Genomic DNA, 56,178 nt, shown 5'->3' with positions numbered 1-56,178 from the left:
GAGGTCGAAGCCATCATTCGCGGCCCCGGCGGCCTCAAGGAGGGCTTGAAAAAGGGCTCGGTCGTCGTCGACTGCTCGACCTCCGATCCGGTCTCGACGGTGGCGCTGGCAGCGGAACTTAAGGCGCTCGGCATCGATTTTGTCGACGCGCCGCTCAGCCGCACGCCGAAGGAAGCCTGGGAAGGCACGCTCGACGCCATGGTCGGCGCGCCGGACGCCCTCTTTGCCAGGGTGAAGCCGGTGATCGAAACCTGGGCCGGCCGCATCGTCCATATCGGCGACACCGGCGACGGCCATCGCATGAAGCTGCTCAACAATTTCATCTCGCTCGGCTACGCAGCGATCTATTCCGAGGCACTGGCACTGGCTGAGAAGGTCGGCATCTCGCCGCCGCGCTTCGACAGCGTCATTCGCAATGGCCGCATGGATTGCGGCTTCTACCAGACCTTCATGCGCTGGACGCTGGAAGGTGACCGCGATGCGCACAAATTCACCATCGCCAATGCCTTCAAGGACCTGACCTATCTGGAATCGATGGCGGGTGCGGCCGGCATTGCCAACCCGCTCGGCAACGCCACCAAGAACTCCTTCGCCGGTGCCCATGCAACCGGCCCGGCCGAGCAATTCGTACCGATGCTGGCGACGCATATCGCTGGGGTGAACGGTGTCGACCTGATGCCGATGAAGGATGGCAAGAAACAGACCATTTAACCGATCGCCCAACGCCGGCGCCGATCACCGCCGCCACCGCCCTATCCCATCGTCGGTATCTGCAAGCAGCTTGTGCACGGCGTTGCGCGCAGCGGCTGGGCGCTGCAGGCGGATGTTCTTTTCGATCGCCTCATGCAGCTTCTGCGCCTGGCGCTGATCGGCGACCTGCTGTGTCGTGAATGCGAAGAGATGGTCGAGCGCCGATTCGATCAGCACGCCGAGCGGCACCAGAAGGTCGTTGCCGGAAGCGCGCAGGATGGCCAGATGAAAGCGCGTATCGGCGCGGATACGCTCCTGCAGGCTCAAGGCCTCGCCCATGTCGCGGCAGGCCTGGCTGATTTCCGCCATTTGCTCGTCGCTGCGCCGCATGGCGGCAAAGGCCGACGCTTCCGGCTCGATGATATGACGAAACTCCTGCACGGTTCGCAGGAACGCCTCGCGGTCGGGCGCCGTCGCGTACCAGGCCAGAACGTCGCGGTCGAGCAGGTTCCAGCGCTCCTTCGGCTCGACCCAACTGCCGATCTTGGGGCGTGAGGCCAACAGGCTTTTCGCCATCAGCATCTTGATGGCTTCGCGCACCGCCGAACGGCTGACATTGAAGATCTCGGCCCATTTGGACTCGTTGGGCAGGATGGTGCCGGGCGGATAGTCGCCACGCACGATCCGCAGGCCAATCTCGCCGGCCAACGAGACATGGACGCTCGCCCCCGCAAAATGCGCGGCACCAGCCTTCCGCATGACAGCCGGACCGTGGCTCGCTTGTGCCTTGGTTAGGTCGGTTCGCTTGCTTGACTTCTCGTCCGGCATCCACGTTCCAATGCGTCGACCGTCTGTCGTCCGGAATGGTCCGAACCGTACGGGCGCCGATCTCGTTGCCGAAAAATCCAGATCACGGGCGCGGCAAAGCCGGAGCCGATTGCCCCAACTATTGCGTCCGTTCGGGAATTACCGCTTCCGTTCAGGAATGACGGGGCGCCCGCAACCGGGCGCCCCGAAATCGAGAACCTACTTCTGGATGCAGGTGTCGACCGTATCCTTGGTGCACTCGTCGAGGCCGGTGAACACCGGATCGGCGACCGCCTTGCCTTCGATCAGGTCGATCATCACCGACGGTGCCTTGTAGCCCATTTCGAACGGCCGCTGGCCGACCAGAGCCGTTACAAGGCCGTCACGAGCGATCGCCACTTCGTCGCCGATCGTGTCGGCGGCGCCGATGACGAAGTCGTTGCTGGCGATCCGGTCCTTGAGCGGCCCGAACAGATCGCGGTAGGGCTGCGGCGCGCCGAACAGCGGCCAGCCGCCCATGATGCCGAAGGCGTCCAGCTTGGGGTTGGCGGCGAGGATGTCGGTCATCGCCTGCACGCCCTTGGCGCCATCGTCATTGGTGAACACCGGGCAGCCGGGAACTTCGGTCCAACCACCTTCACCCGCAAGTGCGGCAAGGCCTTCCTTGCCCGACAGTGCGTCACGCATGCCTTGCGCACGGCGCAGGATGTTGTCGGCTGCCGGGTTGCCTTCGATGGTGCAGATCGTGCCACCATTCGGCTTGCCCTTCTTGATGTACTCGCCGATCTTCTTGCCCATCAGGTAATTGTCGGTACCGAGATAGGTCTTGCGAAGACCTGCGTCTTCCTTGCTGAGATCGGCATCGACCGTCATGATCGGGATCGTCGGATTGGCGCTCTTGATCGTCTGCGCGATCAGCGGCGCGTTGGACGGCGAGATCGCCATCGCGACCGTGTCGGCTTTGCTCAGCATGTCCTGGACGATCTGCGCCTCGCCGGCCTCGTCCGAAGTCGACGCCGGACCGGTGTAGAAGCATTCATACTCCGAGCTGGCGTTTTCCTTGTTCCATTTCTCGCAGCCCTGGTGGATGGCCTCGAAGAACGGATTGTCGAGACCTTTCACGACAATGACGAGCTGTTTCTTGGCCAAAGCCGGCCCGGCACCCAACGCCATTGCGGCGACGGCGGCGAGCAAAAGTGTTTTCCTCATGTCAGTCCTCCCTTGAAACAAACGGACACGGCGTGCCCGCCATACAGATCGACCGGATGCGTGATGACCGAGGGTCGTTTCGCGAGCGCTCGTGTCGCCAGGACAGATCGATAAGCATTTCCAGATTCGGCTTCAGATCAACTCACACACAGGTGCCGCTGGATCTTGGGCCGTCAAACCTCCGCCGATTCCGGCCGGCGAACCGCCAGCGGAGATCGGCATAATCTCCTCCGACGCTTAGCTAATATCGGCTTGGCGCCAACGTCAATGCTATTTGTCCTACAAAACGGATTTTTAAAATAGTCCTGGCCCAATTCGTCCGACAATTGATTGACGTGCGCCGGCTTTTGCGTAAAAGAACGCTAACGCCGTCTTCGGGAGGAGCCGGGGAGAGCGAGGCCAAAGCAGCGTCGGCATCCACGCCGGGAACAGCAGCAGGTCGCAAATCACGGGGAGGCAAAGGCTGGTGGCGGTTCTCGAACTCACCAACATCTCAAGGCATTTCGGCGCCATCCAGGCCGTCAACGACGTGTCGCTGTCGATCGAGCCCGGACAGGTGGTCGGCCTCATGGGCGACAACGGCGCCGGCAAGTCGACGCTGGTCAAGATGATCGCCGGCAATTTCCGCCCGAGCCATGGCACCATGCACATGGACGGCAAGGAATTGATCCTGCACAAGCCGGCGGAAGCCCGCCAGCACGGCATCGAGATCGTCCACCAGGACCTTGCGCTCTGCAACAATCTGACCGCCGCCGCCAACGTCTATCTCGGCCGCGAGTTGCGGCGCGGCGTCGGGCCGTTCCGCATCCTCGACTATGCCTCGATGTACAAGCGTGCCGGCCAGCTCTTCGCCGAATTGAAGTCCGAGACCCGTCCGCGCGATCTCGTCAAGCAGATGTCGGGTGGCCAGCGCCAAGCGGTGGCGATCGCCCGCACCATGCTGTCGCAGGCCAAGATCGTGCTGATGGACGAACCGACGGCCGCTATCTCGGTGCGCCAGGTCGCCGAAGTGCTGAACCTGATCCGCCATTTGCGCGATCAAGGCATTGCCGTCGTGCTGATCAGTCACCGAATGCCTGACGTCTTCACCGTCGCCGACCGCGTCATAGTCATGCGGCGCGGCCGCAAGGTCGCCGACAAGACGATTGCGTCGAGCTCGCCCGAGGAAGTCACCGGGCTGATCACCGGCGCCATCGAACAGGTTTGATTTCAGCGAATTTCACCACGCACAGCAGATGAAGGTCGACGATGGCACTGACAATTGACCAGCCGATCGAACACAAGCAGCAATCCCTGCCGGCAAGAGTGTTTGCCAGCCAGACCTTCTGGGTGGTGATCGCCGTTATCCTCGCCTGCGTGTTCCTGTCGTTTGCCACCGACGCGTTTGCCACGTCGAAGAACCTCTACAACATCACCCGCAACATCACCTTCGTCGCCATTATCGCGCTCGGCATGACCTTCGTCATCATCACCGGCGGCATCGACCTCTCGGTCGGCTCGGTGCTGTGCCTGTCGTCGATGATTTTGGCCGTCACGATGCATGCCGGCTACTCGATCGAGGTCGGCATCCTGGCCTCGATCGCCACCGCGCTCGCCATTGGCGCCTTCAACGGCGTGCTGATCGCCTATCTCGGCTTTCCACCCTTTGTGGTGACGCTCGGCATGCTGTCGATCGCCCGCAGCCTAGCCATGGTCGCCTCCAACAACACGGTCGTCTTCCAGTTCGGGCCGGACCACGCCAAGCTTCTGTCATTGGGCGGCGGCGCCTGGGTGTTCGGCATCGCCAATCCGGTGCTTTACATGATCCTTCTGGCGCTGACCACCGGCTTTATCCTGCGTTGGACGAAGTTCGGCCGCCACATCTTCGCCATTGGCGGCAACGAGCACGCGGCAACGCTGACCGGCGTTCCGGTGCGCCAGATCAAGGTTGCCGTCTACATGATCTCGGCGCTGTCGGCCGGCATTGCCGGCATCATCCAGACCGGCTGGCTGGGTGCCGTCACCACCAATCTCGGCACCGGCATGGAGCTGCAGGTGATCGCCGCAACCGTCATTGGCGGCGCCAATCTGGCTGGCGGCGTCGGCACCGCCTTTGGCGCCATCGTCGGTGCGGCCCTGATCGAGGTGATCCGCAACAGTCTCGGTCTGCTCGGCATCAATGCCTTCTGGCAAGGTGTGTTCATCGGCGGCGCCATCCTGCTGGCGGTGCTGTTCGACCGCATCCGCAATTTCCGCCGCAGCGACTAGAACCATGATCCCGAAAAGTGGAAACCGGTTTTCAGGCAAGATCATGGTCAAACAAAAGACTGTTTGATGGCCAACTCCCTGTTCAGCCTCGAGGGGCGGGTGGCGCTGGTGACTGGCTCCGGTCAAGGCATCGGCTTTGCGCTGGCTCGGGGCCTCGCCGGACACGGTGCAAGCATAGTGCTGAACGGTCGCGACACCGCCAGGATCGACAGCGCCGTCGAAAAGCTGCGCGATGTCGGCTTCAAGGCGCACGCCTCGGTATTCGACGTCACCGATTTTCAGGCGGTCAACGCGGACATTGCCCGCATCGAGGCCGAGATCGGCGCCATCGACATCCTCATCAACAATGCCGGCGTGCAGTTCCGCGCTCCGCTCGAGGACTTTCCCGAGGAGCAGTGGGAGCGCCTGTTCAAGACCAATGTGTCGGGCGCCTTCCATGTCGGCAAGGCGGTCGCCCGCCACATGATCCCGCGCGGCAAGGGCAAGATCATCAACATCGGCTCGGTGCAGAGCGAGCTGGCAAGGCCGAACATCGCACCATACACCGCGACCAAAGGCGCGATCCGCAACCTGACAAGGGGTATGTGCGCCGACTGGGCGAGATACGGCCTGCAGATCAATGCGATCGCACCCGGCTATTTCCGCACCGAGATGAACCAGGCGCTGGTCGACAATCCGGAATTTTCCGCCTGGCTGGAAAAGCGCACGCCCGCCGGGCGCTGGGGCAATGTCGACGAGTTGATCGGCGCCGCCGTGTTCCTTGCCTCCGACGCATCGTCTTTCGTCAACGGCCATACGCTGTATGTCGATGGCGGCATGACGGCTTCGGTTTGAAGGGCGTTCTTCCCTTGTGGGAGAAGAGGAAACCTATCGCTCAGTCTGAAAATCCGGCCGCATCGGCCGTCATTGGCCCTCGCCGCCCCCGCGCGTCTTGACGCGGCCCCGAACTCCGCCGCACAATCCCTGTTGCAGGCGAAGGGAGGCCAGTCGTCTGCGGGAGGATATACCCATGACGGAAGCGATCAGGCTCTACTGGGGCCGGTTCGGACATGTTTCTATCCTGAATGTCGCAAGCGACTTCGTCACTCATGCCCATGTCGAGGCCCATCTGATCATCTGGCTGGAAGGTACGGCCGGCGAAATGACCATCGGCCGCGAGACCGTCCGGCTTGGACCTGGAACGGCCGCCGGCATCAACTCCTTCCAGCCGCACAGCCATGTTCTGTCGCAAAACGGGACGCCCGGTCTGTTTCTCGCCTTCTACATCGATCCCGACTGGGCGCGGCGCCGCCGCGACCTGCCTTCGTCTGCGCCGCTGTTCTCACAAGCCGCGATCACGCTGGAACCGTGGCTGCATCAGGCCGCCGCCAATCTGCTCGACCACCTCAGCGACAATGAGAGCGTCGACGATATCGCCAACTACGAGATCGAGCGTTTCATCGATAGCGTGCTCGACGCCGCCGACGCCTCGGCGCCGCAGGAGGCCCGTGTCCGCATCAACACCATGCAGGATTTCCGTGTCCGCAAGGCAATCCAGCTGATGAAGGCCAATGTCTGCGAGCGCATCTGCTTCGACGACGTGGCGCGCAGCGTCGGCCTGTCGCGACCGCATTTCTTCGCTTTGTTCAAGGAACAGACCAATCTGACGCCCAATGTCTACTGGAATACGCTGCGCATGGAGGAAGCGGTGCGGCAGCTGCAATGGTCGCGGGAGCCGCTGATCTCGGTCGCCTGCAATCTCGGCTTCACCACGCAGGGCAATTTCTCGCGCTTTTTCCGCGACCATGTCGGCGTGCCGCCGACGCTCTACCGCGAGGCCGCGCGGGCGATTGCCTGAACCTGTCCTCGTTTAGTCAAGGTCGACTGTTTTTCAGACTCCTTGATACACGCTCAAGACGCATTGATAAGCGTCGCTGAAATGGCCGCCCTACCCTTGCACCGGATCGCTTTTGCAAGGGAACATTTGAATGGCCAAAGTCACCATATCCAGCGTCATCGACGCGCCGGTCGAAAAGGTCTGGGCGCGCATACGCGACTTCAACGGGCTGCCGGGCTGGCATCCGCGCATGGTGGAAAGCCACATTGAAGACGGCAAGGATGCCACCACGATCGGCTGCGTGCGCAATTTCCAGCTCGCCAGCGGCCCCCGCCTGCGCGAAAAGCTGCTCGATTTTTCCGATCAGAATTTCCTCGTCAGCTACTCCATCCTGGAGACGCCGCAGCCGCTGACCAATCACAAGGCGACGCTGCAGTTGCGGCGCGTGACCGATGGCGACCGCACCTACGCCGAATGGACCGCCAGCTTCGACGCCGCGCCCGAGGAGGCAGACAAGCTGGCCGAGGGCATGGGCGCCAATGTCTTTCAGGGCGGCTTCAACGCTCTGAAAAGCCATTTCGCCGGCCAGAGCTGACAGGAGCCAAACCATGGCGCTGGCACTGCAGACCTTTGCAACGGTGAAAGACGCGAACGCGGCACTGAAAGCCCAGGGCACACGCTATCTCGGCGGCGGCACGCTGGTCGTCCGCGCGGCCAATGAGGGCGATGTCTCGGTTTCCGGCCTTGTCAGGTCGACCGAGCCGTCTTTGTCCACCATCGCCGTTGCCGGTGGAAAAGCCCGTGTCGGCGCTTCGGTGACGATGGCGGCGATCGCCGGCCATCCGGAGCTCGGCACGCTCGCCAAGGCCGCCCGCGCCGTCGGTGGCCCGGCCATCCGCAACATGGCGACCGTCGGCGGCAATCTTTTTGCCCCGGCCCCCTATGGCGATTTCGCTGTTGCCCTGCTGGCGCTCGATGCCATGGTCGGCACCGATGGCGGCGAAACGCCTATCGAGACTTTTCTGGCCAATCGGGACGGCAGCCGTGCCGTCGTCACTTCCGTGAGCTTCACGCTTCCGAAGGCCGACAGTTTCCGCTTCCTGAAAGTGTCGAGGGTCAAGCCCAAGGGCGTCTCGGTGCTCAGCATAGCCGGTGCTCTGGAACTGTCGTCGGATGGCACCGTGACCTCGGCGCGGATCGCGCTCGGCTGCATGGCGGATCGGCCAATGCGCGCCAGGGCGGCGGAAAAAGCGCTGATCGGCCGAAAGCTGACCGCTGACGGCATCGCGCCGGCCTTGGCCGCGGCCGGTGATGGCACCTCGCCCATCACCGACCCGATCGCCAGCGCCTGGTATCGCGCCGAAGTCTTGCCGGTTCATCTCGGCCGGTTGCTGCTCGCATAATATTTCGTTCGGGGGCGCGCGTCTGTCCGCCGGTTCGGGCAGGCGCGCTGGGAGGAAAACATGGCAAAGGTTCCGGTTCAATTCACGCTCAACGGCTCGGAAAAGGCCGAATTCATCGACAGCGGCACGACGCTGCTTCAGGCCCTGCGCGACAAGATCGGCGACACCTCACCGAAAGGCGGCTGCCATCAAGGGACCTGCGGCGCCTGTTCGGTCATCATAGACGGCGAACTCAGGCTCTCCTGCCTGACCTTGGCCGAGACCTGCGATGGCGCCGTCATCAGCACGACATCGGGACTTTCGGAAGCTGGCGTGCTGCACCCGCTGCAGCGCGCCTTCCTCGACACGTTCGCCACGCAATGCGGCTTCTGCACGCCGGGCATGATCATGGCGGCAAAGGTGCTGCTCGACCACACACCCAACCCCAGCCGCGACGAGGTGGTCGAGGCGCTGTCGGGAAACATCTGCCGCTGCACCGGTTACGAGCCGATCATCCAGGCGGTGCTGACCGCCGCCCGCGCCAATTCGCAGAACGCGGCCTGAGGGGTCCAAAGCAATGGAACTGCGCAAGAACTACTTCACTGATATCCGCAAGGACGATCTGAACGAGATCGGCCAGCCCCGGCCGCGCTCGGATTCGCCAGGCCATGTCACCGGCAAGACCGCCTTTTTCGCCGACCGCAATTTCCCTGGCATGCTGCACCTGAAGATGGTGCGCAGCCCGCATCACCATGCCCGCATCCGCTCGATCGACACCTCGGAAGCGGAAAAGCATCCGGGCGTGGTGAAGATTCTGACCGCCAAGGACGTGCCGCACAATGTCTACACCATCCTGATCCTGATCCAGGTCGGGCCGGAGGACGAGACGGTGCTTGCCGACGGCAAGGTGCGCTGGAAGGGCGAGGCCGTGGTGGCCGTGCTGGCCGAAACCGAGCGTGCCGCGCAGGAGGCCGCAGCCAAGGTCAAGGTCGACTATGAGGTGCTGCCGGCCGTCTTCGACATGGAAGAGGCGCTGAAGCCCGGCGCGCCCCTGGTCAACGAATATCACGGCCAGAATTATTACCTCTATGACAGCGGCGAGTGCCGCAAGGTGCGCTTCGGCGATGTCGAGGCGGGCTTCGCCGGCGCCGACCACATCCTGGAGGAGAGCTACCAGTCCTCGCCGATCGAGCACGCGCCGACCGAGACCACCGGCTGCGTGGTGGCACCCGAGGGCAATGACCGCTTCACCTGCTACACCAACACGCAGGCGATGTTCTTCACGCTCGACAACACCTCGATCATCCTGCAGATGCCGGGCAGCAAACTGCATTTCGTCGGCGGCACCGTCGGCGGCGGTTTTGGCGGCAAGGTCGACGTCATCGTCGAGCCCATCGCCATCCTCGGCGCAAAATTAACAGGACGACCAGTCTGTTTTATCTACAGCCGCGAGGAGGAGATGCAGATCTCGTCGCCGCGAGCGGCCGAAAAGGTCGTCATCAAGGACGGCGTCATGAAGGACGGCCGCATCGTCGCGCGCAAGGTCACCGGCTATACCGACGCCGGCGCCTATTCGCGCCACTCGCCCTATGGCGCGCAGAAGGGCGCGGGGCACTATCCCGGCCCCTACACCATCCCAAACGTCTGGATCGACACCTACTGCGTCTACACCAACCGCACGCCCTCCTCCGCCATGCGCGGCTTCGGCGTCACCATCGGCGACTTCGCGCTGGAGGTGCAGATGGACAAACTGGCGCGGCTGATCGGCATGGATCCGCTCGAATTCCGCTTCATCAACGCCTATCGCGACGGCGACATGAAAGCGCATCGCCAGCCGACCGAGGGCGCGGCGCTGATCGAATGCATGCAGGAAGCCTCGCGCGCAGCCAACTGGCCGGTGGCGGAGAAATACATGGCCATGTCGTCTTACGTGAAGGGAGCTTGAGATGGCGATCAGGCGTGGACGCGGCGTTGCCGCGATCAACTATCCCACCGGCATGAACCTCGGCGGCGACCCGACGCAGGCGCTGGTGCATTCGACGCCGACCGGCAATTTCATGGTGACGCTTTCCAGCGTCGATCTCGGTCAGGGCATGAAGCAGATCATGGCGCAGATCTGCGCCGAGACGATCGGCGTGCCGACCGACCGTGTCGTCGTCGACACCGCCGACACCGACACCGGCCCGCACTGCATGGGCACATTCGCCTCGCGCGGCACCCACCGCGCCGGCAACGCCGTCATCCAGGCGGCAAGGGAAGCGCGCCAGGTGATGCTGGAAGTGGCCGCCGAGGAGCTGGAGGTCAACGCCTCCGACCTCGAGACCGATGGACAGGGCAACATCCTGGTCAAAGGCGCACCGCAAAAGTCGATCTCGATCTTCGATGTCGCGCTGTCGGCGCATTTCAAGCGTGGCCGCTCGATCTCCGGCCGCGGCATGTTCCTGATCCCGCGCTCCTATCCCGAGAAGGAAACCGGCGCGATGAAGCCGTCGACCTGTTATGCCCATGCCTGCACGGTGGCCGAGGTCGAGGTCGACGACGAGACCGGCGAGGTTACCGTGCTGACGGTGAAGAACGTCTTCGAGATCGGCCGCGCGCTGAACCCAAAGATGGTCGAACAGCAGCTGGTTGGCGGCTCCTGGATGGGCATCAGCCATGCGCTCTATGAGACAACCGAGCCCTATTATCCCAACCGCGACCATGGCGGCACCGACTTCAACCAGTATCTGATGCCCGGCCCCGGCGATCTCGCCGAGACCGAGATCATCGTTCTGGAGCGGCCTTCGGCGGACGGACCATACGGCGCCAAGGGGCCGGGCGAAATGTGCGCCAACCCGCAGATCCCGGCCGTCGCCAATGCCGTCTTCGACGCCGTCGGCGTGCGCATCGACACTCTGCCGATCACGCCGGAGCGCATCCTGCGCGCGCTGAAGGCGCAAACGGCGAATTGAGGGCTGGAATGACAGGGACAAGCGCCGAGACTGTCGCGACCTCGCCGGAGGCGGTGGCGCAGCACCTGGCCGCCTCGCGCTACCTTGCCGACGAGAGCCTTTCGACCGCGATCTTCCTGGCAATCCGGCTGGGCAAGCCGCTGCTGCTCGAAGGCGCGCCGGGCGTAGGCAAGACGGAGGCGGCGAAGGCGATCGCCGCGCTGCTCGGCCGTGATCTGGTGCGGCTGCAATGCTATGAAGGCATCGATGCCGCGCATGCGCTCTACGAATGGAACTACCAGCGCCAACTGCTCGCCATCCGCCATGCCGGCGAGCATGAGATCGACATCTACGACGACCGTTTCCTGATCGCCCGGCCGCTGCTGCAGGTGCTGAAGGCGCCCGAGCAGCGCGTGCTGCTGGTCGACGAGATCGACCGCTCGGACCACGAATTCGAAGCGCTGCTTTTGGAATTCCTCTCCGACTTCCAGATCAGCATTCCCGAGCGCGGCACCATCCGCGCCACGGCACAGCCGATCGTCATCCTGACCTCGAACCGCACCCGGGAACTGGCCGAAGCACTGCGCCGCCGCTGCGTATACCACTGGATCGGCTATCCCGACGCCGAGCGCGAGGCCGCCATCATCATGCTGCGCGCCGGCGATGTAGCGCAAGCCACCGCACGCGCGGTGGCGGCGGCCGTGCAGACCATTCGCGCCCGCCCGCTCGCCAAGCCGCCCGGCATTGCCGAGGCGGTCGAATGGGCCAACGCCGCGACCATCCTGGAAAAAGGCGGCAGCCCGTGGCCGGAAGCCTTCCGCCGCGCCATCGGCGTGCTGATCAAGGACGAGGAGGATCTCTCCTACATCGAGCCCGAGCTTGGCCGGATTGTCGAGGAGGCGCTGGCGTGAGCCGAGACCTCAACGGCACGTTCTCCCCGTTCATTCCGCAACGCTGGCGGGACAGCACCCCCCTCTGTCCTGCCGGACATCTCCCCCTCAAGGGGGGAGATTGGCTGTCATTCCGGCTTTCGACAATCTCCAGCGTCGCAGAACGGAGCGAAGCATCGAAGCTGCTGATCTCCCCCCTTGCGGGGGAGATGTCCGGCAGGACAGAGGGGGGCGCCACGCAATGATGCGGGAAACAAGCGTACCCCGCGCCGCCGCGCCCTTGCTCGGTTTTGGGCGGCTGCTGCGCCGCTATGGCTTTGCCGTCGCGCCGGAGCAGATCTCTGGCTTCATGCAGGCGGTGACGTTGCTCGGGCCGCGCTCGATGGCAGACATCCGCGAGGCCGCCCTTGCCACCCTTGCACCCCCGCCCGATCGCCGCGACGAATTCGAGGCGCATTTCCAGAGCCACTTTTATGGCAACACATCCGCCGTGGCCGAAGGCGACGCAGACGAGGAAACCCGCATCAAGGATGATGGCGGCGCCGACGACGAACGGATCGAGGCCGAACAGCGGCAAGAGGGCGGCGAGCTGTCCTCGGCGCTGGAGCAGTTGAGCAGCCGCGACTTCCAGCGCGACGATGACGGCCTTGCCGCTTTCCGCCGCAAGCTCGCTTCGGCCCTGCCCGCCCGCCGCTCCTTCCGCACCGTGCGCACCCACTCGCGCGGCAAGCTCGATCTGCGCCGGTCGCTGCGGGAAATCGTCAGCGCCGATGGCGACGTGCCCTCGCCGCTGCTGCGCCGCCGCCAGACCGTGCCGCGCAAGCTGCTGCTCTTGATCGACGTTTCCGGCTCGATGAAGCTGCACACAGCGGACTATCTGAAGCTGGCGCATGCCGCAGTGCAAGGTGCCGACCGCGCCGAGATCTTCACCTTCGGCACGCGGCTGACCCGCATCACCCCAGCACTGCGCATCCGCAACCGCGACCAGGCGCTGGCGCGCGCCGCGGCCCAGGTCGACGATTGGGACGGCGGCACCCGCATGGGACCGACGCTGCTCGCCTTCCTCTCGGTGCCGCGCTTCTCGTCGTTTGCACGCGGTGCCACGGTCGTGATCCTGTCCGACGCGCTGGAGCGCGGCGATCATGGCGAGTTGGAGACAGCCATGCGACGGCTGAGCGCCCGCGCTTTCCGGCTGTCGCTGGCCACACCGCTAGCCGGCGACCCGCGCTTCCGGCCGGCAACGGCGGCACTGCGCGCCATCCTGCCGGTGCTGGACGACCTCATCGACGGCTCGTCGGTGAAAAGCCTCACCGATTTCATCCTGTCTCTCGCCCGCCCTGCTCCGGCGGCGGCGGCAATCTGGAAGAGGGTTTCATGATGCAGAAAACCATCGACGCGCATTTCCACATCTGGCGCCAAAAGGACCAGCCCTGGCTGGTCGGGCCGATGGTGCCGCGTATTTTTGGTCCCTACGAGTCGATCCGCCGCGACTATCCGGTCGAGGAGTTTCTCGAAGACCAGAAGGGGTCGGGCGTCGAGAAGGCCGTCTATGTCCAGACCAACTGGGCCAAGGAGGATTTCGAGAAGGAAGTCGCCTTCCTGCAGAAGACATCCGACGAAACCGGCTGGCCGCATGCCATCGTCGGCTACACCGACATGACCGTCGACGATATCAGGCCCCAGATCGATCGGCTGATGAAATACAAGCTGCTGCGCGGCGTACGGATGCAACTTCATTGGCACGAGACCCCGGCCTTCCGCTTCGCCGCCTCGGCCGACCAGGTGATCGACCCGAAGGTCCGCGCCAATGTGGCGCGGCTCAAGGATTATGGCCTGTCCTTCGACCTGCAGCTCTTTCCCGCCCAGATGAAGGACGGGCTGACGCTGGTCGGTGAAAACCCGGAGACGAATTTCATCCTCACCCATGCCGGCATGCTGGCGGGCATGGAGCCGGAAACCACCGAAGCCTGGAAGGCAGGCTTGCGCACGCTTGCAGCCGCCCCCAACCTCTACGCCAAGCTCTCCGGCCTCGGCACCTTCGTCCACCGCAACGACCCGGCGCTGATCGCCTATATCGTCGACAATGCGATCGACATCCTGGGCGCTGGCCATCTGATGTTCGGCTCGAACTTCCCGATCGAGAAACTGTGGACCAGCCACGCCGAGTTGATCAAGGCGCACCGCGACGCGGTGGCCAAGCATGGTGCTGCGGCAGAGGCGGACATTTTCTGGAACACGGCGGAGAGGGTTTACCGGCCTTGAAATCGGCTTCGCATTTTTCGGTGCCGTCAAAAAGTGCGGAATTCCGCTCTAATTTTCATATAGAGCGGAATTCCGCTTGACATTCTCTCCGACCTGCATATACGGAATTCCGCTTCTTTTAACATAAAGAGCGGAAAAACGCATGCTGCAATCGATTTTTCAATCGCTTGGAACTCAGCTCAAGGAAGCCAGACAGCGTCGGCGATTGACCCAGCCGGCACTTGCCGAACGCTTGGGACGGAACCGCGCACGCATTTCCGAACTGGAACGCGACCTTGCCAATGAGCGCATCGGGCGGGACAGGCTCTCCCTGCTGGTCGAAATCTGTGACGCTCTCGACCTGACGCCATTGCTGGTTCCCAATTCCAGGCTTGCTGCCGCACGTGACTTGATTTCATCCGAAAGGGGGCGTGAAGCATCCCCGGGCCAGTCCACCGCTTTCGAAGACTTGTTCGTCGATCTGTCCGATGACGGAGACAAGTGATGGCGGAACCAGCTGCGGTTCTGGGCGTGTACCTATTGGATCGGCGCGGCGACAGAATCCGGGTCGGAATCCTGACGCGAGACCGTGACAGAGCGACCGCCTTTGTGGTCGACGAGGTCTATCTGAGAAATCCGGAGCGACCCATTCTCAGCCTCGCCTGGGTGGTGCCGGGTGACGAGGAAGCCACGCGGGCACGGCTTGCGGCGCGCGGCGACAAGATAGGCCTCCACGGTTATTTGCCCCCATGGTTTTCCGGACTGCTCCCGGAAGGGGCGCTACGCGACCTGGTCATGACGGAGATGGGGCCAGGCAATCACGACCAATTCGATTTGCTGACACGGCTTGGTGCGGATTTGCCCGGCGCGGTTCTGGCCACCCCCGAAACGGCGCCATCCGCCTCGGCGGGACCGCTTCGTCTCGAAAACGTTCAAGGCCTTGATCTGGTGCGCCCGGAGGGCGTCGTGAAATTCTCGCTCGCCGGCGTCCAACTGAAATTCGGAGCCGTGGCCATGGGCGACCGCCTCACTGTACCGGCGAGGGCCGGCGAAAGCCGCTGCATATTGAAAGTACCCACCCCTCGATATCCCGGTCTGCCGGAGGCAGAATTCGCCGCCATGACCCTTTGTCGGATGATCGGCGTCAACACGGCGGATTGTCGCCTCGTCTCGACAAGTGCCATCGAATCCATTCCTGAAGCTCTCCTCAAAGGCGGAAAACAAGCCTTCGTCGCGGATCGTTTCGATCGGCCAGGCGCAAACAAACGCATCCATATGGAAGATGCCGCCCAGATCGTTGGGGCCACGGGTGAGCGCAAATATACGATGGCCACCTACGAAACCATTCTCAACATGATCCGCCGCTTCAGCACCGACTGGCGCGCCGACGTTTTGGAAGGATTTCGTCGGATCATTGCCGATGTCCTGATCGGAAATGGGGACAATCATCTCAAGAATTGGTCATTCTGGTTCCCCGCCGGCCACGAGACCAGGCTTTCGCCGGCCTACGATATCGTTCCCACCATTTTCTTTGCGCCGAATAATGATGATCTGGCCCTGCGGTTTGCCGGTACGCACACATTCGCGAACGTCACCTTCAAACGATTTCGTCGTGTTGCCGAGTTCCTGAAGCTCGATCCAGACTGGATCGAACGGGAAATGAAAGCCGTGGTCAAAAAAGCGATCGAGCAATGGCCCGGAGCGTGCTTCGATCTCCTGGAGGAAACGCGGGCAGCTCAGTTGATCAGTCGCCTGGACACACTTGCCTTGGTCCAGGAGGCAAGACAATAGGCGCCAAATCAGGCCTTCACCTCGAACTGCGGATCGACCGGGATTTGCATCGCCGTCACCAGATGGTTGGTCTGCCCAGCCAATCCGATGATCGACACCAACTCGCCATGCTGCGCGTCGGTCATGCCCTTGGCGCGGGCTGCGGCCGTGTGCGAGTGGACGCAGTACGAGCAGCCATTGGCTGTCGACACCGCAATGTAGATCATCTCCTTGGTCAGCGGATCGATGGCGCTGTCGGCAACCATCACCACCTTCAGCTGTTCCCAGATCCGCTTCAGCGCCGCGGGATCATTGGCCAACCCGCGCCAGAAATTGTTGACGAAGTCGGATTTGCGCGTCGCGCGGATGTCGTCGAAGACGGCTTTCACGGCCGGGATTTTCTCGACCTCGGCATCGCTCAGAAGTCTTGTGGTGGCCATGGCGTGATCCTTTCGTTTCAATGGATGAACTGGCTGGTTGAATCAAGTTTCGAGCAAAGGCGGCTAACCAGCTTCTTTGACTCAGTTTTTGGCGCGCAATAGCGTTGAAGATCAGCCGAGCCCCTCACCTTCGTCATCCACGGGCGAAGCAGGAGCGAAGCTCCGTCGCGGAGACCCGAGGATCCATTCCGTGCCGTCTCGCAAAGCGTACAGCGGAACAGAATCCTGCACCGCAGCGACGCTTGGAAGTCGCGGCATGGATCCTCGGGTCTGCGCCGCGTCGCTGCGCTCCTTGCTCCGCCCGTGGATGACGAAGAGGTAGAGGCCTTCGCCCAATTACCGACGTATGCGGACCACCGACCACCAGCCAAACCCTAATGCACGGCCGCGTACATGATCTTCTCCTCCGTCGCCTCCGCAGGGGAAAACTCTTCCACAATGCGCCCTTGCCGGCACACCAAAATCCGGTCGGACAGGTTCATGACCTCCGGCATATAGGAGGAAATCACCACCACGGCCAGGCCCTCGTCGGCCAGCCGGTTGATGATCTGATGGATCTCGGCGATCGCGCCGACATCGACGCCGCGCGTCGGCTCGTCGAAGATGACGATGCGCGGCTGCTGCACCAGCCCCTTGCCGATCACCACCTTCTGCTGGTTGCCGCCTGACAGTTCGACGACGCGCGCCTTGTCGTTGATCGCCTTGATGTTGAGCGTCTTCGTCCATTCGGCCGACAGCGCGCGCATTTCCTGCGCATTGATCACCCACGCCTTTTCGCGGCCCGCCGCCAGCAGTCCGCCGAACAGGTTCTCGGCAATGCCCATCGTCTCGAAGATGCCTTCGCTCTTGCGGTCCTCGGTGACATAGACGATGCCGTCGGCCACCGCTTCGCTCGGCACGAGATAGCGCACCGGCCTGTCGTCGAGCTCGATGGCGCCGCCGCGCAGAAAGTCGCGCTTGTAGATGCCGGAGACGATCTTGAAGGTTTCGGTGCGGCCGGAGCCGATCAGCCCGAATACGCCGGTGATCTGGCCTTCGAAGATCGAGAAGGAATTGTTGCGCACGACATTGCTCATCGAGATGTCCTGCACCGACAGCACCTTTTTGCCCGCCTTGCGAAGCTTTGCCTCGTCGCGCTGGCGGTAGATCTGTCCCGACAGCGTGCGCCCGACCATGGCGGAAATGATCCTGTCGCGGTCGAAAGCAGACGTGTCGTCGGTGATGACCAGCTCGCCGTCGCGCAGGATGGTGATGCGGTCGGCAATATCAAGCGCCTCTTCCAGCGCGTGGCTGATGAAGACGATGGAGACGCCGTTCGCTTTCAGCCGGCGGATCAGCGCGAAGAAATGACGCTTCTCCTCCGGCGTCAGCGTCGCTGTCGGCTCGTCGAAGATGATGATCTCGGCATTGTGGTGGACGGCGCGCGCAATCTCGACCATCTGCCGCTTGGCAGCACCCAGCGTCGCCACCATCGCGTTCGGGTCGACGGGAAAGTTCAGCGATTGCAGGAATTGCTGCGCCGAAATGTAGGTACCGCGCAGCCGGTTGAGGAACTTCTCGGTGCCGAGATAAAGGTTCTGCGCCACCGTCATCGATGGCACCAGGCTCGTCTCCTGGAACACCATCGCGATGCCGGCTTCAAGCGCTGCGTGCGGCGAGGCGTATGCGATCTCTTGTCCCTTGTGGAACATCTTGCCTGAAGTGGATTCGACCACCCCAGCGATGATCTTCGTCAGCGTCGATTTTCCCGCGCCATTTTCGCCGAGCAGCGCATGGATCTCACCCTTGCGCAGGTCGAAGCTGACATTCTTCACCGCGGGCACGCCGCGGTAGTTCTTGGTGACATTCTCCAGACGGACGATCGGTTCCATCAGAAACCTCCCGTGGCGACGGAAAGGATGCAGTCGCCCCCTTTGGAGGCGACGAACAGAAGGCTGTCTTTTTCCGCAACACTGCAGATGCCGTGGCGCGTGCCGTTGGCGCGGCTGTGCAGGCTGAATTGCGGCTGCATCTTCTGGTCGAGCCTGACCACCAGCCCGTAGGAGCGGCTCGGCGACCATGGCTTGTGAATGCCCATGGTGCGGATGCCGCCGCATTGCAGCGGCTCGAGGAAGCTGCGGCTGGAGGCCAGCGCCGGCGCGATCCAGTAGGCGGGCGGCACCTGGCTCAGCATGTCCTGACGGTAATGCGTTTCCTGCAGCACGAATTCGATCAGCCGGTTGCGCGGCGCAAACAAGGTCAGCCAGGCGCCACCATCGGCGGACGGCGACAGCCGCGCGGGATAGCCGGGCAGATGCGCGAGAACCGTCGAGCGGCTACCCGTCGCGCCGTCGAAACGGACAAGCTGGTGACGCCAGCTTTCGCTGATCAGAACATCCCTGCCGACAGGATGCAGCCCGTAGGGAAAGGCAATGTCGCCGGCGAGCTTGCGGAAATCACCGCCCGCGGCGTCTCGCTTCCACAGCGAACCGGAAGCACCTTTCTTCATCAGATCGGCGGCCCATTGCGATGGCGCGTGCTCGGCCGAGCCATTGGCCAGCCACAGCGTGCCGTCATCCGCATAGGCAAGTGCGGTCATGCAGCTGAGCTCAGCCGGCAGCGAAACCTCCTCGCCTGATACCAGCAGCTTGCCGCTCTCCAGCCCGACCGTCAGTTCGCCGGATGGCGAGAATGCCAGCGCGGTGACGGCAGTTGGAAAGGTCTCGACCACGGTTGGTGTTGCGCCGGCAGCAGCCGAGTGGATGGCGTTGCCGCTGGAGGCGAGCAGTCTGTCACCTGAGACCAGCAGATTGTCGGGCTCGGTCAGCTCGGCAAACGCAGGCGCATCGTCCAACAACGTGTTGGGGCGGAAGGCACCGTCGAGCGGCGGGATGGTCACCGCCTTGCCGCGAAACAGGTCCAGCACAGGATCCAGGATCATGGCTTTGCTCCCCAATAGGAAGCGGGACTGGTCCAGTTCGGGTCGGCGCCTGCGATCTTGTAGCGGCCGATGCGGTTGTTGAGGATACCGCCGACGAAGAGATATCCCTTGTGCTCGCGCATCGAGGTGACCATCGGGTGCGCGCCGCCGGTGAGGTCGCCCATCGCCTCGACGATGCCGCCCTTTTCGTTGAACTTCACCACGCCGCCGGTGTTGATGTTGGGGAACAGCCATTCGTCCTGCGGCAGGCGGCGCGTCATACGCTTGCGCATGTCGGGGTGGCGCAGCGACAGGTCGAAACTCGGCGTGCGCATGCCGAGCCACGCCATCCAGTAATTGCCGTCGGAGGCACGGTTGATGTTGTCGGGATAGCCCGGCATATCGCGGATGACGCATTCGGCGGTGCCGGCCTTCGGCCCTTCCAGCCAATAGCGATGCACGCGGCAGGCCCAGCTTTCGGCGAAGAACAGCGACTTGCCGTCATGCGCCATGCACACACCATTGGTGTAGCAATAGCCGTCGAGCAGCGTCTTCGTCGAACCGTCCTTGGGATCATAGACCAGCAGCCGGCCGGTGGCGCGGTTCTCGATCGAGTCCAGCGCCCAGTCATGGGCGTCGTAGCGCTTGGTCGAGTCGGTGAAATAGATGCGGCCGTCGGGTGCGATGTCGCAGTCGTTGGGGTCACGCAGCCGCGCATCGTCGACGATCGAGGTCCACGAGCGCGACGTTTCGGCCGACAGGCGTTTGACCTCCCGATCCGGCGAGACGGAGTAAAGCCCCATGGCGCCGACGCAGCTGATCAGATTGCCCGATTTGTCGAAGGCGAGGCCGAGCGGAAAGCCGCCGATATGGGCAAACACTTCCGATTTGACATAGTCCGGCGCGAAAAAGCGGACGATCTCGCCATGGCGCGTGCCGCAATAGAGATTGTCGTCGCGGTCGAGGATGACGTCTTCCGGCCCCTCCAGCTCGCCAAGCCCGATATGCTCTGCGGCCGACAACCTGTTATCAAGCTCGTAAGGCGTGCCCGAGCCGGGTGCGGCCGACTGCGTTTCGCCCATCTTGAGATAGACCGGCGCGACATAGACTTCGTTCAGCACCTTGTGGCGGTTCTTCAGCCAGCGGATGTCGATCGTCACCGCCACCGCCAGCATGATGCCAAGCACCATCTGGTTGGTGCCGGTGCCATAGCCCAGCCGGATCAACCCGTTGGTCATGGTCAAGACGATGATGGCGCCCATCAGCCCTTTGATCACCGAGCCCCGTCCGCCGCCGAGGCTGACGCCGCCGACCACCGCCGCCGTCAGCGCCATGATCTCGAGGTTGAGGCCGGTGCCCGGCCCTGCCCCGCTCAGCCGGCAGGCGATGAGGAAGCCGCCGATCGAGGCGCAGAAGCCGGAAAAAACATAGGTCATGAACACCGTGCGGCGCACGCGGATGCCGGCATTGTGCGCCGAGCGCCTGGAACCGCCGACCGCCAGCACATGCCAGCCCGGCCGTGAACGGGTCAGCGCGATATGGGTGACGATGGCCAGGATGATCGCCAGCCACACCGAGACCGACAGCCCCCAGAACGTGCTGTCGCCGATGAAATCGAGCACATCCGATGTCGCGGTCGAAAGCTGCACGTCGGCGGCATAGGTGGTGACCAGGATGTCGAACAGCGCCCGCCCGAAGATGAAGGTGACCAGCGTTGTCAGAAAGGCGCGCAGCCTGAGATAACCGACGAGATAGCCGTTGATGGCGCCGAAGATGAGACCGGTGGCGAGCGATGCGGCCAGCGCCAGCCAGATCGACTGTTCGAGGATGAAGAAGACATAGACGGCGGAAAAGCAGGACAGCGCGAAGATCGAGCCGACCGACAGGTCGATGCCGCCACCCAGCATCACCACCGTCATGCCGGTGACGACCATCGAGAACTCGCCAAGCTGGCGGGTCGATTCCTGCAGCGCCGTCAGCTTGAAGAAGCCGGGAATGATCGAGCCGAAGGTTGCCAGCGTCGCCACCAGCGCCAGGAACGGAATGGCGTTGTCGGTCCAGCGTTTGGTCAGGATCTCGCCGACGACATGGTCGGGCACGAGATTGTAGCGCCAGGACTGGAGGCGTTCGCGAAAGGACATCGGCAGCTGCTATTCCATGAGAGGACGAGGTGACCGAATCCTTCCGGCCACCTCGTTAATACTTCAGTCGAAAAGGTGCGGCTTACTTTGCAGCCGCCGCCTGCAGCGCCTTCAGGTCCCAGCAGCTGTCGGGCTTCAGGTCGGCCTTGGTCGTCGCCTTCTCCAGCGTGTAGATGTAGGTGTGCGAGGTGCCGGCCGGCTGGCCGCTCTGCAGCAGGAACTTGATGATGGCGTTCATGTCACCCGACTGGCGGGCAAGGTCGGTCATCACCACGGCGCCATAGGTGCCGTCCTGCAGCTTGTCGCAATCGGCCGCCTTCTCGCCACCGCCCGTGGTGACCAGGAACACCTTGCCGTCGAGCTTGGCGTCGCGGATCGCGGCAGCCGCGCCGGTAGCGTCACCATCCCAGAAATCGATGATCGAGCAGATGTCCGGGTTCTGCTGCAGCATCGTCGTCGTCACATTGCGCGACGTCGTCGCGTCCCAGTTGGAATCGGGCTTGGCCACCACCTTGAACTCGGGATTCTTGTCCAGCACCTTCATGATGCCGGCATACTGATAAAGGCTGGAGGAGTTGGCCTGGTCACCCTGCACAAGGCCGATCTTCTTTGACGAGTTCGGGCCGCAGCCCTTGATCGCCGCTTCGGCCTCGAGCTGGCCGAGCCGATCCCAGTCGCTGCCGACAAAGGCATCAGCCGGGAAGTTCGCCGGATTGTCGACCAGTATCACGTAGGTGCCCGCGGCCTGCGCCTTCTTCATCAGCTTGGAATAGGAGTTGAGGTCCGGCGCATGGATGATCAGCACATCCGGCCTGGTGTCCGACGAGATGGCATCGGTGATCGCCTGCGCGCCGGCGTCGACGACCCAGTTCGGATCGCGCGTCTCGAACACGCCGCCCCACGCCTCGACTTCGGTCTTCAGATAATGCGCCCAGCCCTGCGCCAGGTCGAAGCCCATCGCCAGCGGCACCAGCATGACGCGCTTGCCCTTGAGAGCCTGTGCGTAGGCGGCCGGGCCCGGATCGTCGGCGGCGAAGGTTGGCGCCACGAAGGCGGTGACGGCGAGTGCCGTGGCGGCTGCCATCAATGTCCTGATGAATTTCATGTCAAATCCTCTCGTTTCGATTTTCATTGCCGGCCGATCGGGATGGATCGGACCGGGTACCCCTAAATGTCGCCTTGCTGGGCGGTCTGCTCGTCACGTGGATTGATGATGCCGTCGACGATGATGGCCCCCAGCAGGATCGCCGCCTTGATCAGGTTCTGGTAGAGCAGCGGAATGTCGATGATGGTCATGGCGTTGAGCAGGATGCCGATCAGCGCCGCACCCACCAGCACGTTGCGCACGCCGCCCCGCCCGCCGGACAGACCGATGCCGCCGATCACCGCCACCAGCACGATGTCGTAGAGCAGGGTCGAATTGACGATGCGCGTGTTGATCGAATGCAGGCTGGCCGCCGTCAGCAGGCCGGCGATCAGTGCCACGAAGGCGGAAAGTACATAGCGCAGCACCAGCATCGGCCGCACCGGAAGGCCGATGTTGCGGGCAGCAACCGGATTGTCGCCGGCGAAATAGATGTAGCGGCCCCATTTGGTGTAGCGCAGGAACAGGAAAAACAGGAGCGCCAGGCCGGCGAAGACGAACACCTCGATGGGAATATCGAGGAAGCGCAGGCCACCGAGCAGCTCGACCCAGTGGCCTTGCGGTACCGGCACTGCATCCTGCGTGATCAGTTGCGAGCGCACATAGCCGAAGACGAACGAGCCGGTCGCCAGTGTCACGAAGATTGCCGGCACATCGGCATAGGCAACGAGAAAGCCGTTGAGCAGGCCGATCGCCAGCACGCCGGCCAGCACATAGGCAAAGGCCAGCCCGTCCGGTGTTCCCACATTCAGGAGTTGCAGATACCAGGCGACAGACATCGCCATGATCGCCACCGCCGAGAGATCGATGCCGCGGCCGATGATGACGACGGCCATGCCAAGCGCCAGGATGCCGAGCACCGACACAGAGCGGACGATGGCGACAAGGTTGTTGGGGTCGATGAAGCCCGGCAAGCCTATTGCCGCGGCAGAGAACAGCACCACCGCTATGGCAAAGACAATGCCTTCCTGATTCAGGCTCCGGAAGTCTGGCCAGCCGATCGTGTTCATGTCTGCGTTTGCCCCGATGGCAGCGCTGCCACCCCGAGAAAGAAAGCTAATCGGCTCAGCGCCGGTTCGTCAAATGAATCCGCGTTCGGAAACCGGGCTGGCGCCGATTCGCGGAGTGGGCGCATCGATTGGCGAAGCTGGCGCAATGCGCGGAACTCTGCGCTTTTGGCAATTGGTCGCGCCATTGCGGCCGCTCGCGAAAGCGCTGCACTAAGGCGAAAGGACAAGGCGGGATTTATCTCCGCATCAGGTGGGAAAATCCGATCTCAATTCCCACGCCTATGGCCGGAAACCTCGGCGCCGGCACCCGGCGGCAACGAGAGAAAATGCAATGCCGCCACCAGCCCGATGGCACCGATCGCCAGGAAGGCGATTCGAAAATCAACGAGGTCGAGAGCTGGCCGGCTCCTCGCGATCTGTGACAAATTGAGGATCGCCGCCGCCATGGCGACGCCGAACAGCATCGACATCTGCTGCAGCATCGAGGACAGCGTCGCTGCCGAACTGCGCTGCCCCGCATCGATGTCGGCGAAGGCCAGTGTGTTGAGCGCGGTGAACTGCATCGAGCGCGACAGGCCGGCGATCAGCATCAGCGCCACCACCAGCGCTTGCGGCGTCTGCGGCGAGATCGCAGCGCAAGCCATGATCGCCGCCGAGGCTATCAGGCCGTTGACGACCATCACCGAGCGGAAACCGAAACGCCGCAGCGTTGGCGTCGTCACCGTCTTCATGCCGAGATTGCCGAGGAAATAGGCCAGGATCATCAAGCCGGCATCGACGGGCGAGAGGCCAAAGCCGACCTGGAACAGCAGTGGCAGCAGGAACGGCGTGGCGTTGATCGCCACCCGGAAAATGGTGCCGGCGGCCAATGTCGAGATGGCGAAGGTCAGCACCTTGAACGAGGAGAGATCGAGCAGCGGATGCGGCGCCCGCCGGAGATGCCGTACCGCCAGCCAGCCTATGACGATGCCGGCAACGATCAGCAGCGCTGTCGGCAGCACGCCGTCCTCCGGATGGGCAATGCGTTCAAGGCCATAGAGCAGCAGGGCAAGTCCGGCCGATGTCAGGAAAAAACCCGGCCAGTCGAGCGGCTTGGGGTCAGCCTCACGGTCGCCCGGAATGAAGCGGGCGACCAGCGCCAGCCCGATTACGCCGAGCGGGATGTTGATGAAGAAATTCCAGTGCCAGGACAGAGTGGTGGTGATGAAGCCGCCGAGTACCGGCCCGACCACCGGCGCAAACAGTGCTGGCCAGGTGATCAGCGCCGTGGCGTTGAGCAATTCGGATTTCGACGCATTGCGCAGGACGAGAATTCGCCCGACCGGCGTCATCAGCGCGCTGCCCAGCCCTTGCACGACACGTGCGGCAACGAATTGGGTAAGATTCTCAGAGAAGCCGCAGGCAAGCGATGCCAGGGTGAACAGGACGATCGCCAGCAGGAAGATGTTGCGCGCGCCGAACCGGTCGGCGAGCCAGCCCGACAGCGGCACGAACATCGCCATGGTCAGCATGTAGACGGTGATGCCGATGCTCATCGCCACGGCCGACACGCCGAACGACGCGCCCATCTGTGGCAGCGAGGTCGAGATGATCGTCGAATCCAGCAACTGCATGAAGAAGGCGATAGCGACGATCAGCGCCACGCGCCGCGCCTTGGTGGCCGTTTCGGGTAGGTTTTCAGTCTCGGCAATGGCAGTCATGACGGAACCGGTTTGAACAGCATTTGGCCGGCCGCGTCCAGAGATAGCGCAACAAACTTTCGTGTCGCGAAACTTTCGGGTCGCGCCATGGCCTGCTATGGGATGGACGGGGTGGCCGAGGAAAGTGTCTGCGTAAAATGAAGCCCATCTATATCGACTACCTCAATGCCCTCGACATCGATGCCCTTGCCATGACCGATGGTGAAATCATTGCCGCCGTCGAGGCTGGCCTGGTGGCGCAAGGCAACGGCCAGACGGTGATCGAGCCGCGCGTCCATCTCGAACCGGACCCGTCCTTCCACGGTCATTTCAATGTCTTGCGTTCCTACGTCGCGCCGCTCGACACGGCGGGCGTGAAAATCGTCGGCGACTATGTCGACAACTACCTGCACGGCCTGCCTTCCGAATTCGGCATCCTCAATCTGTTCGATCCACGCACCGGCACGCCGCGCGCCATCCTCGACGCCACCGTCATCACCGACATGCGCACAGGCGCTGTCACCGCCATCGGCGCCAAACATCTGGCGCGCAAGAATTCCAAGGTGCTGGCCCATATCGGCGCGCGCGGCACCGCCTACTGGAACGTGCGCCTGCTCGACCATCTCTTCGACTTCGACGAGATCCGCGTCCATTCGCGCCGGCCGGAAAGCCGCGACGGTTTTGCCGCCAAACTCTCCGCCGATCTCGGCAAGACGGTGACGGCGGTGGCCGACTGGAAGAGCTGCATCGAGGGCGCCGACATCGTCGTCGAAGCCTCGCGGCTGCCGGAGCCGCAACCGCTGCTCAAGACCGAATGGATCAAGCCCGGCGCGCTGGTCGTGCCCTATGGCACGATGAGCGCGGTCGAACTGTCGCTGACCGACATCATGCAGAAAATGGTCGTCGACGATTGGGGCCAATGCAAGGGCGGCAAGTTCGGCTCACTGCGCGCCCATGTCGAGACCGGGCGGCTGAGCGAGAAGACGCTGCATGCCGAGCTCGGCCAGATCGCCGCCGGTCTGAAAGTCGGGCGAGAAAGCGACGACGAAACGATCCTGTTCTGGCATCGCGGCCTGTCGCTGTCCGACATTGCACTGGGCAAGGCGATGCTGGCCAAGGCGCAAGTGCAAGGTATCGGCCAGAGGCTGCGCTTCGCATGAGCGCGCTCGTCCTCACCGGAACCGGCGTCAGCGTTGGCGATGTCGCTGCGGTCGCCCGCGATGGGCGCAAGGTGGAGATTGGACCCGAAATCATCGGCAGGCTGGAGAAGGCACGAAAAGTGCTCGACCAGGCCGCCGCGTCAGGCCAGCAGATCTATGGCCTGAACACCGGGCTCGGCGCCAATCTCGGCACTGCTGTCGACGGCGACGCCGGCGCCTTCCAGCGCCAGTTGCTTGAAGGACGCAGCGGCGCCGTCGGCGAGGTGCTGCCGGTTGAAGCCGTGCGCGCTACTATGCTTGCCCGCGCCGCGATGCTGTCGGTTGGCGGCTCCGGCCTTTCGCCCTCCGTCTTCGTCGCTTTGGTCGACGCGCTCAATGCCGGCGTCCATCCCGTCATGCCGTCGCTCGGCTCCATCGGCGCCGGCGACCTGGTGCTGATGACGGCACTCGCCCGCATGCTCACCGGCGAAGGCGAAGCCGACTATCAGGGCCGTCGCATGCCGGCGGCCAAGGCCCTGATGATGGCGCGCCTCGCCCCTATCAGCCTGGCGCCCAAGGACGGGCTGTCGCTGATCAACGCTTCGGCGGTATCCGCCGGCAGCGGCGCGCTTGCGGTGACGGATGCGCTGTCGGCCCTTGCCCAGCAGCAGCAGGCCGGCGCGCTGACCATGGAAGGTTTTGGTGCCAACCGCACCATCCTCGATCCGCGCCTGCACATGGCGCGCCCGGCGGCCGGCCAGCAGGAAGCAGCCAAGGTGCTGCACGATCTGCTCGTCCGCGACGAGGCGCTGGTGCCGGCCACCTTGCAGGACCCGCTGTCGATCCGCTGCATGCCGTCGATCCATGGCGCGCTGATCGAGGCGATCGGTCAGGCGAGACAGGCTGTCGAGATCGAACTCAACGCCGCCGCCGACAATCCGCTGGTGCTGGGCGATGATGAGTTGGTGCTGTCGACCGGCAATTTCCACACTGCCGCACTGGCGCTCGCCTTCGAGACGCTCGGCCTGGCGATCGCCCAATGTGCCGCGGCCAGTGCCGCCCGCTTTATCCAGCTCACTGGCTCGGGCCGCAATGGCCTGCCGAAATATCTGTCGCCGGTCGGCGGCGCCTCGGCCGGCTTCGTGCCGCTGCAGAAGACAGTGACCTCGATCCTGGCCGCCATCCGCCACAAGGCCAATCCGGTGATGCTCGACTTTCTTCCGGTTTCGGAGGGCGTCGAGGATCACGCCACGCAGACACCTCTGGCGGTTGCGAAATGCGCCGGGATGATCGAGCTGTGGCGCCGGCTGATCGCCTTCGAACTGATGGCCGCCGCACAGGCCATAGACCTGCGCGACCGCTTCACATTGGCGCCACGCACCGCCGCACTTCACGCGGCGATACGCGCTCTCGTCCCCATGCTGAAAGAGGACCGTCCTCTCGGCATCGACGCCGAGGCGCTCTACGTCGCGCTCGCCGGCGGAAATTGGCCGGCCTGACGCGGCTTCTCAGAAGACGACGGTCTTGTGGCCGTTGAGCATGACGCGGGCTTCGAGATGCAGCTTGACCGCGCGCGCCAGCACCCGGCTTTCGATGTCGCGCCCGACGGCGACGAAATCCTCGGCGCTCATCGCATGGGTGACGCGTTCGGTCTCCTGATCGATGATCGGGCCCTCGTCGAGGTCGGAGGTGACGTAATGCGCCGTCGCACCGATCAGCTTGACGCCGCGGTCGAAGGCCTGGTGATACGGCTTGGCGCCCTTGAAGCTCGGCAGGAACGAATGGTGGATGTTGATCGCCCGTCCGAACAGCCGGTCCGACAGGCCTTTCGAGAAGACCTGCATGTAGCGCGCCAGGATGACCAGTTCGGCCCCTGTTTGCTGCACCAGGTCCAGCAGCTTCTGTTCCTGTTCGGCCTTGTTTTCCCTCGTGGTCGGCCAATGGTGGTAGGGAACGCCCTCCAGCTCGGCGAAGCGGCGGGCATCCTCGTGGTTGGAGACGACGGCGGCAACCTCCGCGTTCAGCCAGCCGACCCTGATCTGGTACAGCAGGTGCAGAAGCGCGTGGTCGAACTTGGAGACCATGACGATGATCTTCGGCCGGCGTCCCTGATCGACCAGCGCGGCCTTCATGCCAAAGCGATCGACGCTTGATTTCAACGCCCGTTCCAGGCTGTCCCTGGTCGAGCCTGGCGGACTGATGAAGGCGATCCGCATGAAAAAGCGATTGGTCTGCCGGTCCCAGAACTGGCTGCTTTCGGCGATGTTGGCGCCGTTCGCGGCAAGCTCCGCCGTGACCGCGGCGACGATTCCCGGCCGATCCTCGCAGGAAAGCGTGAGAATATGAACCGGCGCGGCCTCGTCCGTCGCATCATTGCCTTGAGATTTCACGCTCCGCCGACCCTTTTCATGAACAGGCTGAGTTCAGCCGGATCCATATGCACCACATGCTTGTCTTCGGGATAGGCGAGACTGTTGACGTCGGCAACGTATTCCGAGAACGCGGCGATACGCTCGGCCTGCAAACGATCATACTCGGCGGCGAAGTTGCGGTAGACCTTGGAGTGGCGGGGCATGTGGCCACGGTTCTGGCCGAGGATGTCGTCGGCGAACAGATATTGCGCATCGCAACCGGTGCCCGCTCCCATCGACAGCATGATCAACGATGTGCGCTCCGAGATCGCCTTGGCCACCTCGACCGGTACGACCTCGATCTCGGCGCCGATGGCGCCTGCGGCCTCCAGCTGCTTCACTGCCGCGAAGACCTCCATGGCGGTATCGGCGGTCTTGCCGACCGCCTTGAAGCCGCCGGTCCAGGTGGCCCGTGACGGGATCAGCCCGACATGGCCGATCACCGGGATATTGTCATCGGCCATCCGCTTGATCGTAGCGTAGCCGGCGCTGCAATAGACCGCGTCGGCGCCGGCCTTGTAGAGCCGGAAAGCCCAGCGCACGAAATCGTCCGCCGTGCCGATCTCGTAGAAATTGTCGCCCGGCATGGTGAACAGGCTGGGTGCGGCGTCCCGGTATTGCGGGTTGAGCACCAGTTCGGGCGGCACCGAGACGATGTCGACCCCTGCCCGCTCCGCGGCCTCTGCCTCGTCCATCGTCAGCACACGCAGCATGGTCAGCTGGCGCTTGCCCTTCATGGCGCGCAAATCCGCCACCGTCGGTCTTTTTCGGCTCATCAAATGGGTTCCCTCAGTTGCATTCGGCGGCAGGTCAGCCGATCTGGATCATCACTTTGCCAGCCTCGACCTTCACCGGATAGGTGGCGAGATTGACGCATACCGGTGCGCCTCGGGCCACACCCGTCTTGTAGTTGAAGCGGCCATTGTGCTTGGGGCATTCGATGATGTCGTCCATCACCAGCCCATCGGCCAGATGCGCCTTCTCATGCGTGCAGTACCCGTCGGTTGCGAAGTACTCGTCATCGGGACTGCGATAGATGGCGAAGGTACGGCCGCCATGATCGAAGCGGATGACATCCTCTTCCTCGACATCGTCGACGCCACACGCTTCAACCCAGTCGGCCATCTCTGTCTCCTGCAACTCTATTCCGCCGCCGCCGGAACGGTCAGCGCATGGAACTCGTCCCGATACGGCCGCGCCGTCGGCGGCAGCTCGCGCTTGAGGAAATAGTCCTCGTACTGAAGCTGCTTCAGCAGCACCGGCCAGACCTCGCGATAGGCATGCCACATCGAAGGGTTCGGCGCGGGCAGATCGTGCTTGATCAATTCATGCAGCCTCGGCAGCGCGTGATACGGCACCATCGGGAACATGTGATGTTCGACATGGTAGTTCATGTTCCAGTAGATGAAGCGGCTGATCGGGTTCATGTAGGCGGTGCGCGTGTTCAGCCGGTGGTCGGTGACATTATCGGCCAGGCCGATATGCTGTAGCAGGCCGGTCAGCACCATGTGCCAGCTGCCGTAGAGGCGCGGCAGGCCGATCAGCACCAGCGGCAGGAACGACCACAGATAGAGCGCCAGCACGATCGCCGCGACATAGATGGCGATATGCCAGCGCGCGGCGGTGACCACCTTGTGAAGCTCCATCTCGGGGATAAAGCTTTTCTCGTCGGGCGAGATGCTGCCGAACGCATTGCGCACCAGCGTCGGCAGCGAATAGCGGAAATCGAGAATGCCGGTGAAGGCGAGTGCGGCGCGCAGCAGGTCCGGCGGACGCATCACCGCGATCTCGGCGTCGCGGCCGACAATGATCGTGTCGGTGTGATGGCGGGCATGGCTCCAGCGCCAGGTCACCGGGTTGCGCATCAGCATGAAGCTGGCGATCTGGTAGACGGCATCGTTCATCCAGCGCGTGCGGAAAGCGGTGCCGTGGCCGCACTCGTGCCAGCGCGAGTCGCTTGACGAGCCGTAGAGCACGCCATAGACGAGCAGGAACGGCACCACCCACCACGTGCCCCAGAACCAGACGATCCCGGCGGCAGAGCCCAATATGGCAACGATCCAGATGATCGTGTCGCGGATCGCCGGCCCGTCCGAGCGTTGCATCAGCTCTTTCATCGCCTTGCGCGGCACATCGGTGTGATACCACTCGGCCGAGGCCAGCCCGGTCTCGATCGCGGTGCGCGTGCTTTCCCCGACCAGGCTATAGTCGCGCTTTTTCTCCATCACATCGACCTCCGATTTCCGGCCCGCCAGCCGGAGCATTCGTTTCGCATCATGCCCTGTCCGCCAATCCCGGAAAATTGCCCGACGGCACAGGATAATCCTGTTGCGGCTGCCTGGCGATCGACGCGATCTTTGCTTCGGCCGCCGCGATCGCGCCGGCGCCGTCGAGCACTCGGAACACCGCGTCATAAGAACGGCTTTCGCCATGCTCCAGCCAGATCATCTCGCCACGCTCGCGCGCCGCGAGATTGCCCAAGACATGGTGTGTCGAGGGTTCGATGCCCAGCGCATACTGCCCCGCCTGGAAATTCTGCCATTGATAGGCGCAAGGCAGCTGGTCCTTGCGCGTCACCACTTCGAAGCCGAGTCCGAGCCGATCGTTGACCACAGCCACAGGCACCTCGCCATTGGCATCGGCCGCCATCTCATGTTGCCAGACCTGCTCGCTGAAACCCGACTGTGGCGCCGGCATCGTGCGGTAGCCGACCTTCTGCGCCTGGTAACGCTCGCCGTCATGACCGGCCCAGACGACATCGCGGATCGGTGCCAGATAACGCGAACCCTCGTCGAGCAAGGGGTGGCTGACATTGACGTGGTAGAAATACATATGCGGCGTGCGATTGAAGCCATGGTTGACGACGCGGTCCGACAGCCGGATCTCGTTGCCGCCGACATCGGCCTCGATACGCCGGATCAGATGCAAATCCTCGCCGAACACCGCCGATTGCTGAACGATGCCTTCGGCCCAAAGCACGCAGCGGTCGCCATCCCAGGCCTCGCCATAACCGGTCAGCCGCGCTGGAATGGTGCCGACGCGGCCATGCAGCGAATGGATCACGGTCTTCTTGCCCGGGTAGTTGTAGCTATCGGCAGGCACCTCTTCGCGGCCCAATATGTGGTCGAGGCCGCAGGTGACAAGCAGGCCTGAAAACGAGCGCGCCCAGGCGAGCCCCCCTTCCCCCTCATAATCGTGCAGGGCGGGGTGGCGAAAGCCACTCGGCGAATGCCAGCCGATCGCCTGGCCCTTGAAGTCGCAGTCGGCGATGTCGAGCGCCCGGTCGACCAGCGCGGTGAAGCGCAGGCCTGAGCCGGTGCGGAACTCCAGCATGCGAATGCCGCGTTCCACCCCGTCGGCAAGCGTCATCAGCCGCACGCCGGCAAATTGCGACAGCATGCCCGAACGTTCCGATACCTGCCGGCGCGAAAGCGTCTTGCCATAGAGTTCTACCATGTGACGGCCAGCTTCTTCACTTCGCTCTCGTCTCTTTCAGCAGGGCCGACATGTCGGCGCCGGTGATGATGCTTTCCACGGTCAGGAGATCGGTATCGGCAACCGTCTGCTCGGCGACGATCTCGCCGCGGCGCATGACGATGATGCGGTCGGCAACCTGGAACACGTGGTGGATGTTGTGGGTGATCAAAAGCACGGAATGACCGGCCTCACGCACCTCCTTGACGAAGCGCAGCACACCATGGGTTTCCTCGACACCGAGATTGTTGGTCGGTTCGTCGAGGATAATGACCTTGGCGGCGAACTGCATGGCGCGAGAAATCGCGATCGACTGCCGCTCGCCACCCGACAGCGTTAAGACCAGCGCATCGGCGTCGAGTTTTTTCGAGATGCCGACGCGCTTCAACAGCGCCGACGCCGCGTCGCGCAATTTGGCGAAATCGAGCGGCGCGAACACGCCCAGCCATTTCAGCTTGACCGGTTCGCGCCCAAGGAAAAGATTGCGCGCAATGCTGAGATCCGGCGCCAGCGACGTATCCTGGTGGATGGTCTCTATGCCGAGGTCCATCGCATCGCGCGTCGAGCGGATCGAAACCTTTTCGCCGCGCACATAGATGTCGCCCCGATCAGCTGGAAACACGCCCGAGATCGCCTTGATCAGCGTCGATTTGCCGGCGCCATTGTCGCCGAGCAAGGCCACCACCTCGCCCTCCTTGAGAGCAAAGGACGCGTTCTTCAGCGCCCGAACGCTGCCGAAGGATTTTTGCAGATTCTGCAGCCGGAGAACTTCCATGATCAGCCCCTTGCAGCGTTCTTCTGCAGCAAAGCGTGCAGGATGAGCATGGCGAGGATGATGAGGCCGACGAAGATGTTGTAGGCGAGGCCCGGCACGCCGATCAGCACGATGCCGTTGCGGATCGCGCGCAGCATCAGCGCGCCGACGATGGTGCCGAGGATCGTGCCACGCCCGCCGGTCAGCGCCGTGCCGCCGACCACCACCATGGCGATCACTTCGAGCTCGTAGCCGGTGCCGGCCACCGGTGAGGCGGCCGAGATGCGGAAGGCGCTGATCATGCCGGCCAGTCCCGCAAGGACCGAAGTCAGGATGAACAGCCACACCTTGACGGCGTCGGCCGGCACGCCGCGCGCCACCGCGGCGTTGCGGTTGGAGCCGATGGCGCTGATCCAGTTGCCGAGCTTGGCATAGCGCAGGACATAGATCGCCAGCAGCGACAGGCCGATGAACCACCACAGCGAGGTGTAGAACCGGAACGAACCGACATTGAAGCTGCCGGCCAGCAGCGTCACGAAGAAGCCGGGCTGGTCCCAGGATTTCAGCGGAAAGCCCTGCGTGATGTAGAGCGCCGCCCCGCGCACAACGAGCAGCATCGACAGCGTGACTAGGAAGGACGAAATGCCGATCTTGGTGACGATCAGCCCGTTGATGGCGCCTATGGCGATGCACAGCAGAAGCCCGGCCAGAAGCGCGACACCGATATCCACGCCGCCATTCTGCACCAGGAGCATGACGACGACCGGCGCCAACCCGAACACGGCGCCGACCGACAGGTCGAACTCACCCGCCGTCAACAGCAACGTCATGCCGAGCGCGATGATGCCGAGTTCAGGCAGGAACGCCATCATGTTGGAGATGTTGAGCGGCGACAGGAAATTGGCATCGGCGATGGCGAACACCGCAAGCAGGACAATGAGGATGATGAGCGAAGAGAATTGCGGCGAGCGCAGGAGGCTCGATCTGCGTTTCCCGACAGGCATTTCGTCTTCTGCGGCGATCGTCATGACTGCTTGAACCATGCTTTCAAGAGACGCCCGCGGCCTGCGCCGCGGGCACCGGTTTTCACTTCGTGTCGTAGAGCTTCAGGATCGGTTCGACGCTCGAGGCGTCGTAAAGGCTGAAAGTATGGATGTCGTAGCCGATCGGTTCGCCCGACGCGGCGAGCCCGAGCAGCGCCACCGGCATGAAGCCCTGTGCAGACGGAAACTGCCAGGCGGCCGCGTTGACGAAGCCGGATTTGACGGCCTCGGCGGTTTCCTTCGAATTGCCCCAGCCGACGACCGGGATCTTGCCGGCCGGCACACCTGCGCCGTCGAACACCCGCTTGACGCTGGCCGCCACGGAATCGCCGAGCGCGATGATCGCCGGCGGATTGTTGGCCACCATATAGTCGGTCATCTTGGCAATGATGCCGGCCGGGTCGGTGCCGCAATCGACCACATCATATTTGATCCCCAACGGATCAAAGACGCTGGCGATGCCTTCGGTCTCCAGCTGCTGATAGCTGGCGCCAGGCACTTCCACCGGCAGGAACACCTTGTCGCCCTGCTTCACCATCTTGTGGTCGACGAGATACTTGGCCCAGATGACGCCCGCCTCCTTGAGATCGGCGCCGACATAGGCCTGCCGTCCGGTCGCCGGATCGTCTGTGTTGAAGAACACGATCGGGATCCCGGCCGCCTTGGCAGCCTTCACTTCCTCGGTCCACAAGCCCGGCTGGGCCGAGGTGGTGGCGATGCCGTCGGGCTTGGCCGCAAGCGCGGAATTGAAGGCCTCCTTCTGCGCCGCCATGTCGCCGCCGCTGAAGGAGATCTTGCAGGTCACCTTGAGCTGGTCGCAGGCCTTGGTCGCGCCGGCATTCCAGTCCAGCCAGAATGCATCTGAGGGACCGCCATGCGACAGCAGGTAAAACGTCTTCTGGCCATCCTGCGCCATTGCCGGCGCGCCCATAGAAACACCGGCGAACAGCGTTGCGGCAGCCGCCAGTTTCAATGCGAATTTCAACATTCTTTCCTCCCTTGCTTTGGGCCGCGCCGCCGCGAACCGACGGCGCGCAGTGACCGTCACAGGCCGTTGGCGCGGAACTTCCCGTCGAGGAATTTCTTGGCGCGCGGCACGTCGTCTTCCGAGAGATGCTCGATGATCACAGGAATGTTCGGATGCTTTTCCGCCAGCCGCTGGAGGTAGAGATCATAGTTCAGCGAACCGAGGCCCGGTGCCGGCAGCTCGATCTCGCCGACGCCACGGAAGGTGTGGCTCTCCAGCGCGTCCTCGTCGCCGATATCGGCGTGCTTCTCGGACTTGTCGCCGCCCGAACGCTTGACGTCCTTGGCGTGAGCTATTCTGATCTTGTCGGTCAGCGTGTCGAACACCTGGTTCAGGATCTGGTCCATCCTGTCGATGTTATGCGTCTCGAAATAATTGGTCGGGTCCATCAGCAGACCAAGGCCGGGATGGTCGACCTGCGCGAACATCTTCACCGTCTCCTCGACCGAGCCGACGACGTTGTTGACGTAGGTTTCGAGCAGGAAGACCGCGCCGTGGTCATAGGCCGTCTGGGCGAGCTCGGCGACCACCTTGCGGCACTCCTCGAACCCTTCCTCGGTCTTGTTCTTGGGGTGATGCACCCAGTCGGATTCGGTGTTGTAGGTGCCGGTTTCCGAGATCACATACGGGCTGCCGAAATGGCGGGCGTTGCGGATGATCTCCTTGAGATAGCCGACACGCTTGTCGCGCTCGGCCTTGTCAGGATGGATGATGTTTGTGTAGCCGGAAATGCAGCACACCGGCAGGTGATGATCGCGGAAGACGTCGCGCACCTTCTTGGCCTTGTCCTTGGTGATCTGCCCAGCCGACAGGTCGACGTCCTTGAAATGCAGGTCGAGCTGCACCGTGTTGAAATCGAGCCCGCGGATCTTCTTCGCCGTCTCTTCGAGGCCGTATGGGAAATAGCCCGTGAAAATACCTGCCTGCATCATGGTGTGAATTCCTCCCTGTAAGCGATTCAGTTGTCTGGTGTTTCAGTTGCGGTGATCAGATAGCGATTTCGGAAAGCTTGACCGTGCGGCCCTCGTCGATCGAGCGATAGCCCGCCTCGACCAGCGCCATGGTCTTGACGTTGTCGGCGACCGACAGCGCCGGCGGCGTGCCGGTCTTCACCGCATGCTGGAGCTGCTCCATCACGCCGATAAAGGCATGCGGGAACCACATCATGTCCCAGCTCGGGCTGACCCATTCGCCACCGGTCGTCTCGGTCGAGGCGTAGGTCAGCGTCGAGGCAGCGCCCGTCGGCCAGCCAATGGTGCCCTTGGCTACCCCTTTGGTGCCGTCGACGCGCCAGTTGATGTGCTGGTCGTCCTTGTAGCCATCCTGGCGCGGACCGGACCAGACATCCTCCAGCGACACGGCAAGCACGCCGGACGGGAAGCGCAGCGTCGACACGGTGATGCCGTCGGAATGGTCGAATGTCGTGCGCGGATCCTTCCGCGTCAGCGTGGTGATTTCATCTGGATCGCCGAACAGGAAGCGCAGAACGTCGAGATGATGCACGCTCATATTGGCCAGCGTCAGCCGGTCGTAATCCTCGAGGAAGCTCTGCCAGTGCGGGATGGCGTGCATGTCGATCTGGGCGAAGACGATGTCGCCCAACGCGCCGCTGTCGATGATCTGCTTCAAGACGCGCATCGACTGGTCGTAGCGCATGTTCTGATTGACCGAGAGGATCTTGCCGGCCTTGGCCGCCTCGTCACGCAGCTTGACCGCTTCGTCGACCGACAAGGCCAACGGCTTCTGCGCCAGGATCGCCTTGATGTGCTTCTGCTTCAGCGCGTGACGGATCAGCGCCGGCTGCAGGTCGGGCGGGAAGGCAAGATCGATGATCTCGACATTCTCGGCCTCGATCAGTTTTTCCGGCGTGTCGTGGACCGTGGGGATGCTCCAGCGTGTCGCCACCTTCTCGGCGCTGGCCTTGGTGCGCGAGGCGATTGCCACCACCGGGAATCCAGCTTCCTTGTAGGCGGCCAGATGGCACTCGGCCATGATCATGCCGGCACCGACGCAGCCGATCCTGTATTCCTTCGTGCGGACCTTCACGTCCGGCTCGAAGCCCTTGCTTGCCATCTCTTCCTCCCGAAACTCTTTCCTTGCGGCGGCCGTCATCGTGCCAACGCTCCGCCGCTCTGTTCGAAATAATGCACTCTGGCCGGCTCGCAGGATATCGCCACCATGGCATCCGGCCGGACGTCGGGCTGGCCGCGCAGCAATGCCTTCAGCCGCGCCTGCCCGGCAGCGAGCGTCACCACGGTATAGCCGCCAAGCGGCTCGACCTCGAACACTCGCGCCGGGCGGCCCGGGCCCCCATCCGCCCACGGTCTAACCTTGATGTCTTCCGGCCTCAGGCCGATCTCCACGGCGTCGGCGGGCGCTGTCCTGTCTTCGATGCGGATCGTCCCTTCAGCCGCTTCGACACCGCCCTCGCCGCGCGCCGATCTGAGGATGTTCATCATCGGCGAGCCAAGCAGCCTTGCCACATAGGTACTGGCCGGGCGGTCGTAAATCTCTGCCGGCGTACCGATCTGCCTGATCTTGCCGTCCTCCAGGATGCCGATGCGATCGGCGACCGACATCGCCTCTTCCTGGTCGTGCGTGACGTAGATCAGCGTCTTGCCGAGTTCGCGCTGGATGCGCTTCAGCTCGACGCGCGTTTCCTCGCGCAACCTGGCGTCGAGCGCCGAGATCGGATCGTCCATCAGATAGGCATTGGGATCGCGCACCAGAGCCCGCGCGATCGCCACGCGCTGCCGCTCGCCGCCCGAAAGCTGTCCCGGCGGCTTGTGCAGGATATGGCCGATATGCAGCTTCGCCGCGACGTCCGTGACCCGCCGCTTGATCTCGGCCTCGGCCACCCGGCGTTCGACCAGGGGAAAGCGGACATTTTCGAGCGCGCTCATATGCGGAAACAGCGCCAGGTTCTGGAACACCATCGCCACGTTGCGCTCGGCCGGCGACATCGCGTTGACCGACCTGCCTCCGATCAGGACTTCACCGGTGTCAGGTGTCTCCAGCCCGAGCACCAGGCGCAGAATGGTCGACTTGCCTGACAGCGGCGGTCCGAAGAAGCAGAAGAACTCATTGTCGTTGACGGTGAACGAGGCGTCGTCGACGGCGAGTGTATTGCCGTAGCGTTTGGTCACGTTGCGGAAGACGATATCGGCCATCTCAACCTGCCTTCATCGCAAGGCCGGTAGCGGCGTCGAAGACGCGCACCGACGACGTAGTGGGGGCGATGACAGCGGTGTCGCCGATAGCCAGTCCGACATCATTGTCGAACACCGTTTTCACAGCCGCCTCGCCCTGGCCGAGATGAACGATGGTGCGCGCACCGATCCGTTCGACAAAGGTCACCGGCATTGCGAGGCCCTGCCCATTCTGCACCAACGTCGCCTGTTCCGGCCGGAATCCGTAAAGCACCTCGCCGCGCGCACCGCGCATGGCCGCTGCGAGTTCGCCCGGCAGCGGCGGCGTGACGCCCAGCGGTCCGAGATCGACGACCAGTCCGCGGTCGCTCTCCGCCGGCCTGCCCTTGAGCAGATTCATGCCCGGCGCACCGATAAAGCGGGCGACGAAGACATTGGCGGGATCGTTGTAGACCTCGAGTGGCGTGCCGACCTGCTGCAGCACGCCATGATCCATGACCGCGATGCGGTCGGCCATGGTCATCGCCTCGAGCTGGTCGTGGGTGACATAGACCATGGTCTGGCGGAACTGCCGCTGCAGCTGCTTCAGTTCGGTGCGCATGACGGCCCGGAAAGCGGCGTCGACATTGGACAGCGGCTCGTCCAGCAGGAAGATCGCCGGCTCCATGATCGCCGAGCGGCCGATCGCCACCCGCTGCAATATGTTGACTGACAGCCTGTCGGCCTTGCGGTCGAGCAGCGGCGTCAGCTGCAGCATCTCGGCGATGGCGCCGACACGGCGATCGATCTCGGCTTTGGCAGCCCCTCGCATTTTTGGTCCATAGGCAAGGTTCTGGCGCACCGTCATATGCGTGAAGATGGCGTAGTTCTGGAAGACGAAGCCGACGCCACGACGCCCCATCGGCACGCCGGCCATGTCGCGTTCGCCAAACAGGATCTTGCCGCCGGTCGGTTCCTCCATGCCGGCGATCATGTTCATCGTCGTCGACTTGCCGCAGCCCGACGGTCCGAGCAGCGCCATGAACTCGCCGTCGGCGATTGCCAGGTCCATGGTCTTCAGCGCGGTGAAGTCACCGAATTTCTTGACAAGGTTCTGCAGGTGAATGGCACTCATGCCGGCACCTCGCGCGCCCGCGCCATGCGCTTCATGGCGAACACCGCGACGATCGAGAGCACGATCAATATGGCCAGCGCGATCGCCGCCACATAGCCCCAGATCAGGTCCTGCGTGGTGAGCTTGTAGATGTAGACCGAGATGGTTTCGGTGGCGACGCCTGGACCGCCGCCGGTCATGATGTAGAGCGTGTCGAAGATCTTGAAGTTCTCGATCACCCGGATCGCCAGCGCGATGATGATGATCGTCTTCATCTTCGGCAGCACGATGGTGACGAAGCGCTGCCACGGATTGGCGCCGAGCAGCGTCGCCGCCTTGATCTGGTCCTCCGGCACGCCGACCAGGCCGGCAAGCAGGATAAGGAACATCAGCGGCGTCCACTGCCAGATGTCGGCGATCATGACAGCGATCAGCGCCAGCGTCGGATCCGACAGCCAGGCGATGGTGACAGGAGATCCGGTGAGCGACGACAAGATGTCGTTCACCGGGCCGCCCGACTGGAACAGCATGAAGAACATGTAGCCGGCCACCGCCGGCACCACCATCATCGGCATCAGCAGGATCGAATAGAAGACGCGCTTGCCCGGGAAATCGTCGGCAAACAGCGTCGCCAGCGCCAGCCCAAGCAGGAATTCCGCCGGCACGCAGACGATCATGACGATGGCCGTACGCTTCAGCGCACTCCAGAAGCGCGTGTCGACGGCGAGATCGGTGTAGTTGGCAAAGCTGTTCCACATCGACCAGGCGTTCCACCAGCCGGTGCCCGACAGGGGCGACCAGTCGGTGACGCTGATGTAGAGCTGCATCAACAGCGGGAAGACCGAGATGAACAGCACGAGGATCTGAGCAGGCAATGTCAGCCGGAAACCCAGCCTTGCGCCCTCGTCGCGCGAAACCGGCTTTGCTCCGACGGCTTTCATCTCATCCTTGGAAGTCATGACCGTCACCGCGCTCATTGCTTGAGCGCCCCGAACGTCAACCCGCGCACCAGATGGCGTTGGATGGCGATGCCCATGATGACCGGCGGCACGGCCGCGATCAGCCCAAGCGCCGCCTTGGCGCCATAGAGCTGCCCAGTCATCGAGGAGGATAGCGAGGCCATGTAGACCGGGATGGTCACCCATTCGCGCGTCGTCAGAAGCAGCGCGATCAGATAGTCCGACCAGTTGAGGATGAAGACGAAGAGTGCTGCACTGGCCAGCGGCGCGCGCATCATCGGCAGCGTGATGCGGGTGAAGACGCGCAGCCGCGAACAGCCTTCGACAAGTGCCGCCTCCTCGATCTCGCGCGGCATGTCGTCGAAGAAGGTTTTCATCAGCCAGAAGGCGAACGGCAAGGTGACGATGCCGTAGATCAGCGCCAGGCCCCACCAGCTGTCGGTGAAGTTGAGGAAAGCCCACATGATCATCACCGGGATCATGACCGCCATCGGCGGAAAGATCCTGAGCTGGATCAGCGCCAGCGGCAGGTTCTGGCCGGAGCCGAAACGCGACAGCCCATAAGCCGCGGCAGTGCCCGCCGACATGGCGATCACCGTGCCGAAAACCGCCGACAGCAGCGATGCGAGGATCGGCTTCAGCGCGTTACGGTCGAGCGCGACGATCAAATTGTTGGTCGACTCGCCGAAGACGAAACGGAAATTGCTGAGCGTCGGGTTCTTCGGCCACCAGGTCAGGTCGGCGCCGGTCGCCGACCATTCGGCGATTGGCTTGAAGGCCATCGATACCATCCACAGGATCGGCACCAGCGTCACCGCCATGGCCGCGAAGATCGCGGCATAGCGGAATATCAGGAAAGGAACGGAACGCTTCATCTGGCGGCTTTGCTGGTGGCGTTGTGGGCGGAGGGGAGAAGCAAGCTCCTCCCCTCCTTCGATATGATCCAGGGAGAAAGATCAGACGATTGGATCGAGAACTGTCGGCCAGGCCTCCTTGTTGGTCTTGATGGCTTCGAGCAGTTTGTCCTCGCCGGTGCGCCGGGCGATCTTTTTCCACTCTGCCTCGGTATCGGCCATCGCCTGCTCCGATGTCTTGGCCTTGGTCAGCGCCGCCATCAGGTTCTCGTCGAGCGCATTGTGGAAGGCTGTCGCGCCGGGATAGTTGATGGTTGGCACGGTGCGGGCGACCGTCTCGCGCACGACGTCCATGTGGTAGGCATGATAGGTCTGGCGCACCAGCGGATCGGAGAAGTCCGAAAGCCGGAACGGGTCCAGATAACCGCCGGGGTTGGCGCTCATCCATGCGTAGATGCGGGCCGAGCCCAGCCATTGCAGCAGGAGATAGGCGACCTCCTGGTTTTTCGACTGCGACGAAACCATGCCGGTCAGCGAGAACCACAGCACGGAACGGCTGATCAGCTTGCCGCCGATCTCGCGGCCGGGCGGCAGCATCGAGCCGATCTTGCCGGTGACGGCTGAATCCTTGTTGCCGGCATTGTCGAGGAATTTCGGCAAGTTGGAGAAGGCGCAGGTCATCGCCGCACCACCCTTGGCGAAATTGCCGTATTGCTCCGGCCAGCCCCAGGAGATCGCATCCGGCGAATGATGCGCGAGCGAAGCGACATATTCGTTGGTGGCGGCAATACCTTGCTCGGAATTGATCATCGGCTTGCCGTCATCGCCAAACAGGAATTGGTTGGGCGAAGCCATCGAGACATAGCGCTGGTACCAGTTCGTGTAGCCCCAGCCCTGGTTGCGCAGGTCGGTCGAGCCGAACAGGCCCTTGTCCGGGCGCTGGAAGAAGGCGGCGATGTCGCCATGCTGCTTCCAGGTCTTCGGCGGCGCCAGATCGTAGCCGTATTTGTCCTTGAAGGCCTTCTTCTCGGCTTCGTCGCCGAACAGGTCGGTGCGGTAGACCCAGGTCTGGAAGTCGCCGTCCAGCGACACGCCATAGTTGGAGCCGCGGTATTTGTTGAGCAGCGACACGCCCTTGGCGCCGTTGACATAGCCGCTGACGGGATCGTCCCATTCGGGCTTGTGCTGCGCGACAAAGTCATCGAGCTTGGCGATGCCGCCGGTTTCGGCGAGGTCGCCGAGGCGGTTCCATTCGGTCGAGTAGATGTCGTAGGCCCCACCCTTGGTGGAGATGTCCTGCATCGTCTTGGTGAATTCCTGGCCGTTCGGCAAACCGACGATTTCGATCGCGATGCCGGTTTCCTTTTCCCACAACTCCTTGATCGACGGCGCACCGGCCGGGAACGGCTGCGTGAGCTGGCCGATCGAGCCGTCGGACAGGCCGAGCACGATCTTGGCCGGCGCCTTGCCGGCGCCCTTCAGCGCCTTGGCCGCCTCGATGGCGCGGCCTTCCGGCGTATCGGCGCCATACTGGTAGCGCTCGGCCCCTTCGAAGCCCGTCGCGCCGCCGATCATGCCGGGCGCCAGCGCGTCGGCCGCATAGGCACGTCCGGGACGAATGAATTGGGGTGCGATACCAGCGGCAGCCATGATCACGGCCGCCTTTCCTCCAGATGCCAGCAGCCGGCGCCGCGAGATGCGGATCAAGTCAGACATTGAAACTCCTCCCTCAGGGCCACGTTTCCTCCACGGCCCTTGAGGGATATTGACGGCAGCACGGCAAGGCTGTCAACATCATAAATAATCAAAACACCTCATAACGTTGCAGCAAGGCAAGGAAATGCACAAAAACGGGATCCATGCGTCACGCCGGATGCCTCAATTTGAGGGCACCCGGCCCTTACCGGCCCTGCGCAGCCCTGCCGGACCATTTGATTTAGCGCGGCGGCTTGCACATCGGCCAAGGGCGGATACATCATTTCCCATCAGAATCGCCGATGGCGGGGAAGCCGTCACCAGCCGATCTGACGCATGCAGGAGATGAAAGACGGTGCGTTCCACCCTGACTGACATAGCCCGGGAGGCCGGCGTCTCGGCCGCCACCGTCGACCGCGTGCTCAACAACCGACCCGGCGTACGGGCGCGCACACGGCAAATCGTGCTCGAAATGGCGCAGCGCCTCGGCTACATCGCCGAAGGCCCGAACGGCGCGCCGCCACGACCCTCGCCCGGCGAGGTCATCCGGCTCGACTTCGCCCTGCCGGCCGGCACCAATTCCTTCATCAAGATGCTGCACCGCCACATCGAGGCACAGGCTCTGGCGCGGCCCGACCTCGATGTTCGTATCGCCACCATAGAGGGCTTCAATCCTGACCGGCTCGCCCGCCTGCTGCAGGACTTGCGCGGACAGACGCAAGGCGTCGGCGTCATCGCGCTTGACCATCCGACGGTGCGCGAAGCGATCCGCTCCCTGTCGGCCGACGACATCAAGGTGGTGACCATCGCGTCCGATATCCTGCATGTGCCCAGGGTCGCCTATATCGGCATCGACAACCGCGCCGCCGGGCGGCTGGCCGGCTATCTGCTCAACCGCTTCATGGGATCGGGGCGTCCGGGCAAGGTGGCGCTGTTCGCCGGCTCGCTGTCTTATCGCGGCCACGAAGAACGCGAGATGGGGTTCCGCCACGTATTGACCGAGGAATCACCCAATCTGCAGATCGTCGAGATGCGCGAAATGCTCGACGACCGCGAGAAGGCCTATTCGGAGGCATCAGCCCTGTTGGAGCGGCATCCCGACCTTGCCGCGATCTACAATGTCGGCGCCGGCAACACCGGCATCGCCCGCGCGCTCAAGGAACGCGGCCGGGCTCAGTCCATGGTTTTCCTCGGCCATGAGGTGACGGACGGCACCAAGGACCTTCTGCTCGACGGCACGCTCGACGCGGTCATCGACCAGAATCCGCGCGTCGAAGCCCGCGAAGCGCTGAACACCTTGACCCATGCGGTCAGGGGATTGCCCTATGAACTGCATCAGCCAAGGCTGCAGGTGATCTTCAAGGAGAACATCCCGGAGATCTGACGGACCGAACGAGGAGACGCGGCGTCAAAAGGCGCCCCGCTCGATGCTTCCGATCTACTGTACGGCGGCGACCTCCGCGGCAGCGCCATCGACAAAGCTCTTGTCGACCCATTTGCCGTAGTCGATCGAGCCCTTCAGGAGCCCGGCGCTCGCCATGAATTTTTCCTCGCCCTGCAGGGCGGCGATCGCGTCGTCGGTGAGTTTCGGGTCCTGATGGAACACGCCATCGGCATAGGTCTTGCGCACGGATTTTTCCGACGACTTGGTCGCCTCGACAAAGGTCTTGATGGTTTCCTCGGGATGCGCGTCGGCCCAGCGCGAAATCTCGATGTCGACCTTTAGCAGCCGCTTGACGAGATCGGGATATTTCGCCGCGAAGGCGCCGTTGACCGAGATGACGTTGGGCACGTTCCATTCCGGATGGGTGCTGGTGTCGAACAGGACGCGCGCCTCGCCGGTGTCGACCAGCTTGGCCGCCGTCGAATCGGTCTCGACAATGGCGTCGATATCGCCGCGCAGCAGCGCCGGGCCGGATGCCTCGAAAGGCAGGTTCAGACCTTCGACATCATTGGTGGTCAGGCCGACGCTGTTCAGCGCCTTGCTGAAATTCGAATGCCGCACCGTGCCGGTCAAATAGGCGACCTTCTTACCCTTGAGATCCTGCAGCGTCTTCAGCGGCGAGTCGGTCTTGACGACGATATAGGAACCGCCAGCCTTCACATAGCTCGACAAGCCGATCAGCCTGACGTCGGCGCCGGACGCAGCGACGCGCAGCGCTGGATTGTTGCCGGTATAGGTGAATTCGATCGCGCCGGTGGCCAACGCTGTCGTCGCCTCCGAACCGCCATTGAAAGTCACCAGTTCGACCTTGATGCCGTCCTTGGCGAATTCCTTCTCCCACCAGCCGTCCTTCTGGGCGAGGATGAATTTGAGATGCCCCGGCGCGGTACTGCCGATGCGGATGATTTCCGGCTTGTCCTGGGCGAAGGCCGGCATGCCGCCAAGGCCGATGACGACGGCAATGGCGCCCTTCAGGAGCAGTCGGCGAAGTGCATCGAATGGAATGCTGGGCATGGGAAAAATCCTTCCTGATTGGAATGAATGGACGGCTCAGATGAGCGAGGTCTCGGACTGGCCTTTCCAGGCTGTCGCCCAGCGCTCGAACCAGACGAGCAGGTAATTGACGGTCAGGCCGATGACGGTCAGCGTCAGGATGCCGGCATACATGTCAGCCGTTTCCATCATCAGCTGCGAGTTCTGGATGAGAAAACCGAGGCCGGATTTGGCCGCCAGCATCTCGGCGCCGATGACCGCGAACAGCGAGGATTTCACCGCCAGCCGGGCGCCGGCGACGATCGAGGGAATGCTGGCCGGCAGGATGACTTTCCGGAACAGATCGAAGTCGGACGTACCCATCGAGCGCGCCGCCTTGATCAGCAGCGGATCCACCGACTTGACACCGCTGATCGTGTTGACGAGGAGAAAGAAAACCGAGGAGTAGAAGGTGATCGCCACCTTCGATTCTTCGCCTATGCCGAGCAAAAGAATGAACACCGGCAGCAGCGCGAATTGGGAGGTGTTGCGCAGCGTCTGCACCAGGAGATCGCTGACCTTCTCGAACAGCGAATAGCGCCCCATCAACAGGCCGAGCGGAATGGCGACAACCACGCCGAGAGCGAAACCGATCGCCGCGCGCTGCAGGCTGATGCCGATGTGGTCGACCAGCACGCCCGAGGCGAGCAGGGCCCACCAGGCGACCAGCACCTCGCTCAGCGGCGGAAAGAAGATGCGGTTCAGCCAGCCAAGCCGTGGCGCGATCTCCCACAGCAGGAAAAACAGGCCGAGCAGCGGCAGGCCGTAGACAAAGGTGCCGTGGCTCGCTTTCTTGCTCCGGATCTTGGCGCTGGCCTTGATGGCCGGGACCCTGGCGGCAGCGACCGTTTCGCCAGCGCCGGCAAACAGGTGGAGCGCTCCAGCGGAGCCAAACTTCTCGGTCAGATAGGCCATTGGTCCAGCTCCTCAGTGGCTGAAGGCTGGCGACAGGGTCCAGTCCTTCTGCGCCTTGTTGACCTCGTCGCGCAGCACGTCCCAGACGCGGGCGCGATAGGCGTTGAATTCGGCGCTGGCGCGGATGTCGCCGTCGCGCGGCCGTGGCAGGTCGATATCGATGATCTCCTTCACCGCGCCCGGCCGCGCCGTCATCACCACCACGCGATCTGCGAGGAAGATCGCCTCGTCGATCGAATGGGTGACGAAAATGACAGTCGTGTTGATCTTGCCCCATATCCGCAGCAGCTCGCCTTGCAGCAGTTCACGCGTCTGCTGGTCGAGCGCCGCAAACGGCTCATCCATCAGCAGCACTTCCGGGTTGCTGGCCAGCGCACGCGCGATCGCCACACGCTGCTGCATGCCGCCGGACAGCTGGTTGGGAAAACGGTCCTCGAAACCGGCAAGGCCGAACAGCGCCAACAGATGGCGGGCTGTGGCGGTACGCTCGGCCTTGGCCACGCCGCGCACTTCCAGCGCATATTCGATGTTGGCGAGCGCGGTGCGCCAGGGAAACAACGCATACTGCTGGAAGACATAGCCGGTCTTTGGATCGGGCCTGGTGATGCGCCTGCCGTCGAGCTGGACGTTGCCGCCGGTCGCCTGCGTCAGCCCGCCAATGATATCGAGCAGCACCGACTTGCCCGAGCCGCTCGGGCCGACCAGCGTGATGAACTCGCCTTGGCGGATCGAGAGATCAACGCCGTCGAGCACGGTGACGCGGTCGGTCGCCTCGCCATCCACGGTGACGAACTGCCCCGGCTTGAGCTGGAACGTCTTGCTGATGTCGCTGACGACGATCCGGTCCATGTTCGGGCGATCCATATCTGTCTCCGATCGGTTCACTGCGCCACGCGGATGCGGTGCGTCGGGTCGAATTCCGAGCCGCCCGCCTTGCCGCGCTTCCAGCCAAGCGCGCGGGCATAGGAGCCGAACAGCCGTCGGGCGTCGGCCTGAGCTTCCGTGATGCCGGTCGGCCCGTCGGCGAACTCGGCCACGTAAAGCGCGTCGGTCGGGCAGTAGATCTCGCAGAGAAAGCAGGTCTGGCAGTCCTCCTGGCGAGCGATTACCGGCACGCCATTGTCGGTCGCGTCGAAGACATTGGCCGGACACACCTTGACGCAGATGTCGCATTCGACGCAGCGCGTGGCCGAGACGATCTCGATCATGACGCCAGCTCCGCCAGCCGCTCTGGTGCACCTGCGATGCGGAACTCATCCACACCGGTGATGACCAGCCGGTGCGCGAAGGCAGGGCTTTTGCCCGGTAGGTCGGTGCGGCGATGCATGCCGCGGCTCTCGGTGCGGTGCAGCGCTGCGGCCACGGACCAGCGCCCGGCAGCGGCGATCGATGCCGCCTCGCGCGTGCGGACCCGATCCAGCCCCTCGCCTTGCAGATGGTCGCGCACGTCGCGCCAGACACTCTCCAGCCGCTCGCCGCTTTTCTCCAGGCCCTCGCCAGTGCGGAAGAAATTCTTGCCGAGCGGCGTCACTTCGCTACGCACCGCCTCGATAACTTCGCTCGCCGAGATGTCGGCACTCGCCGACGATGCCGGACGCAACCCGGCCTGGCCGAGCAACTGCACCGCACTGCGGAACGCCTTGCCGGTCCGGCGCCTGGCATGGGTCGAGGCGCCCTTGCCGGCCCACCAGCCGCTGGCCAGCGCCCAGGATGAATTGACGGCGCCGCCGCCCGACACGGCCCCGGTCATCATCTCGCGGCTGGCGGCATCACCGGCGACGTAGAGGCCGGGCACGCCGGTGGCGCAATCGTCGGAGACGATGTCGATGCCGCCGGTGCCGCGCACCGTGCCTTCGGCGCGCAAGGTGACGCGGAACAGCTCGCTGAACGGATCGATGCCGGCGCGGTCGTAGGGCACGAAGCAATTCGGCTGGCCCTGGCGCAGCCAGCCTTGCAGCGCCGGCTCGGCCTGATCGAGCCGCGCATAGACCGGGCCGTCGATCAGCGCGCGCGCTACTTCCTCCTCGCGGTCGCCGATGCCGTTACGCAACGGCTCGCCGGTCGGTCCGACGATTGGCGAGCCATCTTCGCGATGGAACGAGGCCCAGCGGAACGGCAGGCCCTTGTTCAGCGATGAGCCATAGGGCGCCAGCGTGTATTTGCCGGTGAACTCCATGCCAGACAGGCTGGCGCCGGCCTCCGCCGCCATCAGATAGCCGTCGCCAGTCAGCCCGGTGGCGCCGAGGATGCGTTCGCGGAAGGCGCAGCCGCCGGTCGCCAGCACCACCGCGTTGGCGTCGACGCGCCAATCCTGGCCAATCTGCCTGGCGACGCCTGCGGCGCCGACAATCGCATCCCCATCCGACAACAGTTCGAGCGCGGGATGATGGTCGAGCACGGTGACGCCGGCCAAAAGCACCCGGCGGCGCATAAAGCGCATGTAGTCCGGGCCGCGCAGATTGGCGATGTAGAGCCGTCCGTCATCCTCGCTCGGAAAGAGATAGCCCCATTCGGACAGCCTGAGCAGGTTGCGATAGGCGGTGTCGACGCAGCGCAGCATCCAGCGCGGGTCGGCGAGTTCGCCGGTGCGCTGCCAGCGTCGTTCGACTACGGCGTGCCTGTTGTCGCCCGGAGGTACGCACCAGGTGCCGGTATTGGACGGCGCAGTGGCGCCGCTGGTGCCGAGATAGCCCTTGTCGGCCAGCACCACCTTGGCGCCGCCCTCGGCCGCAGCGACTGCTGCCCAGGCTGCCGACGGACCGCCGCCCAGCACCAGCACGTCTGCCTGGAGCAGCAAGCTGTCGGAAGCGGATTTTTGCGGCTTGGGCATGGACACCTGGCGAATGCGTCGAGGCCGGCGCTAGGCCGCGCGCGCCGCGCTGGAAGACCAGACCGGCTCGTTGCCGGCACTCCATTTGATGTTGCAGCCGATCGACGGCACTTGGCTGGCAATGGGCCTGCCGCCCTCCAACACCGTGTCGACCGCCGCTCGCAGATCGGCACCCGTCACCGGCTTGCCGTTGCCCGGCCGCGCCTCGTCGAACTGGCCGTGATAGGCGAGCCGCCGGTCAGTGCCGAACAGGAAGAAGTCGGGCGTGCAGGCCGCGCCATAGGCTTTCGCCGTCTGCTGCGACGCATCCTTGAGATAGGGGAAGGAATAGCCGAATTTTTCGGCCTCTTCGCCGATACGGGCAAGCGTTTCTTCCGGATGCGCTTCGTGGTCGTTGGCGTTGATCGCCACCACCTGCAGCCCCTTGCCCGCATAATCCCGAGCGAAAGCGGCAAGCTGCTCGCGGATCAGCACGACGAACGGGCAGCGGTTGGAAATGAAGGCGACGAGCAAGGCCGGCTTGGCGTCGAAATCGGCGAGGCGGTGCAGCACGCCTTGCGCGTCGGGCAACAGGAAATCGGCCGCCCTGGTGCCGAGGTCGATCGGATTGGACTCTGTCTTCGGCATCGATGCGCTCCCTTGTGCAACCATTTTTCACAGCCCAAGATGCGAGCGCTCCGAACGTTCGCAGTTAGTCTATGAATTTAGTATAATTATAGGCTGGAGAGCGCATTCACGGTCAACCGCGCGGCTTAGAATATCGTGCCAATGTTTCAGGCTGAGCCGCCAAGTTTGTTCGGGCGGAAGCCGATCCGGAGAAATCCGGACGGACAGGATTTATCAAGCGCAACGGGTTCGGCGACGAAATTGGTACTGCCCAGCCGAACCGCCTTCCGATTTTCGCGACGTCATTCCCCTTCCGGATAGAGCGCCTTCGCCAGGTCGCGGATCGCATCTGATGTGCGCGGGCCGAAGCCGATCATGTAGGCGCCGTCAAGCACGACCAGCGCCTTGTTGGCCGCCGCCGGCGTTGCCGCCAGCGCGCGGTTGCCGAACACCTGCTCGGGCGTCGGCCCGCCCTTGCCGTCGCTCATCATCAGGATGACGTCAGGCGCCATCTCGATCAGCTTTTCCTCCGATGCCACCTTGTAGCCCTGCACGACATCCATCGGGTTGAGGCCGCCGGCATAGCAAATGATGGCGTCGGCAGAAGTACCCGCGCCGGCAGCGCTCAGACGTACCAGGCCATGGAAGAACACCACCTTCTTGCGCCGCTCCGGCGGGATTTGCGACGCCAGATCCGCGGCAGCCTGAAAGGCCGTGAGCACCTCGGCGGAAACCGCCTTGCCCTTGTCCTCGAGCCCAAGGCTGGCGGCGATCAGCGTGATCTTGCGGTCGATGCCTTGCGGGCTGTTGTCCTGCGGGACGAAGACGATCGGGATTGCCAGCGACTTCAGCACCTCGACCGCTTCAGGAGGCCCGCTGTCTTCGGCGGCCAGGATCAGGTCGGGACGCAGGCTGGCCAGCCCCTCGACCGAAAGCTGGCGGCGGTAGCCGACATTAGGCTTTCCGGCCACGGATGGCGGATATTTGCTGCCGCGATCGACGGCGATGATCCGCTCGCCGGCGCCGAGCGCGTGGACGATCTCGGTGACGTCGGAGCCGAGCGTCAGGATCCTCGTTGCCGGTCCCGGCGCGACGGTTCGTCCCAGCGCGTCGACAACGCCCTCGGCGGCCAGCGCCTGGAAACCACAGGAAGGCGCCAGCACCGACAGCGCCAGAAGCAGCACCGCCGCGATCCTGCCTGATTGCATCCAGCACATTCCCTTGCCCTCGCCCACACTGCCAACCATGCCCGCTGCTCCGTGAATGCTTCTCGATGATGGTCGGCTATAAATTTAAAGTTGACTTATGTCATCATGTTTTAATATGTGACCTCTGCCCCCGGCCCGCCTGGTCGAGGGATTCTCGATCATGCCAGCCAAGGCCCTTCAGCCACCGCCAGCAGTTTTGCTTTTGCTTGGGGCTGCGTGACCATGACAACGACAACAAACACGACCTTGATGGCGAGCACCGCGCTCGCCTTCGTGCTCGGCCTCTGCGCCGTGCCTCTTGCCAGCGCGCAGGAACAGGACCAGGAGAAAAAGGCCGCCGCCAAGACCGGCCGCCTGGCGTCGGCCAGTGTCGCGCAGAACCAGCCGGCGACGATGCTCGACGTGATCACCATCTCGGCGACGATGATCAAAACGGCGGTGATCGAATCGATGGCCGCCATCAGCGCCGTCGATCAGGACGAGCTCGACCGCATTCAGCCCGACACAGCGGCCGACATCTTCCGCACCACGCCCGGCGTCGCTGCCTCGATGAATGGCGACGATCCCGCAACCGCCATCAACATTCGCGGCCTGGAGCAATATGGCCGCGTCGTCGTCACCCTCGACGGCGCCCGCCAGGACTATTGGCGCGTCGGCCACGGCTCGGGCTCGTTCTATGTCGAGCCGGACCTAATCAAGGAAGCCACCGTCATTCGCGGCCCGGTGTCGAATGCGTACGGTTCGGGCGGCATCGGCGGCGTCGTCTCCTTCGAGACCAAGGATGCCGGCGATTTCCTCAAGAAGGACGAGCGCTGGGCGCTGAGCGAGAAGCTCGGCTATGAGGACAATGGCGACGGCTTCACCACCAGCACCACCGGCGCCTACCGCTTCAGCGACGATGCCGACATCATCGGCAACCTCATCTATCGCGACCGCGACAGCTACACCGACGGCAATGGCGACACCGTGCCGTGGACCGCGAGCGGGTGACCAGCGGCTATCTGAAGACGACGCTGCGGCCGGCCGATGGCCACGAGCTGAAGCTCGGCGCCATCCTGCAGCGCTACAACGACCAGATCACCGGATCCAGCGGCTCGACCTCGCCGACGCTGAGCCGCTACGACACCAACACCACCAACCAGACCTACACCGCCGCCTACACCTGGAAGCCAGACGACAACGAGCTGATCGACTTCAGCGCCAATGCCTACCACAACCGCACCCGCGCCGAGCAGACGCAGGTCGCGCCTGCCTCAGGGATCGGCAATTTCCGTTTTTACGATGTCGCCACATCCGGCTTCAACGTGAAGAACTCCTCACGTTTCGACGCCTGGGGACTAGCACATACGCTGACCTACGGACTCGACTACTACTATCTCGAGGCCTCCTCGGAAGCGGCGCATTTCGGCGCTGGCGAACAGCAGGGCTATGGCGGCTTCCTGCAGTGGCAGGGCGATTACGAGGACTGGCTGCAGGTCATCACTGCGATGCGGTATGACGGCTACCAGCTCGATGGCGAAACGCGCATCCCGTCGCCGCAGGAAGCCTCGATCTCCGGCGATCGTTGGTCGCCGCGCCTCACCGTCGGCGTCACGCCATTCGATGGCTTTCAGCTCTATGGCACCTATTCCGAAGGCTATCGGGCGCCGGGCCTGCAGGATGTCTTCCGTGGCGGCGGCGCGCATGGTGGCGGCGATACATATCGGCCCAATCTTCTGCTGCAGCCCGAGACGGCGAAGAACTGGGAGGCCGGCGTCAACGTGAAATATGACGATGTGCTGACAGCGGATGACCGGCTGCGCGCCAAGCTCAACGTCTTCCACACTGCCGTCGAGGATTACATCGACGTCGACCTGACCGTGCTGCCGCGCACGGCAATCAACATCGGCGACGCACGCCTGAAGGGCGTCGAGGCCGAGATGGTTTATGACTATGGCTCAGGTTTCGTGAACCTCTCCGGTGCGCTGATCGACGCCAAGGTCGTCAGCGGCGTCTATTCCGGCCAGGCACTGAACAACACGCCGCTCGACCGCTTCTCGGCCACGATCGGCTTCCGCATGCTGGAGGACCAGCTCACCGTCGGCGCGCAATATCTCAGCGTCGGCAAGATCACCCGCACCAGCCGCACCAATCCCAACGCCTTGCCGGTCGTCGATGACGGATTCGATCTGGTCAATGTCTTCGCCAACTGGCGCGTCAATGACAACCTCAAGCTCGATTTCGGCGTCGATAACATCTTCAACACCGCCTACACCGACCCGCAAAGCGCATGGTCGACCTCGGCGGCAACCGAACAGGGCAAGGGCCGCACCTTCAAGGTAGCCCTCACCGGCAGGATCGGAGGCTGACAATGAGCCAAGCATCGGTGCGTGAACTGGCCTGCGAGACGCGGCTCAACCTGCGGCGTCTGCCTGATTACATGGACAGCATCAGCGACAGACTGCAGAGCTTCGAGGCCGATGCTTCGCATCAGGGACAGCGCATCAATTTCCGCTTTGCCTTCGGTGGCGCCTCTTTCGACATGGAACGGCTGGTGATGCGGGCCAATGCCGCCGACCGCGACGGGCTGGCCCGTATCAAGGACCTGCTGGCCACGGCCGTACAGGTCTACGCCAAGGAGGAAAACCCCGAGATCGTCTGGACCGGCGATCTCTCAGGCGAAACCAGCCTCGCTCAGTTCCGCGAGATGGTGGTGACGGATATTCGCGACCTCACCCCGCACATGCGCCGCATCCGGCTGGCCGGCGAGGATCTCAGCCGTTTCGCCAAATTCGGCGGCATGCATATCCGCATGCTGTTTCCGACCAGGGAGGTGCCCGATCCGCTGTGGCCGGTGCTCGGTGGCAATGGCTTGCCGGTCTGGCCCGCCGATGACCGGCGCCCGGTGGCGCGCGTCTACACCATCCGCGCGCTCGACGTGGAAAAGGGCATCATCGATGTCGACTTCCTGATTCATCCCGGCGAGAGCGTCGGCTCCACCTGGGCCATGCAGGCAGCGCCCGGCATGAAGGTCGGCATCATGGGACCGGTCGGCCGTCCGGTGCGGCAGGCAGAATGGTATGTCTTGGGTGCCGATGAAACCGGCCTGCCGGCGCTGGCGCGGCTGCTGGAGACGCTGCCGGCCGAGACAAAAGGCGTTGCCTTCGTCGAGATCGCCAATGACGGTGAACGGCAGAAGATCGCCAATCCCACCCGCATCGAAGTGCATTGGCTGACACGGGATGGCGTGGCGGCGGGCGAGGACAGACGGCTGGCCGAGACTGTCCGCTCGGTGGCGTGGCCGCAGGACGGTTCGGCCTTCGGCTGGTTCGCGGCGGAAGCCGCTGCCGCCAAGATCGTGCGCGAATATTGGCGCGACACTATGGGACTTGGTCGCGATCAAACGCTGGCGGCTGCCTATTGGCGGCGTGGTGCTGCCGGATTGATGGCGGGGTGAACTCTGATGATCGGCCCGCCGTCTTTGCCGATGCCGATATCAATTTGATCACCGGAGACAAGGTTCGAAATATCGCACACCACCAGCGGCATGCGGATGTCATAAAGAAATTCGGCAACGATGGCGCCCACCGCCAGGATCGGGTCCGGCCGCTCCAGAAGAATACCGGCCGGCGCCGTGCCTCTGCGGATCGCCTCGGCCAGGACCGAGGATGACGACGATGAGCCGCGCCCGCTCGGCATGGCCAAAATCCTGCCGGCGACATTCTGGCCGAGGCCGGGATGCGAATGGTCTGTTATGTCGCCGGTCTCGGCATCGATACCGCCCCAGAAGCTGAGGGGTTGCGAGAACACCAGCGCCTGGCCCTTGGCTTCGCCGGCCAACTGGAAGGTGCCGGTTCGTTCCACCGGTCGCGTCATGAGGCGCTCCGCACGACATGCCCGACGACAGCGGAGCGGATGCAATCCTCCATCTCGGCGAAGGCGACGGACACGCCGATATTGCCCGGTGCATAATGCGCCCATTTGCCGGAATTGGTCATCACGACGCCGTCGAGGCGTTCCAGGATCGATGTGACATAGGTGCAGGTGTCAGCGACTGGGACCAGACCAAACGCCTCCATCCCCGCCAGCGCGCCCTCCTCCTGCAGTCGCGCCAGGGTCGCACGGCCGGTGTTGACGTAGATCGGTATGCGCCTTCCGGGTGCTGCCTCGCGCAGCAGCGGCAGCAGTCGCATCCACTCCTCATACGAAAAATGCGGCGTGCCGAGCGACACGGCCGCCACCGGCGCGCCATCCCCTACGCTCGATAAGCTGGCCAGCGCATGGTCGATATCGGCGCGGGTGATGCGGATCGTCTCGTCAGGCGCATGACCCTGGAACGCCTCATCGAGCGTCATCGCTTCCGGCGTGATGCCGACCGCATGGAACAGCGCCACAGCACCCGTCGTTGCAGCCGCCGCGCCCAGCGCCTTTAGCTGGTCCTCATCGCGCGGCTGCGGCAGACCGGCAATCACCGGAACGCGGTCGCCACTCGCTTGCCCTATGATTAGCCCGACGCCGACGAAAAGGCTGTCACTCGGCTCGCCGTCTGGGACATCCAGTTCGAACAGGATCCGGCCGCGCCGGTTCTCGCCGAGATGCAGACCCCAGGCCGGCGCGCGGCCGGTCATGGCGCAGCACAGATCGATGAAATCGCCATAGCGGTTGGTGCGCGCGCCGATCACCGAATTGGCAAAGACGATGGCGTTGGATTCGCCCCAGGCGATCTGCTCGCCAAAGCTTGGCCGGAACCGCGTCTGGTAAGGCGCGCAAGTGAAGGTCGCCTGGCAGCCGAGCTCCAGATGCGCCTTCATCAGCCGCCGCGCCGGCACCTCTTCCGCCGCCGGCATTTTCACCATGCCGGGATGGATGAGGTCGAACGAGCCGACATTCAATGTCGTCGGCACCTGGACGCGGCCACCGCCTTCGACCAGCCGCTCGACGAAATCGAGCCCTGCCTTGCCGTGGTAGAGACAGCCATCGATATGGGCCCCGACAATGTCGAGCAGGCCGCCCGCCCCGACCGCATTGGAAAACGCGACCAGGATTTTCATGGCAGCGGCTGCGGACAGGCCCTGCTCGCCGTCGAGCATGGATCGGTCCTTAGCCGTCAATTCCAGCGTCATAGATGTGCTCCCGGCCCTATCTAGAGCGTTTCATATTTTGACGGAAGCGTAGCCTGCGTTTTCGAAGTAGTTCTTGCATTCGGCTGCCTCGATGGTTTCGACGAGGTGGCCGATGTGGCGCCACGTGTCCTCGACGGTGCGTTTCTGA

The 56,178-nt window shown here is 63.5% G+C and carries 54 protein-coding genes and 1 pseudogene (1 of these 55 only partly in view); 21 read left to right on the top strand and 34 right to left on the bottom strand.

The features are described from left to right. A protein-coding gene (locus EOA13_RS20680) for an NAD(P)-dependent oxidoreductase (protein ID WP_023813242.1) crosses the window boundary here: on the top strand, window positions 1-711 show its 3' portion. It extends 228 nt beyond the left edge of the window; only the last 711 of its 939 coding nucleotides appear in the window; its start codon lies beyond the left edge, outside the window; its stop codon occupies window positions 709-711. Window positions 712-735: 24 nt separating this feature from the next. Here EOA13_RS20680 and EOA13_RS20675 read toward each other — a convergent pair whose 3' ends face one another. After that, entirely contained in the window at window positions 736-1,518 is a 783-nt protein-coding gene (locus EOA13_RS20675) for a FadR/GntR family transcriptional regulator (RefSeq protein WP_023813243.1), read from the bottom strand. Window positions 1,519-1,716: 198 nt separating this feature from the next. Continuing rightward, window positions 1,717-2,706 carry a sugar-binding protein gene (locus tag EOA13_RS20670; protein WP_023813244.1) on the bottom strand — a complete coding sequence of 330 codons (990 nt, stop codon included), beginning with the start codon at window positions 2,704-2,706 and terminating at the stop codon, window positions 1,717-1,719. Between the two features lie 466 nt (window positions 2,707-3,172). Between EOA13_RS20670 and EOA13_RS20665 the strand changes: the two genes are divergently transcribed. The 14 genes from EOA13_RS20665 to EOA13_RS20595 all read left to right on the top strand — a co-directional run bounded on the left by EOA13_RS20665 (window position 3,173) and on the right by EOA13_RS20595 (window position 16,003). After that, a complete protein-coding gene (locus EOA13_RS20665) occupies window positions 3,173-3,913 on the top strand; it encodes an ATP-binding cassette domain-containing protein (RefSeq protein ID WP_013530854.1) in 741 nt (246 codons plus the stop codon). A 41-nt stretch (window positions 3,914-3,954) separates the two neighbouring features. Next, window positions 3,955-4,953, top strand: a complete 999-nt coding sequence (locus EOA13_RS20660; protein WP_127295460.1) for an ABC transporter permease — start codon at window positions 3,955-3,957, stop codon at window positions 4,951-4,953. Window positions 4,954-5,019: 66 nt separating this feature from the next. Beyond that, entirely contained in the window at window positions 5,020-5,787 is a 768-nt protein-coding gene (locus tag EOA13_RS20655; protein WP_023813246.1) for an SDR family oxidoreductase, read from the top strand. A 175-nt stretch (window positions 5,788-5,962) separates the two neighbouring features. Next, on the top strand, window positions 5,963-6,790 hold the full coding sequence (locus EOA13_RS20650) for an AraC family transcriptional regulator (RefSeq protein WP_127266791.1): 828 nt from the start codon (window positions 5,963-5,965) through the stop codon (window positions 6,788-6,790). 130 nt (window positions 6,791-6,920) lie between these two features. Continuing rightward, window positions 6,921-7,364, top strand: coding sequence for an SRPBCC family protein (locus tag EOA13_RS20645; protein WP_127295458.1), 444 nt, complete (start codon window positions 6,921-6,923; stop codon window positions 7,362-7,364). Window positions 7,365-7,377: 13 nt separating this feature from the next. Next, window positions 7,378-8,172, top strand: a complete 795-nt coding sequence (locus tag EOA13_RS20640; protein ID WP_127295456.1) for an FAD binding domain-containing protein — start codon at window positions 7,378-7,380, stop codon at window positions 8,170-8,172. A 60-nt stretch (window positions 8,173-8,232) separates the two neighbouring features. Beyond that, window positions 8,233-8,715: a (2Fe-2S)-binding protein gene (locus EOA13_RS20635; RefSeq protein WP_127295454.1), complete on the top strand. Its 483-nt coding sequence runs from the start codon at window positions 8,233-8,235 to the stop codon at window positions 8,713-8,715. 13 nt (window positions 8,716-8,728) lie between these two features. Continuing rightward, on the top strand, window positions 8,729-10,096 hold the full coding sequence (locus EOA13_RS39410) for a xanthine dehydrogenase family protein molybdopterin-binding subunit (RefSeq protein ID WP_127295452.1): 1,368 nt from the start codon (window positions 8,729-8,731) through the stop codon (window positions 10,094-10,096). Window position 10,097: 1 nt separating this feature from the next. Further along, the gene (locus EOA13_RS39405; RefSeq protein ID WP_127295450.1) at window positions 10,098-11,102 is read left to right on the top strand and encodes a molybdopterin cofactor-binding domain-containing protein; all 1,005 of its coding nucleotides are present in this window, start codon (window positions 10,098-10,100) and stop codon (window positions 11,100-11,102) included. An 8-nt stretch (window positions 11,103-11,110) separates the two neighbouring features. Beyond that, window positions 11,111-11,992, top strand: a complete 882-nt coding sequence (locus EOA13_RS20620; protein ID WP_127295448.1) for a MoxR family ATPase — start codon at window positions 11,111-11,113, stop codon at window positions 11,990-11,992. Window positions 11,993-12,212: 220 nt separating this feature from the next. Continuing rightward, entirely contained in the window at window positions 12,213-13,349 is a 1,137-nt protein-coding gene (locus EOA13_RS20610; RefSeq protein WP_127295446.1) for a VWA domain-containing protein, read from the top strand. Then, window positions 13,349-14,233 carry an amidohydrolase gene (locus EOA13_RS20605; protein WP_164780216.1) on the top strand — a complete coding sequence of 295 codons (885 nt, stop codon included), beginning with the start codon at window positions 13,349-13,351 and terminating at the stop codon, window positions 14,231-14,233. Before EOA13_RS20610 ends, EOA13_RS20605 begins: the two co-directional genes overlap by 1 nt. A 142-nt stretch (window positions 14,234-14,375) precedes the next feature. Next, window positions 14,376-14,717 (top strand): helix-turn-helix transcriptional regulator, encoded by a 342-nt coding sequence (locus EOA13_RS20600; protein WP_127295442.1) that lies wholly within the window; start codon window positions 14,376-14,378, stop codon window positions 14,715-14,717. Beyond that, complete coding sequence (locus EOA13_RS20595; protein WP_127295440.1) at window positions 14,717-16,003, top strand: type II toxin-antitoxin system HipA family toxin; 1,287 nt, start codon at window positions 14,717-14,719, stop codon at window positions 16,001-16,003. Before EOA13_RS20600 ends, EOA13_RS20595 begins: the two co-directional genes overlap by 1 nt. 8 nt (window positions 16,004-16,011) lie before the next feature. On the opposite strand, the gene EOA13_RS20590 is transcribed toward EOA13_RS20595, so the two are convergent. The 7 genes from EOA13_RS20590 to EOA13_RS20560 all read right to left on the bottom strand — a co-directional run bounded on the left by EOA13_RS20590 (window position 16,012) and on the right by EOA13_RS20560 (window position 25,316). Beyond that, a complete protein-coding gene (locus EOA13_RS20590) occupies window positions 16,012-16,422 on the bottom strand; it encodes a carboxymuconolactone decarboxylase family protein (RefSeq protein WP_127295438.1) in 411 nt (136 codons plus the stop codon). A gap of 374 nt (window positions 16,423-16,796) precedes the next feature. After that, window positions 16,797-18,293, bottom strand: coding sequence for a sugar ABC transporter ATP-binding protein (locus tag EOA13_RS20585; RefSeq protein WP_127295436.1), 1,497 nt, complete (start codon window positions 18,291-18,293; stop codon window positions 16,797-16,799). After that, window positions 18,293-19,342, bottom strand: a complete 1,050-nt coding sequence (locus EOA13_RS20580; RefSeq protein ID WP_127295434.1) for a hypothetical protein — start codon at window positions 19,340-19,342, stop codon at window positions 18,293-18,295. The genes EOA13_RS20585 and EOA13_RS20580 overlap by 1 nt, the downstream gene beginning before the upstream one ends. Then, the gene (locus EOA13_RS20575; RefSeq protein WP_127295432.1) at window positions 19,339-21,462 is read right to left on the bottom strand and encodes an SMP-30/gluconolactonase/LRE family protein; all 2,124 of its coding nucleotides are present in this window, start codon (window positions 21,460-21,462) and stop codon (window positions 19,339-19,341) included. Before EOA13_RS20575 ends, EOA13_RS20580 begins: the two co-directional genes overlap by 4 nt. 82 nt (window positions 21,463-21,544) lie before the next feature. After that, window positions 21,545-22,567 (bottom strand): sugar ABC transporter substrate-binding protein, encoded by a 1,023-nt coding sequence (locus EOA13_RS20570; RefSeq protein ID WP_127295430.1) that lies wholly within the window; start codon window positions 22,565-22,567, stop codon window positions 21,545-21,547. A gap of 62 nt (window positions 22,568-22,629) precedes the next feature. Then, window positions 22,630-23,616 carry an ABC transporter permease gene (locus tag EOA13_RS20565; protein WP_127295428.1) on the bottom strand — a complete coding sequence of 329 codons (987 nt, stop codon included), beginning with the start codon at window positions 23,614-23,616 and terminating at the stop codon, window positions 22,630-22,632. 266 nt (window positions 23,617-23,882) lie between these two features. After that, window positions 23,883-25,316, bottom strand: coding sequence for a DHA2 family efflux MFS transporter permease subunit (locus EOA13_RS20560; protein WP_127295426.1), 1,434 nt, complete (start codon window positions 25,314-25,316; stop codon window positions 23,883-23,885). Between the two features lie 137 nt (window positions 25,317-25,453). Between EOA13_RS20560 and EOA13_RS20555 the strand changes: the two genes are divergently transcribed. Then, window positions 25,454-26,455 carry an ornithine cyclodeaminase family protein gene (locus tag EOA13_RS20555; RefSeq protein ID WP_127295424.1) on the top strand — a complete coding sequence of 334 codons (1,002 nt, stop codon included), beginning with the start codon at window positions 25,454-25,456 and terminating at the stop codon, window positions 26,453-26,455. Next, the gene (gene hutH / locus EOA13_RS20550) at window positions 26,452-27,933 is read left to right on the top strand and encodes a histidine ammonia-lyase (protein WP_127295422.1); all 1,482 of its coding nucleotides are present in this window, start codon (window positions 26,452-26,454) and stop codon (window positions 27,931-27,933) included. Before EOA13_RS20555 ends, hutH begins: the two co-directional genes overlap by 4 nt. A 9-nt stretch (window positions 27,934-27,942) precedes the next feature. Here the strand turns inward: hutH and purU are convergent, their stop codons facing one another. The 15 genes from purU to EOA13_RS20475 form a co-directional block, all read right to left on the bottom strand. After that, a complete protein-coding gene (purU, locus tag EOA13_RS20545; protein ID WP_127295420.1) occupies window positions 27,943-28,824 on the bottom strand; it encodes a formyltetrahydrofolate deformylase in 882 nt (293 codons plus the stop codon). Further along, window positions 28,821-29,621 carry a 3-methyl-2-oxobutanoate hydroxymethyltransferase gene (locus EOA13_RS20540; protein ID WP_127295418.1) on the bottom strand — a complete coding sequence of 267 codons (801 nt, stop codon included), beginning with the start codon at window positions 29,619-29,621 and terminating at the stop codon, window positions 28,821-28,823. Before EOA13_RS20540 ends, purU begins: the two co-directional genes overlap by 4 nt. Before the next feature lie 34 nt (window positions 29,622-29,655). Next, window positions 29,656-29,970: a MocE family 2Fe-2S type ferredoxin gene (locus tag EOA13_RS20535; protein WP_013530832.1), complete on the bottom strand. Its 315-nt coding sequence runs from the start codon at window positions 29,968-29,970 to the stop codon at window positions 29,656-29,658. Between the two features lie 17 nt (window positions 29,971-29,987). Next, entirely contained in the window at window positions 29,988-31,070 is a 1,083-nt protein-coding gene (locus tag EOA13_RS20530) for a fatty acid desaturase family protein (RefSeq protein WP_245490438.1), read from the bottom strand. 49 nt (window positions 31,071-31,119) lie between these two features. Next, complete coding sequence (locus EOA13_RS20525; RefSeq protein WP_127295414.1) at window positions 31,120-32,301, bottom strand: aldose 1-epimerase family protein; 1,182 nt, start codon at window positions 32,299-32,301, stop codon at window positions 31,120-31,122. A 16-nt stretch (window positions 32,302-32,317) separates the two neighbouring features. Continuing rightward, window positions 32,318-33,094, bottom strand: a complete 777-nt coding sequence (locus EOA13_RS20520) for an ATP-binding cassette domain-containing protein (RefSeq protein ID WP_127295412.1) — start codon at window positions 33,092-33,094, stop codon at window positions 32,318-32,320. A gap of 2 nt (window positions 33,095-33,096) precedes the next feature. Continuing rightward, on the bottom strand, window positions 33,097-34,077 hold the full coding sequence (locus EOA13_RS20515; protein ID WP_245490435.1) for an ABC transporter permease: 981 nt from the start codon (window positions 34,075-34,077) through the stop codon (window positions 33,097-33,099). 82 nt (window positions 34,078-34,159) lie between these two features. Then, window positions 34,160-35,104 (bottom strand): substrate-binding domain-containing protein, encoded by a 945-nt coding sequence (locus EOA13_RS20510; protein WP_127295408.1) that lies wholly within the window; start codon window positions 35,102-35,104, stop codon window positions 34,160-34,162. A gap of 56 nt (window positions 35,105-35,160) precedes the next feature. Next, the gene (locus EOA13_RS20505; protein ID WP_023814032.1) at window positions 35,161-36,075 is read right to left on the bottom strand and encodes a sugar phosphate isomerase/epimerase; all 915 of its coding nucleotides are present in this window, start codon (window positions 36,073-36,075) and stop codon (window positions 35,161-35,163) included. Window positions 36,076-36,130: 55 nt separating this feature from the next. After that, window positions 36,131-37,216, bottom strand: a complete 1,086-nt coding sequence (locus EOA13_RS20500) for a Gfo/Idh/MocA family oxidoreductase (protein ID WP_127295406.1) — start codon at window positions 37,214-37,216, stop codon at window positions 36,131-36,133. 35 nt (window positions 37,217-37,251) lie between these two features. Further along, window positions 37,252-38,313, bottom strand: a complete 1,062-nt coding sequence (locus tag EOA13_RS20495) for an ABC transporter ATP-binding protein (RefSeq protein WP_127295404.1) — start codon at window positions 38,311-38,313, stop codon at window positions 37,252-37,254. Between the two features lies 1 nt (window position 38,314). Then, entirely contained in the window at window positions 38,315-39,406 is a 1,092-nt protein-coding gene (locus EOA13_RS20490; RefSeq protein ID WP_127295402.1) for an ABC transporter ATP-binding protein, read from the bottom strand. Next, a complete protein-coding gene (locus EOA13_RS20485; RefSeq protein WP_127295400.1) occupies window positions 39,403-40,362 on the bottom strand; it encodes a sugar ABC transporter permease in 960 nt (319 codons plus the stop codon). Before EOA13_RS20485 ends, EOA13_RS20490 begins: the two co-directional genes overlap by 4 nt. Further along, window positions 40,359-41,219: a carbohydrate ABC transporter permease gene (locus tag EOA13_RS20480; RefSeq protein WP_013530821.1), complete on the bottom strand. Its 861-nt coding sequence runs from the start codon at window positions 41,217-41,219 to the stop codon at window positions 40,359-40,361. Before EOA13_RS20480 ends, EOA13_RS20485 begins: the two co-directional genes overlap by 4 nt. Window positions 41,220-41,300: 81 nt before the next feature. Continuing rightward, window positions 41,301-42,914, bottom strand: coding sequence for an extracellular solute-binding protein (locus EOA13_RS20475; protein WP_127295398.1), 1,614 nt, complete (start codon window positions 42,912-42,914; stop codon window positions 41,301-41,303). 334 nt (window positions 42,915-43,248) lie between these two features. On the opposite strand from EOA13_RS20475, the gene EOA13_RS20470 reads away from it, so the two are divergent. After that, window positions 43,249-44,277 carry a LacI family DNA-binding transcriptional regulator gene (locus EOA13_RS20470; RefSeq protein ID WP_127295396.1) on the top strand — a complete coding sequence of 343 codons (1,029 nt, stop codon included), beginning with the start codon at window positions 43,249-43,251 and terminating at the stop codon, window positions 44,275-44,277. Window positions 44,278-44,331: 54 nt separating this feature from the next. Here EOA13_RS20470 and EOA13_RS20465 read toward each other — a convergent pair whose 3' ends face one another. From EOA13_RS20465 to EOA13_RS20435, 7 genes are all read right to left on the bottom strand, one after another. Beyond that, window positions 44,332-45,351: an aliphatic sulfonate ABC transporter substrate-binding protein gene (locus EOA13_RS20465; protein ID WP_127295394.1), complete on the bottom strand. Its 1,020-nt coding sequence runs from the start codon at window positions 45,349-45,351 to the stop codon at window positions 44,332-44,334. A gap of 36 nt (window positions 45,352-45,387) precedes the next feature. Next, complete coding sequence (locus tag EOA13_RS20460; protein ID WP_127295392.1) at window positions 45,388-46,284, bottom strand: ABC transporter permease; 897 nt, start codon at window positions 46,282-46,284, stop codon at window positions 45,388-45,390. Window positions 46,285-46,296: 12 nt separating this feature from the next. After that, window positions 46,297-47,133, bottom strand: coding sequence for an ABC transporter ATP-binding protein (locus EOA13_RS20455; protein WP_127295482.1), 837 nt, complete (start codon window positions 47,131-47,133; stop codon window positions 46,297-46,299). Window positions 47,134-47,165: 32 nt separating this feature from the next. Next, on the bottom strand, window positions 47,166-47,492 hold the full coding sequence (locus EOA13_RS20450) for a ferredoxin family protein (protein WP_127295390.1): 327 nt from the start codon (window positions 47,490-47,492) through the stop codon (window positions 47,166-47,168). Then, complete coding sequence (locus EOA13_RS20445; protein WP_127295388.1) at window positions 47,489-49,114, bottom strand: FAD-binding protein; 1,626 nt, start codon at window positions 49,112-49,114, stop codon at window positions 47,489-47,491. Before EOA13_RS20445 ends, EOA13_RS20450 begins: the two co-directional genes overlap by 4 nt. A 30-nt stretch (window positions 49,115-49,144) precedes the next feature. Continuing rightward, window positions 49,145-49,741 carry a thioredoxin family protein gene (locus tag EOA13_RS20440; protein WP_127295386.1) on the bottom strand — a complete coding sequence of 199 codons (597 nt, stop codon included), beginning with the start codon at window positions 49,739-49,741 and terminating at the stop codon, window positions 49,145-49,147. Window positions 49,742-50,022: 281 nt separating this feature from the next. Continuing rightward, window positions 50,023-50,967 (bottom strand): ABC transporter substrate-binding protein, encoded by a 945-nt coding sequence (locus EOA13_RS20435; RefSeq protein ID WP_127295384.1) that lies wholly within the window; start codon window positions 50,965-50,967, stop codon window positions 50,023-50,025. A gap of 183 nt (window positions 50,968-51,150) precedes the next feature. Between EOA13_RS20435 and EOA13_RS38825 the strand changes: the two genes are divergently transcribed. Genes EOA13_RS38825 through EOA13_RS20425 form a run of 3 tightly spaced genes read left to right on the top strand, consistent with a single transcriptional unit; the run spans window position 51,151 to window position 54,364 of the window. Next, window positions 51,151-51,918: a TonB-dependent receptor plug domain-containing protein gene (locus EOA13_RS38825; protein ID WP_245490434.1), complete on the top strand. Its 768-nt coding sequence runs from the start codon at window positions 51,151-51,153 to the stop codon at window positions 51,916-51,918. Then, a complete protein-coding gene (locus EOA13_RS38820; RefSeq protein ID WP_245490433.1) occupies window positions 51,900-53,276 on the top strand; it encodes a TonB-dependent receptor in 1,377 nt (458 codons plus the stop codon). Before EOA13_RS38825 ends, EOA13_RS38820 begins: the two co-directional genes overlap by 19 nt. Before the next feature lie 2 nt (window positions 53,277-53,278). Then, window positions 53,279-54,364, top strand: coding sequence for a siderophore-interacting protein (locus EOA13_RS20425; protein ID WP_127295382.1), 1,086 nt, complete (start codon window positions 53,279-53,281; stop codon window positions 54,362-54,364). Here EOA13_RS20425 and EOA13_RS20420 read toward each other — a convergent pair. From EOA13_RS20420 to EOA13_RS38355, 3 genes and pseudogenes are all read right to left on the bottom strand, one after another. After that, window positions 54,325-54,783, bottom strand: coding sequence for a DUF126 domain-containing protein (locus EOA13_RS20420; protein WP_127295380.1), 459 nt, complete (start codon window positions 54,781-54,783; stop codon window positions 54,325-54,327). The two genes, EOA13_RS20425 and EOA13_RS20420, sit on opposite strands and share 40 nt — an antisense overlap. Then, window positions 54,780-56,030, bottom strand: a complete 1,251-nt coding sequence (locus EOA13_RS20415) for an aconitase X (RefSeq protein ID WP_127295378.1) — start codon at window positions 56,028-56,030, stop codon at window positions 54,780-54,782. Before EOA13_RS20415 ends, EOA13_RS20420 begins: the two co-directional genes overlap by 4 nt. Window positions 56,031-56,060: 30 nt before the next feature. Beyond that, window positions 56,061-56,178: pseudogene (locus EOA13_RS38355) on the bottom strand (IS630 family transposase); the annotation flags it as partial.

Origin of the sequence: Mesorhizobium sp. M7A.F.Ca.US.011.01.1.1, from assembly GCF_003998295.1 — a bacterium.
Taxonomy (GTDB): Bacteria; Pseudomonadota; Alphaproteobacteria; order Rhizobiales; family Rhizobiaceae; genus Mesorhizobium.
Note: the sequence above shows the minus strand (reverse complement) of the source record. Positions and strands in the feature narration are given on the sequence as shown.

What these genes read in the sequence shown, in the direction of transcription:
- EOA13_RS20675 (WP_023813243.1), bottom strand. Translation starts at nt 1,518, where the DNA reads ATGCCGGACGAGAAGTCAAGCAAGCGAACCGACCTAACCAAGGCACAA.
- EOA13_RS20670 (WP_023813244.1), bottom strand. Translation starts at nt 2,706, where the DNA reads ATGAGGAAAACACTTTTGCTCGCCGCCGTCGCCGCAATGGCGTTGGGT.
- EOA13_RS20660 (WP_127295460.1), top strand. Translation starts at nt 3,955, where the DNA reads ATGGCACTGACAATTGACCAGCCGATCGAACACAAGCAGCAATCCCTG.
- EOA13_RS20655 (WP_023813246.1), top strand. Translation starts at nt 5,020, where the DNA reads ATGGCCAACTCCCTGTTCAGCCTCGAGGGGCGGGTGGCGCTGGTGACT.
- EOA13_RS20650 (WP_127266791.1), top strand. Translation starts at nt 5,963, where the DNA reads ATGACGGAAGCGATCAGGCTCTACTGGGGCCGGTTCGGACATGTTTCT.
- EOA13_RS20645 (WP_127295458.1), top strand. Translation starts at nt 6,921, where the DNA reads ATGGCCAAAGTCACCATATCCAGCGTCATCGACGCGCCGGTCGAAAAG.
- EOA13_RS20640 (WP_127295456.1), top strand. Translation starts at nt 7,378, where the DNA reads ATGGCGCTGGCACTGCAGACCTTTGCAACGGTGAAAGACGCGAACGCG.
- EOA13_RS20635 (WP_127295454.1), top strand. Translation starts at nt 8,233, where the DNA reads ATGGCAAAGGTTCCGGTTCAATTCACGCTCAACGGCTCGGAAAAGGCC.
- EOA13_RS39410 (WP_127295452.1), top strand. Translation starts at nt 8,729, where the DNA reads ATGGAACTGCGCAAGAACTACTTCACTGATATCCGCAAGGACGATCTG.
- EOA13_RS39405 (WP_127295450.1), top strand. Translation starts at nt 10,098, where the DNA reads ATGGCGATCAGGCGTGGACGCGGCGTTGCCGCGATCAACTATCCCACC.
- EOA13_RS20620 (WP_127295448.1), top strand. Translation starts at nt 11,111, where the DNA reads ATGACAGGGACAAGCGCCGAGACTGTCGCGACCTCGCCGGAGGCGGTG.
- EOA13_RS20610 (WP_127295446.1), top strand. Translation starts at nt 12,213, where the DNA reads ATGATGCGGGAAACAAGCGTACCCCGCGCCGCCGCGCCCTTGCTCGGT.
- EOA13_RS20605 (WP_164780216.1), top strand. Translation starts at nt 13,349, where the DNA reads ATGCAGAAAACCATCGACGCGCATTTCCACATCTGGCGCCAAAAGGAC.
- EOA13_RS20600 (WP_127295442.1), top strand. Translation starts at nt 14,376, where the DNA reads ATGCTGCAATCGATTTTTCAATCGCTTGGAACTCAGCTCAAGGAAGCC.
- EOA13_RS20595 (WP_127295440.1), top strand. Translation starts at nt 14,717, where the DNA reads ATGGCGGAACCAGCTGCGGTTCTGGGCGTGTACCTATTGGATCGGCGC.
- EOA13_RS20590 (WP_127295438.1), bottom strand. Translation starts at nt 16,422, where the DNA reads ATGGCCACCACAAGACTTCTGAGCGATGCCGAGGTCGAGAAAATCCCG.
- EOA13_RS20585 (WP_127295436.1), bottom strand. Translation starts at nt 18,293, where the DNA reads ATGGAACCGATCGTCCGTCTGGAGAATGTCACCAAGAACTACCGCGGC.
- EOA13_RS20580 (WP_127295434.1), bottom strand. Translation starts at nt 19,342, where the DNA reads ATGATCCTGGATCCTGTGCTGGACCTGTTTCGCGGCAAGGCGGTGACC.
- EOA13_RS20575 (WP_127295432.1), bottom strand. Translation starts at nt 21,462, where the DNA reads ATGTCCTTTCGCGAACGCCTCCAGTCCTGGCGCTACAATCTCGTGCCC.
- EOA13_RS20570 (WP_127295430.1), bottom strand. Translation starts at nt 22,567, where the DNA reads ATGAAATTCATCAGGACATTGATGGCAGCCGCCACGGCACTCGCCGTC.
- EOA13_RS20565 (WP_127295428.1), bottom strand. Translation starts at nt 23,616, where the DNA reads ATGAACACGATCGGCTGGCCAGACTTCCGGAGCCTGAATCAGGAAGGC.
- EOA13_RS20560 (WP_127295426.1), bottom strand. Translation starts at nt 25,316, where the DNA reads ATGACTGCCATTGCCGAGACTGAAAACCTACCCGAAACGGCCACCAAG.
- EOA13_RS20555 (WP_127295424.1), top strand. Translation starts at nt 25,454, where the DNA reads ATGAAGCCCATCTATATCGACTACCTCAATGCCCTCGACATCGATGCC.
- hutH (WP_127295422.1), top strand. Translation starts at nt 26,452, where the DNA reads ATGAGCGCGCTCGTCCTCACCGGAACCGGCGTCAGCGTTGGCGATGTC.
- EOA13_RS20540 (WP_127295418.1), bottom strand. Translation starts at nt 29,621, where the DNA reads ATGAGCCGAAAAAGACCGACGGTGGCGGATTTGCGCGCCATGAAGGGC.
- EOA13_RS20535 (WP_013530832.1), bottom strand. Translation starts at nt 29,970, where the DNA reads ATGGCCGACTGGGTTGAAGCGTGTGGCGTCGACGATGTCGAGGAAGAG.
- EOA13_RS20530 (WP_245490438.1), bottom strand. Translation starts at nt 31,070, where the DNA reads ATGGAGAAAAAGCGCGACTATAGCCTGGTCGGGGAAAGCACGCGCACC.
- EOA13_RS20525 (WP_127295414.1), bottom strand. Translation starts at nt 32,301, where the DNA reads ATGGTAGAACTCTATGGCAAGACGCTTTCGCGCCGGCAGGTATCGGAA.
- EOA13_RS20520 (WP_127295412.1), bottom strand. Translation starts at nt 33,094, where the DNA reads ATGGAAGTTCTCCGGCTGCAGAATCTGCAAAAATCCTTCGGCAGCGTT.
- EOA13_RS20515 (WP_245490435.1), bottom strand. Translation starts at nt 34,077, where the DNA reads ATGCCTGTCGGGAAACGCAGATCGAGCCTCCTGCGCTCGCCGCAATTC.
- EOA13_RS20510 (WP_127295408.1), bottom strand. Translation starts at nt 35,104, where the DNA reads ATGTTGAAATTCGCATTGAAACTGGCGGCTGCCGCAACGCTGTTCGCC.
- EOA13_RS20505 (WP_023814032.1), bottom strand. Translation starts at nt 36,075, where the DNA reads ATGATGCAGGCAGGTATTTTCACGGGCTATTTCCCATACGGCCTCGAA.
- EOA13_RS20500 (WP_127295406.1), bottom strand. Translation starts at nt 37,216, where the DNA reads ATGGCAAGCAAGGGCTTCGAGCCGGACGTGAAGGTCCGCACGAAGGAA.
- EOA13_RS20495 (WP_127295404.1), bottom strand. Translation starts at nt 38,313, where the DNA reads ATGGCCGATATCGTCTTCCGCAACGTGACCAAACGCTACGGCAATACA.
- EOA13_RS20490 (WP_127295402.1), bottom strand. Translation starts at nt 39,406, where the DNA reads ATGAGTGCCATTCACCTGCAGAACCTTGTCAAGAAATTCGGTGACTTC.
- EOA13_RS20485 (WP_127295400.1), bottom strand. Translation starts at nt 40,362, where the DNA reads ATGAGCGCGGTGACGGTCATGACTTCCAAGGATGAGATGAAAGCCGTC.
- EOA13_RS20480 (WP_013530821.1), bottom strand. Translation starts at nt 41,219, where the DNA reads ATGAAGCGTTCCGTTCCTTTCCTGATATTCCGCTATGCCGCGATCTTC.
- EOA13_RS20475 (WP_127295398.1), bottom strand. Translation starts at nt 42,914, where the DNA reads ATGTCTGACTTGATCCGCATCTCGCGGCGCCGGCTGCTGGCATCTGGA.
- EOA13_RS20465 (WP_127295394.1), bottom strand. Translation starts at nt 45,351, where the DNA reads ATGCCCAGCATTCCATTCGATGCACTTCGCCGACTGCTCCTGAAGGGC.
- EOA13_RS20460 (WP_127295392.1), bottom strand. Translation starts at nt 46,284, where the DNA reads ATGGCCTATCTGACCGAGAAGTTTGGCTCCGCTGGAGCGCTCCACCTG.
- EOA13_RS20455 (WP_127295482.1), bottom strand. Translation starts at nt 47,133, where the DNA reads ATGGACCGGATCGTCGTCAGCGACATCAGCAAGACGTTCCAGCTCAAG.
- EOA13_RS20450 (WP_127295390.1), bottom strand. Translation starts at nt 47,492, where the DNA reads ATGATCGAGATCGTCTCGGCCACGCGCTGCGTCGAATGCGACATCTGC.
- EOA13_RS20445 (WP_127295388.1), bottom strand. Translation starts at nt 49,114, where the DNA reads ATGCCCAAGCCGCAAAAATCCGCTTCCGACAGCTTGCTGCTCCAGGCA.
- EOA13_RS20440 (WP_127295386.1), bottom strand. Translation starts at nt 49,741, where the DNA reads ATGCCGAAGACAGAGTCCAATCCGATCGACCTCGGCACCAGGGCGGCC.
- EOA13_RS20435 (WP_127295384.1), bottom strand. Translation starts at nt 50,967, where the DNA reads ATGGTTGGCAGTGTGGGCGAGGGCAAGGGAATGTGCTGGATGCAATCA.
- EOA13_RS38825 (WP_245490434.1), top strand. Translation starts at nt 51,151, where the DNA reads ATGACAACGACAACAAACACGACCTTGATGGCGAGCACCGCGCTCGCC.
- EOA13_RS20425 (WP_127295382.1), top strand. Translation starts at nt 53,279, where the DNA reads ATGAGCCAAGCATCGGTGCGTGAACTGGCCTGCGAGACGCGGCTCAAC.
- EOA13_RS20420 (WP_127295380.1), bottom strand. Translation starts at nt 54,783, where the DNA reads ATGACGCGACCGGTGGAACGAACCGGCACCTTCCAGTTGGCCGGCGAA.
- EOA13_RS20415 (WP_127295378.1), bottom strand. Translation starts at nt 56,030, where the DNA reads ATGACGCTGGAATTGACGGCTAAGGACCGATCCATGCTCGACGGCGAG.